We start from the raw sequence: 57671 nt of genomic DNA, 5'->3' as shown, positions 1-57671 counted from the left end.
AGCCGTGGACCAATCTGGGCGTTTGCCAGATGCGGCAGGGCGATCTGGATGGCGCCGAGAAGAGCCTCACCCGTGCAACTTACATTGATGCCAACAACCCGCTGACCAACATGACGTTGGCACAGATCTACTACAAGCGCCGCGAGTATTCGCGTGCCATGCCGTTCGTTGAGCGCGTGAACGGCCGCGGCAATCCGACGGCAGAGAGCCTGTGGCTGGGCGCACGCATCGCGCGCCGCGTGGGTGATATCTCGCAACAGAATGCATGGAGCGCGCAACTGCAGCGCCGTTTCCCCAATGCGCCCGAAGAGGCGGCTTTCGAACGAGGAGCGTGGGATGACTGACCGCGACGTGGCAAGCGCCGCCGACCTTTCTCAAGGTGCCGCGTCTGCCTCGGGTTCGCCTGCAGCCGTATCGCCGGAGCGCGACGATGCGCTGCGCGAGATTGCTGAACGCCTGCGCGCTGGCCGGGAGCGCCAGCGCTTGACGGTCGAAGACCTGGCCACACGCCTGAAGGTGGCGCCAGGCAAGCTGTTGGCCGTGGAAGCCGCGGATGTCGGCGCATTGCCGGACATGACCTTCGCCAAGGGGCTGATCCGCGCTTATGCGCGCGTTTTGCAGGTCGACGTCGACGACCAGCTTGTCCGTCTGAACGCGCGCGCCCCGGTTACCAATATCGGTTTGCGTCCCGAAGGCGGGCTGGGTGAGTCGTTCTCCGACAAGCCGAGCTTTTCCAAGCGTCGCGGTGGCGGTGGCTGGCTCATTGGGCTGCTGGTTGCTGTGGTTGTGGCTGGCGGAGCACTTGTCGGCATGGACCGTCTGAAGCAATGGTTTGCCGCGCAGACCGCTGCCACCCAAACCACCGAATCTGTCGCGAAGGAGACCGCGCCGCCGGTTGAACAACAACCGGCATCGGCCGAGGCGGCGCAAGCGCCCGCACCCGCCCAAGCGGAAACGCCGGCCGCATCCATGCCGACGCCGCTGACGCCCGTGGTACCGGCTGCCCCAGCTTCCGGTGTCGTGACCGCGCCGCTGGCGCCGCCGCCTACGCTGCCGCGCTCGGATAATGGCAAGGACGCCGCACTGGCGCCTGTCGCCGCAGCTACCAGCGCCAAGCCTGCAGTGGTCAATGTCGATGCCCCTGCCGCTGTTGCACCGAGCGAAGCCGCCAAACCGGCAGAGTCGGCAACGGGTAACGGCACAGTCTCGGTGCGTTTCTCGGGCGCCTCTTGGTTTGAGGTCAAGGACAAGTCCGGTAAGACGCTCGCCAGCGGCTTGGCCAAGGAGGGCGACGCGCGTGACCTGACCGGCACACCGCCATTCAAGGTCATTTTTGGCAATGCCGAGGCCGTTGAATCGCTCACCGTTGGTGGCGCATCGGTCGACATCCAGAAGTACGCCCGCAATCGCGTGGCACGGGCCACGTTGCCCTGAACCGTTTTGTTGAATGGCGTGGCGCCTGACTGGGCGTCGCGCCTTGTCTGATCATGGAAACCTCCACGCCTCTCGACTGCGCTCCCGCCTTGCCCGGTCCGCTGCCGCGCCGGAACTCGCGTGCGGCAGAAATCCGCTGGGGTGACCGTATCGTTCACGTTGGCGGCGCCGCACCGGTCTGCGTGCAATCGATGACGAACACCGATACGTCGGATGCCATCGGCACCGCGATCCAAGTGAAGGAGTTGGCGCGCGCCGGTTCTGAGCTGGTGCGTATCACGGTGGATACGCCGGCTGCGGCTGCCGCAGTGCCAGCCATCCGCGAGCAACTCGATCGCATGGGCGTGGACGTGCCGCTGGTGGGCGATTTCCACTACAACGGTCACAAACTGCTGCAGGACTATCCCGAGTGCGCGCAGGCGCTGTCCAAGTACCGCATCAACCCGGGCAATGTGGGGCAGGGCGCGAAGCGTGACACGCAGTTTGCGCAGATGATCGAGATCGCGTGCCGCTACGACAAGCCAGTGCGCATCGGCGTGAATTGGGGCAGCCTGGATCAGGATTTGCTCGCACGCATCATGGACGAGAACGCTCAGCGTGCGACGCCGTGGGATGCCCGTACCGTGATGGTTGAAGCGCTGATCACCTCGGCGATCCAGTCTGCGCAGAAGGCGGAAGAGATTGGTTTGCCGGGTAGCCAGATCATCCTGTCATGCAAGGTTTCGGCCGTGCAGGATCTGATCGCGGTGTACCGTGAGTTGGCGCGCCGCTGTAACTATGCGCTGCACCTCGGTTTGACTGAGGCTGGCATGGGCAGCAAGGGCATCGTCGCTTCGACGGCCGCGCTGTCGGTGCTGTTGCAAGAGGGCATTGGCGACACGATCCGCATTTCGCTGACGCCCGAGCCGGGCGCGCCGCGTGAGAAGGAAGTCATCGTGGCGCAGGAGATCCTGCAGACCATGGGCCTGCGCAATTTCACGCCGATGGTCATCGCCTGCCCTGGCTGCGGACGTACGACCAGCACGGTGTTCCAGGAGCTGGCTGCGCGTATCCAGTCGTACCTGCGCGAGCAGATGCCGACGTGGAAGGTCACGCACCCTGGTGTCGAAGAGATGAATGTGGCCGTGATGGGCTGCATCGTCAACGGGCCCGGTGAGAGCAAGCACGCCAATATCGGCATCTCCCTGCCGGGCACGGGTGAATCACCGGCAGCGCCGGTGTTTGTCGACGGTGTGAAGGTGAAGACGCTGCGCGGGGAGCGCATCGCAGAAGAATTCCAGACGATCGTCGACGAGTACGTGCGCACGCATTACGGCGTGCAAATCGAGACGGCATAAGGCTTCACAGCAAGAAACGACAAGCCGGCCCTACGGAAGGGGCCGGCTTTTAACGTGACATCATGAGCGAACCGAAACAACAACGCGCGCAAAAGATCGCTGGCGTCAAAGGCATGAATGATCTGCTGCCCAGTGACGCCCCGCTGTGGGAGCACTTCGACAACGCCGTGCGCAGCATGCTGCGCGCCTACGGCTATCAGCAGATTCGCACGCCGATCGTTGAGCAGACGCAGCTGTTCGTGCGTGGCATCGGCGAGGTGACGGACATCGTCGAGAAGGAGATGTACTCCTTCACTGACAGCCTGAATGGCGAGCAATTGACAATGCGCCCGGAAGGGACCGCCGCCGCTGTGCGCGCAGTGATCGAGCACAACCTGTTGTACGACGGCCCGAAGCGCCTGTGGTACACGGGCCCGATGTTCCGCCACGAGAAGCCACAGCGTGGCCGCTACCGCCAGTTTCACCAGGTGGGCGTGGAGGCTCTGGGCTTTGCCGGCCCGGACATCGACGCCGAAGTCATCCTCATGTGCCAGCGCCTGTGGGATGACCTCGGCCTGGTCGGCTTGAAGCTTGAGCTGAATTCGCTCGGCCAAGCGGAGGAGCGCGCCGCGCACCGTGCCGATCTCATCAAGTATCTGGAAGGCTTCCAGGACATCCTCGACGAAGACAGCAAGCGCCGCCTGTACACCAATCCGCTGCGCGTGCTCGACACGAAGAACCCTGCGCTGCAGCCTATGGCGGCCGGCGCACCCAAGCTGATCGACTATCTGGGCGACGAGTCGCGCGCGCACTTCGACGGCGTACAGAAGCTGCTCAAGGCGAACAACATTCCGTTCACGATCAATCCGCGCCTGGTGCGTGGGCTGGACTACTACAACCTCACGGTGTTCGAGTGGACGACCGACAAGCTCGGCTCGCAAGGTACCGTGGCCGGGGGCGGTCGCTATGACCCGCTGATCGAGCAGATCGGCGGCAAGCCGGCCCCCGCATGCGGCTGGGCGATGGGGGTCGAGCGCATCATCGAGTTGCTGCGTGAAGAAAAGCTGGAGCCGGAAGCGCAGGGTTGCGACGTGTACATCGTCCACCAGGGCGATGAAGCTCAGGTGCAGGCGCTGGTGGCGGCTGAGCGCCTGCGTGATGCCGGCCTAGACGTCATCCTTCATGCCTCGGCGGAAGGGCGCAACGGCAGCTTCAAGTCGCAGTTCAAGCGTGCTGACGCAAGTGGTGCATCCTATGCGGTTATCATTGGCGACGATGAAGTTGCCCAAGGCGTGGCACAGATCAAGCCGCTGCGCGGCGATCCGAATGCCGATGCCCAGCAGACCGTGCCGGCTGACCAATTGGTCGACCGCCTGATCGATGCCATGGTGGCAAACAGCGACTAACTCCAAAACCTCAAGCTCTGCAAAGCATGGCCTACGATCTCGAAGAACAGGAACAACTAGAGAGCCTCAAGCACTGGTGGCGCGACAACGGCAACGTGGTGACGTGGATCGCCATCGTGGTGCTGCTGGCTGTGGCTGGCTGGTTTGGCTGGAAGAACTGGCAGCGCAAGCAGGCGGGCGAAGCGTCCGTACTGTATGAGCAGGTGCAGAAGGCTGTCGATGGTAAGGACGCCGAGAAGATCAAGCGTGCCGCCACCGACATGGAAGACAAGTTTGGCAGGACCGCTTACGCGCAGATGACCGCGCTGGCGGCTGCCAAGGCGCTGTACGAGGCTAACGATGCCGTGGGCGCGAAGGCGCAGTTGCAATGGGCCATCGACCACGCACACGATGACGAGTACAAGGCTCTCGCCAAGCTGCGCCTGGCAGGTCTGCTGCTTGACGAGAAAGCCTACGATCAGGGCCTCGCGCTAGTCTCGGGCGACGTTGCACCGGCGTTTACCGGGTTGTTTGCCGACCGTCGTGGCGACCTGCTTGCCGCGCAGAACAAGACCGAAGATGCCCGTACGGCCTACAAGCTGGCGCTCGAGAAATTCGGTCCGACGGAGGCTTCGGCTCGCCAGATCGTGCAGTTCAAGCTGGATGCCCTGGGCGGTGCCTGACCGGTAACGCTGGTGCACCTCAACGCATAACAAAAAGGATCTCGATTTCATGATTCACGCACTTGAGCAGGGTGGTCTCGCGCGCGCTGCGCGTGTCGCAGTGCTGGCACTGGCGGCGACGGCCGTTCTGGGTGGTTGCTCGCTGTTCAGCAGCAAGGTCAAGCATGAGCCCGCCAAGCTGAAGGAAGTTCAGCAGGTGCTGGCCGTGAGCCAGGCGTGGAGCGTGAGCGTCGGCAAGAGTGGCCGCTACGTGATGCAGCCGTTCGTCTGGGGCAACAACGTCTACGTGTCGGCCGCCAACGGCGGGGTGTCGGCGCTGGATGGCGCGACCGGCCGCACCGTGTGGCAGGGTAAGGCGGATGTCGATCTGACCTCCGGCCCGGGCAGCGACGGCACATTGACGGCTGTGGCCGGCGAGAAGGGCACCGTCGTAGCGTTCGACGAGAAGGGTGTGCAGAAGTGGAAGAGCACGGTCAACGGTGAAGTCCTGACCGCTCCACTGGTCGGCCAGGGCTTGGTGATTGTGCGTACGACCGATGGTCGCATTCTCGGCTTGGATGGCAGCAATGGCGATCGCAAGTGGATCTATCAACGCTCGCCATCGGCACTGAACCTGCGCAGCAGCCTGCCGATGATCTTTGCCGGTGACAATGTGATCCTGGGCTTTGCCGGTGGCAAACTGGGTGCGCTAGCGGCCAGCAATGGGGCGCTGCGCTGGGAAGCAGCGGTATCGTATCCACGTGGCGTGTCGGAAATTGAGCGCCTGAACGACGTGACGGGTGCGCCGTCGATCGATGGTCAGCAGGTTTGCGCGGCCAGCTTCCAGGGGCGTGTGGCGTGCTTCGATGTCAGCACGGGTGCTCCGCGCTGGGGCCGCGACTTCTCCTCGCCGACCGGCGTGACGCAGGACGGCGGTTCGCTGTTTGCGGCGGATGAGAAGTCAATCGTCTATGGCTTCAATGCTCAGAACGGCGCAGACCTGTGGAAGAACGACGCGCTGCTGTGGCGTGATCTGGGCGCGCCGCTGGCATTCGGTCGTGCGGTCATCGTCGGTGATTTCGAAGGCTGGCTGCACTTCCTGGCGAGCGACAGCGGCAAGTTTGTCGCCCGCGTGAAGGTGGACGGCAGCGCCATTAGCGCAGCACCGGTGGTGGTCGGCCAGACGCTTGTGGTGCAGACGCGCGGTGGTGGCGTCTACGGCTACCTGCCGAAATAACACCTGCCGTCGCGTGCAGATGACACCGCGGCGGCAAACGAATCACTCGGGGCGGCAGGCAGGTTGCCGGCGCCTCGAACCCGCGCCCGCGTACCCCGCGGGCGTCTTGCATCTGTGCCATCCTGGCATTAAGCCGTACAGATGCCAATCGCAGTTGCAACAACCGGAATTTGCCGTGACGCCATTCGCGCACGGTACACAAGCATGAAACCAGTCATTGCCCTCGTGGGGCGGCCGAATGTCGGCAAATCGACCCTGTTCAACCGTCTGACGCGCTCGCGTGACGCGTTGGTTGCGGACATCCCTGGCCTGACTCGCGACCGCCACTACGGCGAGGGTCGCATCGGCGAGCGTCCGTTCATCGCGATCGATACCGGTGGCTTCGAGCCCGTCGCTAAAGAGGGCATCGTCGCCGAGATGGCCAAGCAGACGCGTCAGGCTGTGGTCGAGGCCGACGTGGTCATCTTCATCGTCGATGGTCGTTTGGGTCTGGCGCCGCAGGATCGCGTGATCGCCGATTATCTGCGCAAGACTGGGCGTCGCATCCTTCTGGCCGTCAACAAGGCCGAGGGCATGCGGTACACCGCCGTCGCTTCCGATTTCTATGAGCTCGGATTGGGCGATCCGGCGGCCATTTCGGCTGCGCACGGCGATGGCGTCAACGACTTGGTGGCGGAAGCGCTCGACCTTGCGTTTGCCGAGCGCCCGGAGCTTGCCGAGGCAGCCGACGCGCATAGCCACGGTACGCGGATTGCCATTGTCGGCCGCCCGAACGTGGGCAAGTCGACGCTGGTGAACGCGCTGATCGGCGAGGAGCGCGTGATTGCGTTCGACATGCCGGGCACCACGCGCGATTCCATCTATGTGGATTTCGAGCGCAACGGCAAGCCGTACACGCTCATCGATACGGCCGGCCTGCGCAAGCGTGGCAAGGTGTTCGAGGCGATCGAGAAGTTCTCGGTGGTCAAGACGCTGCAGTCGATTGCAGATGCCAATGTGGTGGTGCTGCTGCTCGATGCGCAGCAGGATATTTCCGACCAGGACGCACATATCGCCGGCTTCATCGTCGAGTCGGGCCGCGCGCTGGTGGTTGGCGTGAATAAATGGGACGGACTTACGGGCCACGCGCGGGACCGTATCAAGCACGATCTGGAGCGCAAGCTTCAGTTCCTGTCGTTCGCCAACGTGCATTACGTCTCGGCCAAGGAAAAGACGGGTATCGGCGCATTGCTGAAGTCGGTGGACGCGGCCTACGCTGCCGCCATGGTCAAGCTGCCGACGCCCAAGCTCACCCGCGTGTTGCAAGAGGCGGTCGAATTCCAGCAACCGCGTCGCGCAGGTGTCTCGCGTCCAAAGCTGCGCTATGCGCACCAAGGCGGTTCCAACCCGCCGATTGTCGTGATCCACGGCAATGCGTTGTCGAACATTCCCGACACTTACCGCCGCTTCCTGGAAGGGCGTTTCCGCGAGGCCTTCCAACTGAAGGGCACCCCGCTGCGAATCGAATTTCGTACGAACAAAAACCCGTACGCCCAATCCAACGAGTGAGCGCGTGCCAAGCCGTGCTCGAATGAGGGCGGGGCGCGCCGGGGCATTCGAATGGGGGAGCATCAGAAGGCTGAGCTAGCCATTTCGTATGGCGAAGTCAGCGCTGTTTTCCGTTTGCTTTCCCTGATTTCTAAGGCTAAATTCACGAAACATGGCGCCTCGTGCGCCATTGGTGTCGTTTAGATTCACCTGGCGGACTCTTTTGACGAACTTTTTTTGCGTCGCCTGCTTGAACCCGGGCTTCCCAGCCCCATAACCCATCACTAAACCTATAAATCTGGAGTGTGCCATGAGCAACAAAGGGCAATTGCTACAAGACCCGTTTCTGAATGCGCTGCGTAAGGAGCATGTGCCGGTGTCGATCTACCTCGTCAACGGCATCAAGCTGCAAGGCAATATCGAGTCGTTCGACCAGTACGTCGTGCTCCTGCGCAACACCGTGACGCAGATGGTGTACAAGCACGCAATCTCCACCGTGGTGCCGGCCCGTGCCGTGAACTTCCGCGTGGACGAAGCGTCCGACGCCTGATCCTGCCTCGCTCCCGCCGCCCTCTGCGCGGCGGGACGCACCCACCTCGGTTTCTCCTTTCTTTATTTCCCCCGCTTGTCATCCCATCCCACCTCCAGCTCGGAGCCGACGCGCGCTATTTTGGTTGCGGTCGATTTCGGCAAACATGATTTTCAGGAAAGCCTGAGTGAACTGGCGTTGCTGGCTTCCACGGCTGGCTCCGCCCCCGTGCGCGCCGTCACTGGCAAACGTTCCCGGCCCGATGCATCGCTGTTCATCGGCTCGGGCAAGGCAGAGGAGGTGAAGATTGCCGCGGATGAGGAGGACGCCGAGATCGTCATCTTCAACCATGCGCTGAGCCCCGCGCAGCAACGTAACCTCGAGCGCTTTTTCGGTCGCCACGTGGTGGACCGGACAGGCCTCATCCTCGACATCTTTAGCCAGCGCGCGCAGAGCCATGTCGGCAAGGTGCAGGTGGAGCTTGCGCGCGTGCGCTACCAGGCGGCACGTCTGGTGCGGGCGTGGAGCCACCTGGAGCGTCAGAAGGGCGGGGTCGGCCTGCGTGGCGGCCCGGGTGAACGCCAGCTTGAGTTGGACCGCCGGATGCTGGATGAGCGCGCCAAGCGCCTGTCGTCCGAGTTGGACAAGCTGCAGCGCCAGCAAGACACGCAACGCCGTTCGCGCAGCCGCAATGATGCATTCTCCGTCTCGCTGGTCGGTTATACGAACGCCGGCAAGTCGACACTGTTCAACGCACTGACCAAGGCGCGCGCCTACGCGGCCAACCAGTTGTTCGCCACGTTGGATACGACCTCCCGCCGCCTGTACCTGGAGGGGCTGGGCAACGTCGTGCTGTCCGATACAGTCGGTTTCATCCGTGACTTGCCGACGCAGCTGGTGGCGGCTTTCCGCGCCACGCTGGAAGAAACCGTGCACGCCGACGTGCTGTTGCACGTCGTGGACGCGGCCAGCACGGTCAAGCACGAGCAGATGGAGCAGGTCGACCGGGTGCTTGAGGAAATCGATGCCGCCGGCATCCCGCAGATTCTGGTGATGAACAAGATCGACGCGGCCGAGGAGCTGCGTGCTCAGGGCCCGCGTATCGAACGCGACGAAAACGGTGCTGTGCGGCGCGTGTTCGTGTCCGCCATCGAGGGCGCAGGGCTGGACTTGCTGCGTGAAGCGCTGGTCGAGACGGCCATCCGCCTGCGTGAGAACCCGGCGCCGCATGATGGCGACTTCGATCCGCGCTTCGATACCCGTCGCGATCACCTCCCTGCGCAACGTGACGAACTGTCGCAGAACTTGCTTGGCAGCGGCTCTTCCGCCGAAGGTGACGAAGAGGGCTGATAGAATCACCCGTTACTTCTTTTGCAGTCAGACAATCAGGACAAGCCCAACCGCTCATGCCCGAGATTTCGACCCAGTCTTCTTCCATGGCCTCGCCCCGTCCGGCGCGGGGCATGTGGCACCGCTTGCGCGTGCTGCTTTCACTGAACGATCCGCGCTGGGGTCGCGGCGATGACAACGCCGAGCGCGAGAACAAAGATGAGCCGAAGCGCCAAAGCAAGCCGCCCCAGGATGGTCCGCCCGACCTCGACGAGTTGTGGCGTGACTTCAACCGCCGCCTGAACAACCTGTTCGGTCGCAAGGAAGGCGGCGACGGCGGCAGTGGTGGTCCGACGCCACTGCGCCCCAATGGCGGTCGCGCTGGTTCCGGCCTCGGTGTCGGTGTCCTCCTAGCTGTGTTGGTAGGCCTGTGGCTGGCCAGCGGCTTCTTCATCATCCAGGAAGGCCAGACCGGTGTGATCCTGCAGTTCGGCCGCTTCAAGTATCTGGCCACGCCGGGTATCAACTGGCGTCTGCCGTATCCGATCCAATCGCACGAGATCGTCAACCTGTCGGGCGTGCGTACGCTGGAAATCGGCCGTACCACGCAGATCAAGGACACGAACCTGAAGGATTCGTCGATGCTCACGCAGGACGAGAACATCGTCGACGTGCGCTTCTCGGTTCAGTACAACATCGAGGATCCGGTCAAGTATCTCTTCTTCAACCGCACGGATCGTGGCGGCGATGAAGAGCTCGTCACGCAAGCCGCTGAAACCTCTGTGCGTGAGATTGTCGGCCGTAACAAGATGGACTCCGTGCTGTACGAAGGGCGCGATGCAGTCGGCCGCAATCTGGCCGAATCGATCCAGCGTATTTTGACGGCGTACAACACCGGCATCCGCATTCTCAGTGTGAACGTGCAGAGCGTGCAGCCACCCGAGCAGGTGCAGGCCGCATTTGATGATGTGACCAAGGCCGGTCAAGACCGCGAGCGTGCGATCTCCGAAGGCCAGGCTTATGCCAATGACGTGGTGCCGCGCGCCAAGGGTACGGCCGCGCGCCTGGGCGAAGAGGCTCAGGGCTACAAGGCCCGCGTTACGGCGCGTGCCGAAGGTGATGCCGCACGTTTTGCCTCGGTGCAGCGCGAGTACGCGAAAGCGCCGCAGGTCACACGTGACCGTATCTATCTGGAGACCATGCAGGACATTTACGCCAACGCAAACAAGGTGCTGGTCGACCAAAGCGGCAACGGCAACCTGCTGTATCTGCCGCTGGACAAGCTGATCGCGCAGACGCCGGGCGATGCTTCTCGCCCGGCAACAGCTCCCGGCGCTTCGCCGCAGGACAGCGGTTCGGCGCAAGGCGTGCCCACGCCCTCCAACCCGTCGTCGATGAGTGACGCCGACTCGCGCTCGCGCGAGGCGCTGCGTAACCGTGACCGCGATTCCCGCTAAGAGGAGGGCATATGAATCGTCTGATTTCCGCCCTCGTGGCGCTGGTAATTGCCCTGGCGGTGTTTTCGTCGGTGGTGTTCGTGGTGGACCAGCGGCAGTACGCCGTGGTGTTCGCTTTCGGTGAGATCAAGCAGGTCATCAAGGAGCCGGGGCTGCACTTCAAGCTGCCGCCGCCGCTGCAGAACGTCGTGTTCATGGACAAGCGCCTGCAGACCATTGATGTGGCCGGTGCTGACCGCTTCATCACGGCTGAAAAGAAGAACCTGCTGGTCGATTGGTTCGTGAAGTGGAAGATTGCCGATCCGCGTCTGTTTTACGTGAGCTTCAAGGGCGACAACCGCCTCGCGCAGGACAGCATGACGCAGAAGATCAACTCCATCGCCCGCGATGAGTTTGCGCGCCGTACCGTCTCCGATGTGGTTTCCACTGACCGTGAAGCCGCGATGCAGAGCATCCTCAAGGGGGTGCAGGAGTACGGCAAGTCGGTGGGTGTCGACATCATTGATGTGCGCCTGAAACGCGTGGATCTGCTGGCCAGCGTGACGGAGTCTGTCTATCGCCGCATGGAGGCTGAACGCAAGCGCGTGGCCAACGAGTTGCGTTCGACCGGTGCGGCCGAAGGTGAAAAGATCCGCGCTGATGCGGATCGTCAACGCGAAGTCGTGCTGGCCGATGCCTACCGCGATGCGCAGAAGATCAAGGGTGAGGGTGATGCCCGTGCCGCTGACATCTATGCCGATGCGTTTGGCCGCGATCCGCAGTTCGCTGCGTTCTGGCGCAGTATGGAGGCCTACCGCGCTTCGTTCCGCGACCGTAAGGACGTGATGGTGCTGCAACCGAACAGCGACTTCTTCAAGTTCATGCGCAGCCCGAACGGTGGTGGTTCGGCGGCCGCACCGGCGGCTGCCCAGTCGGGGCGCCATCGCTAGTACAATGCGTCGCTGATCGTATTTGAGGCGGACAGACCCCGGCTTGCCGGGGTTTTGTTCGTTCGCCACCTGCATCCCATGGAAGAGTCACTCCCCACCGTTTTGCTGGCCGCGTGCGCGCTGGTGCTCGTATTCGAGGGCATCCTGCCGTTTGTCGCGCCGCAGGCCTGGCGCCGTGCGTTCCAGGCGATGACCGAACTGCCCGACGAGAAGCTGCGTGTGATCGGGCTGGTGTCGATGGCGGTGGGGCTGATCCTGTTGCGCCTGCTGCATCACTGAACCGCCTTTTCGCGCTTCCTGAAATTCCGCTGTACTGAGACTTCCGACCGAGACTGCCATGCCGACGAATTGGCTGCTGCCTGAATCCATTGCCGACGTGCTGCCTTCCGAGGCGCGCAAGATTGAAGAGTTGCGCCGCCGCATGCTCGACCTGTTCCGCACCTACGGCTACGAACTGGTCATGCCGCCGATGCTGGAATACATCGAGTCGCTGCTCTCCGGCACTGGCCATGACCTGGATCTGAAGACCTTCAAGCTGGTGGATCAGCTCTCCGGCCGCACCATCGGCCTGCGTGCCGACATCACGCCGCAGGTCGCCCGCATTGATGCCCACCTGCTGAATCGCGCTGGTGTGACGCGCCTGTGCTACGCCGGTTCGGTATTGCACACGCGTCCGAGCGGCTTTCACGTCACGCGTGAGCCGCTGCAGATTGGCGCCGAAATCTACGGCCATGCCGGTCTGGAAGCGGATTTGGAGATCCAGGAGCTCATGCTCGCTGCGTTGTCGGCGGCAGGCTTGGCAGATGTGCGCCTCGACCTATGTCACGTTGGCGTATTGGCTGCGCTGCTGGAACAGGCGCCGGTCGCGCTGAGCGTGCAAGACGAACTGTTCACTGCGCTGGCGTCCAAGGACGTGCCTGCGCTGCGTGTACTGACGGCGGACCTGCCTGCGGCCCAGCGCGATGCGATCAACCTGCTGCCGTCGCTGTACGGTGGTGTCGATGTGCTCGCGCGTGCCCGTGCGCAACTGCCGGCGCTGCCTGCCATCGGTCGCGCGCTAGACGATCTCTCCACGCTGGCCGAGCGCGCTGGAGGTGCCGCGGTCAACATCGATCTTGCCGATCTGCGCGGCTATCATTACCACAGCGGTGTGATGTTCACGGCCTACGTGGCTGGCGTGCCCAATGCGGTGGCGCGGGGCGGTCGTTACGACAAGGTCGGCGAGGCCTTTGGTCGTGCCCGCCCGGCGACCGGCTTTTCACTGGACCTACGCGAAGTCGCCGGCATTTCGCCGGTGGAGGCGCGTGCGGCCGCCATCCACGCCCCATGGTCGGGCGACGCCAAGCTGCGCGAGGCCATTGCCGCCCTGCGTGCTGCCGGCGAGATCGTCATCCAGTCGCTGCCCGGCCATCCTGAAGACCTGGAAGAATTCGCCTACGACCGCCAACTCGTGGAAGAGGGCGGGCGCTGGATCGTCAAGCCCCGCAAGGCTTTCGCCTGAGCGTGTTGCATAACGTTCTGTGAATACCCGGTAATTTCAGGGAAGACCCTGACAACAAGGGTAGAATACGTTTTTAACCCATCTGCAAATTCAACATGTCCGCACCAGCAGTGAGCCAAGGACGCAATGTCGTCGTCATCGGCACCCAGTGGGGTGACGAAGGTAAAGGGAAAATCGTCGATTGGCTGACCGATCATGCGCAAGGCGTGGTTCGTTTCCAGGGCGGACATAACGCAGGCCATACCCTCATCATCGGCGGCAAGAAGACGATTCTGCGTCTGATCCCGTCGGGCATCATGCGCGATGGCGTCGCGTGCTACATCGGTAACGGTGTGGTGCTCTCGCCCGAGGCGCTGTTCAAGGAAATCGACGAGCTGGAATTGGCCGGCGTACAGGTGCAGAACCGCCTGCGCATCTCGGAAGCCGCCACGCTCATCCTCCCGTACCACGTTGCTATCGACAAGGCGCGCGAACTCAAGCGTGGTGCCGCCAAGATTGGCACGACGGGTCGTGGCATCGGCCCGGCGTACGAAGATAAGGTGGCTCGCCGTGCTCTGCGCGTGCAGGATCTGTTCGATCCGGCCTATTTTGCTGAGCGCCTGCGCGAGAACCTCGACTTCCACAATTTCGTCCTGACGCAGTATCTGAACCACCCGGCGCTGGACTTCCAGCAAGTGCTGGACGAGATGCTGCCGTACGGTGAGCGCCTTGCACCGATGGTGACGGACGTGTCGGCTGAGCTGTTCGCCGTTAACGCTGCCGGCAAGAACCTGATGTTCGAAGGCGCGCAAGGCACGCTGCTCGACATCGACCACGGCACCTATCCGTTCGTCACGTCGAGCAACTGCGTGGCTGGTAATGCGGCCGCCGGTGCGGGCGTGGGTCCGGGCCAACTGCACTACATCCTGGGCATCACCAAGGCGTACTGCACGCGCGTGGGCTCCGGCCCATTCCCGAGCGAGCTGTACGACGCGGATAACCCCGCGCGTCAGGACCCGACCGGCGTGCGTCTGGCTAACGTCGGCAAGGAGTTCGGCTCGGTCACGGGGCGTCCGCGCCGCACGGGCTGGCTGGATGCTGCCGCTCTGCGTCGTGCTATCCAGATCAACGGCGTGTCGGGCCTGTGCATCACCAAGCTCGACGTGCTCGATGGCCTCGAAACCATCAAGCTGTGCGTTGGCTACAAGCTCGACGGCAAGGAAGTCAATATTCTGCCGCGTGGCTCGGATGCCGTGGCGCGCTGCCAGCCGATCTACGAAGAATTCCCGGGCTGGAACACGTCGACCTTCGGCTTGAAGGAATGGGACGCACTGCCCGAGACCGCTCAGGCGTATCTCAAGCGCGTGGAAGAGGTGGCTGGCATTCCGATCGCCATGATCTCGACCGGCCCAGACCGTGATGAGACCATCCTGCTGCGTCATCCGTACAAGGACTGACGTGCTGCACTCACGCATTTGACTGACTCGCCCGGTGATTCGCCGGGCGAGTTTGCATTCAGCAGCGTATTTACAGAACACGGCAGCGGCAACTCACGCCGCATTCATGATCAAGAAGAGGAACACGATGAACCAGCCGATCAACGATGACTCGCACCTGTGGGTATCCTGGGACGACTATCACGGCCTGATTGCGCGCTTGGCGCTGGTTGTGCATGAGTCGGGCTGGAAGTTCGACAAGATCCTGTGCCTGGCGCGTGGCGGTCTGCGCGTGGGCGATCAGCTCTCCCGTATCTATGACCTGCCGCTGGCCATTCTGGCCACGAGCAGCTATCGCGAGGCAGCGGGCACGCAGCAGGGCGATCTCGATATCGCTCAGTACATCACCATGACGCGCGGCGAGCTGTCGGGGCGCGTGCTGCTGGTCGACGACTTGGTGGATTCGGGCATCACGCTTGAGCGCGTGGGGCGCCACCTGAAGGAGCGCTATCCCGCCGTCACCGATGTGCGCACCGCTGTGCTGTGGCACAAGGCGTGTTCGAAGATCAAACCGGATTACGCTGTGCAGTTCCTGCCGACCAACCCGTGGATCCACCAGCCGTTCGAGGAATACGATACGCTGCGCCCGCACAATCTGGCAGCATGGATCAAGCGCGGTAAGGCGCGTACGGCGGGCAACGGTGAAGCGCCAGCGGCTTGATTCGTTGGTGGATTGCGTCGAAGCAAGAGGAGAGTGGCGTGTGCGGCTTGCGCCGTGCGTGCCACTTCGGTAACCTCACGTGACGGGTCGCAACACGGGCCCGAAACCCGCGCGCGGACTGGCTTTGCAGAATTTGGCCAATGCGGACTGTGCGGATGATCGAAGCGTGGCGCGTCTTGATGGATGCGCCGGGCCTCGAACCCACCCAGCGCCTGGGATGTGCGAGCCGGTGATCCTGGCTCAGCCCCGGCGTGATAGCCAAGACACAATGCCTGTCGTCCTTCGCGGAATGCCGCGTCAGCTACTGAATAACAGCAATCCGATCACGGAAAAGAAAAACGGCGCAACTTGCGTTGCGCCGTTCCTAAACTCTGGTGCCCAGGAGAGGACTCGAACCTCCACGGAGTTACCCGCTAGTACCTGAAACTAGTGCGTCTACCAATTCCGCCACCTGGGCAGGTGTGCGTGTACCGAAGCTGTAATTATTACGGGTTCTGTCGAACCTGTCAACACTCTAGAAGAAAAAATTGAATCAGCCGACTTATCCGATCCCGAGCCGCGAGGAAATCCTCGGTGTGCTGCGCACTTCGGGGTCTCCGCTGTCTGCCACCGATATCGCTAAGACGCTGTCGGTCACTCGTAAAGAGCACGACGGCTTTATCAAGCGTCTGACCGCCATGGAGCGGGATGGTCAGATCGAACTCAACCGCAAAGGGCGCTATGAACTGGCGCACCAACCCAATTTCATCGAAGGCCGTGTGATTGGCCATCGGGATGGCTTCGGATTCTTCGTCCGTGATGATGGCGAGCCCGATATCTTCCTGCCCGAGCGCGAAATGCAGAAGGCCATGCACGGCGATCGCGCCTTGGTGCGTGCCGTTGGCTACGACCGCCGCGGGCGTTCTGAAGGGCAGATCGTCGAGATCCTGCAGCGCGCCAACAAGCGCATCATCGGCCGCCTGCTCTCGGAGAGCGGCACGCTGGTGGTGGCGCCCGAAGACAAGCGCCTGGGTCGCGACATCCTGATTGCGCCCAAGGGGCAGGGCAAGGCCAAGGTTGGCCAGGTGGTGAGCGTGGAGATCCTGGAATATCCGGATCGCTACGTGCAGCCAATCGGTCGCGTGGTCGAGGTGCTGGGCGAGATTGACGACCCGGGCATGGAAATCGAGATCGCCGTGCGTAAGTACGGCGTGCCGCATGAATTTTCTCAGCCGACGCAACGCGAGGCCGAAGCGCTACCGGATGCCGTGCGTGATGCCGATTTGGCTGGCCGCATCGACCTGCGCGATGTGCCGCTCGTCACCATCGACGGCGAAGACGCACGCGACTTCGATGATGCGGTGTATGCCGAGCCCGTGAAGATCGGCCGCGGCAAAGGCTGGCGCCTGATCGTGGCGATTGCCGACGTATCGCACTACGTTCGGCCTGGGCATCCGCTGGATGCTGACGCCATTGATCGCGCCACTTCCGTCTACTTCCCGCGCCGTGTGATTCCAATGCTGCCGGAGAAGCTTTCCAACGGACTGTGCTCGCTGAATCCGGAGGTGGATCGCCTGTGCATGGTGTGCGACGCGGTCATCAGCGCCAAGGGCGAGATCAAGGCCTACCAGTTTTATCCGGCCGTGATGCACTCGAAAGCGCGCCTGACCTACAACGAGGTCTGGTCGATCCTGTCGAACGTGAAGGGCCCGGAGGCTGCCAAGCGCGCTCCGCTGGTGCCGCATCTGCAAGACCTGTACGAGCTGTACCAGACGTTGCTCAAGGCGCGCCGCGAGCGTGGCGCGATTGACTTCGATACTACCGAGACGTACATCGTCTGCAACACGCAAGGCAAGATCGAGCAGATCCTGCCGCGCACGCGTAACGATGCGCACCGGCTGATCGAGGAATGCATGCTGACGGCCAACGTCTGCGCGGCCGAGATGCTAGAGAAGTACAAGCATCCAGCGCTGTACCGCGTGCATGCGGGCCCGACGGAAGAAAAGCTGCAGGCATTGCGCGCCTTCCTGAAGACCAGCGGCCTGACGCTGGGCGGCGGTGACAAGCCGCAGGCGTCTGATTATGCGGAGGTGATGGAAAAGATCGCCGCGCGCCCCGATGCCCCGATGTTGCAGACCATGCTGCTGCGCTCAATGCAGCAGGCGGTCTACAGCCCGGACAACATCGGTCACTTTGGTCTGGCGTACCCGGCCTATGCGCACTTCACCAGCCCGATCCGCCGTTATCCGGATTTGCTGGTGCATCGTTCCATCAAGGCGATCCTGCATCACACGCGCTATGTGCCGTCGCTGGCACCTGGCGTGCAGCTGAACAGCGCACTGTCGCCCAAGGCGCGCCGCCTGCAGGCGGAAGCCGAGAAGGGCGTGCCGGCCGCCGTTGTCAATAAGGCCAAGGCCGAGGCGATCTGGCATGAGCTCGGCGTGCATTGCTCGGCCAACGAGCGTCGTGCCGACGAGGCCTCGCGCGATGTCGAGGCCTGGCTCAAGTGCTACTTCATGCGCGACAAGCTGGGCAACGAGTTCTCGGGCACCGTCAGCGCAGTCACGTCGTTTGGCATCTTCGTGCAACTCGACGAGTTGTATGTGGAGGGCCTGGTGCACGTGACCGAACTGGGGAGCGACTACTTCCAGTACGACGAAGCCCGCAATGAGCTGCGCGGCGAACGTACGGGCATCCGCTACCGCCTGACGGATCGCGTGCGAGTGCAGTTGCTGCGCGTGGATCTGGATGCCCGCAAGATGGACTTCCGCCTGATCCAGGAGCCATCGGCCAAGGCGCTGCGTCCGACCAAGGTGGCAGGAGCACCGGAAGCCACGGCAGGCCGCCAGCCCGCTGTTGCTAAGCCCGCGCCGCCGGTCGGCCGCAAAAAGCCGCGTCAGTTGGCGGCGCTGCTGGGCGGTACGGCCAAGCCGGAGGAGTCGTTCGACGAGACGCTCGACCGCGTCTTCGAAGAGCAGCCGGTGTTCGAGCCGGGCTCGCGTGCACAGCCGCCGGGCCACGCGCATGCCAAGCCGGCTCGCAAGAAGCAGGCAACGCGTGCGCCCAAGCCCAAGGGCGGTGCCAAGACCACCGCACGCAAAGCGCCGGCCAAGGCACCGCGGAAGTCGTCCAAGGGGCGCTGACCCCTGGAAAACCCCTGAGGAGCGAGGGCAGACGGGTACAATCGCGCCATGTCTAAATCCAAGCTCCTCATCGGCTTCCATGCCGTTACCGCCCGGCTCCGCCACGACGCGAAGTCGATCGACGAAATCTATTTCGAGGCCAACCGCCGCGACCGTCGCATGCAGGATTTCCTGAAAGCGGCGGAAGCAGCGGGCGTGCGCCTGATTCCGGCCGACAATGACCGCTTGCGCGGCATTGCCGGCACTGACCGTCACCAGGGTGTGGTTGCCAAGGCGGAATCGCTTTCGCTGGCACTCAACCTGGATGAGCTGCTCGACAGCATTGAGGGCACGCCGCTGTTGCTGGTGCTCGACGGCGTGACCGATCCGCATAATCTGGGCGCCTGCCTGCGCGTAGCCGATGCAGCCGGTGCGCACGCGGTGATCGCTCCCAAGGATCGCAGCGTCGGCATCAACACCACGGTTGCTAAGGTGGCCAGCGGCGCCGCCGAGACCGTCCCGTACATCACCGTGACCAACCTGGCGCGCACGCTGCGCGAGCTGCAGGAGCGCGGCGTGTGGGTGATCGGCACGGCGGATGAAGCCGAGCAGGATCTCTACCAAGCTGACTTCAAGGGCCCCATCGCCATCGTGATGGGCGCCGAAGGCGAGGGCATGCGCCGCCTGACGCGTGAGACCTGTGACGCGTTGGTCAGCATTCCGATGGCGGGCAGTGTGGAAAGCCTGAATGTGTCCGTGGCCAGCGGCGTGTGCCTGTTCGAGGCTGTGCGCCAGCGCGCCACCGCGCCCACCAAGAAGGGATGAGCACCGAACCGACGGCCGCATCCGGCGCGGCTGCACTTGCCCAGGCGCACGCCTGGATCAACGCCGCCGAGCGCATCATGGTGCTCACAGGCGCGGGCGTTTCGGCTGAATCCGGCGTGCCGACCTTTCGCGATGCGCTGACCGGCCTCTGGTCGCGCTTCAACCCGGAAGACATGGCGACCGAAGCGGCGTATCGCAAGCATCCGCGCATGGTGTGGGATTGGTACCAGGAACGCCGTGAGCGTGTACTGCAGGCCCAGCCGAATCCGGCGCACGTTGCCATTGCCGCGCTGGCCAAGCGTAAGACGGTGACGCTGGTCACGCAGAACGTCGATGGCCTGCATCAACGTGCCGGCAGCGAAGGCGTGATCGAGCTGCACGGCAACCTGTTCGTCGACAAATGGTTGGGCGGTTGCGGTAAATGCGATGTGGCAACCGCCGAGCCGGGCAGACCACCCCGCTGCGCGACATGCGGCGCGATGCTGCGTCCGGGTGTGGTGTGGTTTGGCGAACAGCTTCCGCTGGTGGCGAACTACCGCGCTGAAGAAGCGGCCAATACGTGCGATGTGTGCCTGGTGGTGGGTACGTCGGGCATGGTGTATCCGGCGGCCGGATTGCCGGGTCTGGCGAAAGACCATGGCGCCCGCGTGATCGTCGTGAATCCGGAACCGAGCGCACTGGATGCGACGGCGGATCTGGTGATCCACCAGCCGGCGGGCGTGTGCTTGCCCGCCATGCTGGGGTAACGACTAAAAGCTTTCCTACGCTGCCGCGCGCAGCGGCTCAATCAACGCTTCCAACTTGATCGCATCCGCTGCAAACAGGCGGATGCCTTCGGCCAGCTTTTCTGTCGCCATGGCGTCGGCGTTCATCTGCCAGCGGAACGATTTTTCATCAGCGGGCAGGCGCACGATGTTGGCTGCGTTGGCGGTGTCCGGCGACAGCTTGCGTTCGACCGGCGCATCGGACTGCTGCAGTTGGGCGAGCAGGTCCGGGCTGATCGTCAGCAGGTCGCAGCCGGCCAGCTCGACGATCTGCGAGATGTTACGGAAGCTCGCGCCCATCACCTCGGTCGGGTAGTCGAACTTCTTGTAGTAGTTGTAGATGCGCAGGACAGACTGCACGCCAGGGTCGTTTGCGCCGCCTTGGGCGACCGGGTCCCAGTTGGCGCCGGCATCTTTCTTGTACCAATCGTAGATGCGGCCGACGAAGGGCGAGATGAGCTGCACGCCCGCTTCCGCGCACGCCACGGCCTGGGCCAGCGAGAACAGCAGCGTCATGTTGCAACGAATGCCTTCTGCGCGGAGTTCGTCCGCTGCACGAATGCCTTCCCACGTTGAAGCAATCTTGATCAGCACACGCTCGCGCGCCACGCCACGCGCCTCGTACAGCGAGATCAGATGCTTGGCCTTGGCGACCGTCGCTTCCGTGTCGAACGATAGACGTGCATCGACTTCCGTCGACACGCGGCCCGGGATGATCGACAGGATCTCGCAGCCGAACGTCACCAGCACCGCGTCGATGATGTCTTCCGTGCTGTCGCTGCGCGCATCGCGCACGGCTTGCTCAAGCAGCGGGCGGTATTCGGCCTTCTGCACGGCCTTCAGAATCAGTGATGGGTTGGTGGTCGCGTCGTGCGGCGCATAGGCGCGCATGGACTGGAAATCGCCCGTGTCGGCGACGACGGTGGTGAACTGCTTGAGTTGATCGAGCTGAGTCATAAAGCGAGTCCGAGATGCAGCCCAGCGTTGCGCTGGTAGGTGAAGGATGAATCGATTGTACTCCGCACGTTTGGCGCCGCCAGCCGGAGGAGGGCCGTTACGTTGATCCGGTACACTACCGGGTTTTCCGATCCCGACCGAGTTTTTGCGATGACGCAAGATGAACTGAAGGCGCTGGTGGCGCAGGCCGCCGCAGACTACGTATTGGCCAATGTGCCCGAGGGCGCCGTGCTGGGTGTCGGCACCGGCTCGACCGCCAACCTGTTCATCGACGCGATGGCACCGCACAAGGCACGCTTTGCCGGCGCGGTGTCGAGTTCGGAAGCCTCGACGCGCCGCCTGCAAGGTCATGGTTTCACTGTGCTCGATCTAAACGAGGTCGACGCAATTCCCGTGTATGTGGATGGCGCCGACGAGATCGACGCCTCGGGCGCCATGATCAAGGGCGGCGGCGGTGCGCTCACGCGCGAGAAGATCGTCGCATCGGTGGCCGGCACGTTCGTCTGCATTGCCGATGGCAGCAAGCTGGTCGAGACGATGGGCGTGTTCCCGCTGCCGGTGGAAGTGGTGCCGATGGCACGTGCCGCCGTGGCGCGCCAACTCGCTGCGCTGGGAGGGCAGCCGCGCCTGCGCATGACCAAGGAAGGCCAGATCTACAAGACCGACAACGGCAATGTGATCCTGGACGTGTCGGGCCTGCGCATTGCTGATCCGAAGGGCCTGGAATCGGTGGTCAACGATATTCCGGGTGTGGTGACGGTTGGCCTGTTTGCCAAGCGCGGTGCAAATGTGCTGCTGCTGGGCACGGAAGCCGGTGTGCAGCGTCGCGATTTTTGATCGGATTTCTGCACCAAGAAAAAGCTGCTCATGCAAGTGAGCAGCTTTTTTTTATGCCGCTTTCTCCACTTTGGATCGGCAATCGTGAAAAGTGCTTCGCACGTGCACGATTTAGATTGTTACGTCGTTGAAAACAGGGTTAAGTGACGCGTTAAGTGGCCGATAAGACGAGCGTCGTGGCAGGTCTGCTGCCGATCAAGATGTCGTCTTACCGGAACACCCATGAAACTCGCGATCAAACTTCCTCTGGCATTTGCAGCCGCGTTGCTGCTCATGTTTGCCGGGGCGATCTACGGCATTGCCTCGCTCAACCACTCGATCGTCGAATACAACACCACGGTGCAGGCGCGCGTGGCTGACGAACGCGCAGTGACGAACATGCTCGTCACCTTCAAGACCCAGGTGCAGGAATGGAAAGACACCCTGCTGCGCGGTGAAGACCCGAACAAGCTGGACAAATACTGGGGTGCCTTCCTCAACGGTGAACAGGCTGTGGCCGATCAGGCGAAGGCGCTTCAAGCGTCGTTGCCGGCTGGCAAGAGCCGTGACTTGATCACTCAGTTTGCCGCCGCTCATGCGGAGATGGGCAAGGGCTATCGCAAGGGCCATGACATGTTCGTGGCGGCGTCGTTTGATCCAACGGTGGGCGACAAGGTCGTAGCCGGCGTGGACCGCGAACCGGCGCGTTTGCTGGATGAAGCCGCCAGGGAGATCGCGGCAGAAAGCAAGGCTGTGTCAGCCAAGACCGCCGAGGCTGCGCATACCGCGCTGGTGGTCAGCGTGGTGCTGATGTTGGCAGCGTTTGGATTGGGACTGGGCGGCGCATTCCTGTTCAGCCGCTCGATCACGCGGCCGTTGTCGCGCGCGGTGGATGTTGCCAGCGCCGTTTCGCACGGTGATCTGGCACAGCCGTTTGAGGCGCACGGCACGGACGAAATCGGTCAGTTGCTCAGCGCGCTCAAGGACATGCAGCGCAGTCTCGCCAATGTGGTGAGCGAAGTGCGTCGCAACGCCGAGGGCGTGGCTTCCGCCAGTGCGCAGATCGCCTCGGGCAACCTGAACCTGTCGTCGCGCACGGAAGAGCAGGCGGCGTCGCTGGAAGAGACCGCCGCCAACATGGGTGAGCTGACCAGCACCGTGCGCCGCAATTCAGAAAGCGCCGTGCAGGCCTCCACGCTGGCCGGTCACGCGTCGGACACGGCTGCGCGCGGCGGTCAGGTGATGAGCGATGTGGTGCAGACCATGCAGGGCATCTCCGAGAGCTCCAGCAAGGTCGGCGAGATCATCGGCGTGATCGATAGCATTGCGTTCCAGACCAACATCCTGGCGCTGAATGCGGCGGTGGAGGCTGCACGCGCCGGTGAGCAAGGCCGCGGCTTTGCCGTGGTGGCGGGTGAAGTGCGTACGCTGGCACAACGCAGTGCGTCAGCGGCCAAGGAGATCAAGGGGCTGATTGGCCAGTCAACGGAGCGCGTGGAGGCGGGGGCGAAGCTGGTGCGCGAAGCGGGCAGCATCATCGACGACATCGTCGCCTCGGTGCACCGCGTGACGCAAATCGTGACGGAGATTTCTTCGGCCTCGGCGGAGCAGAGCACCGGTATCGAGCAGGTGAACATCGCTGTGGGCCAGATCGAGGAAGTGACCCAGCAAAACGCTGCACTGGTGGAGGAGGCGTCGGCAGCCGCGCAGGCCATGGCTGACCAGGCCGATGCTCTGCGCCGTGCCGTGGCCATCTTCAAGCTGGAGGGCACCACCGCACCGGCGTAAGTGCCCGGTAGATGCCAAAAGCAAAAAAGCCGTTCAGCGCAAACTGAACGGCTTTTTCGTTGATCCTGGCAGATCAGGCCGACGGCGGCACGTAGCCCGATGCCTGGTCGGCGCCTTCGCCAAAGAAGTACTTTTCAGTCTGCTTGAGCAGGTACTGGCGCGCGCGCGAATCCGCCATGTTCAGGCGGTTTTCGTTGATCAGCATGGTCTGGTGCTTGAGCCAGCCGGCCCAGGCTTCCTTTGAGACACTTTGCCAGATCTTCTTGCCCAGTTCGCCGGGCAGCGGTGGGAAGTCGAGGCCTTCGGCTTCCTTGTCGAGTTTGATGCAGTGGACCATGCGGGCCATGGGGATTCCTCTTGTGTGGCGGGAGCGCCGCTCTCGCGCAGCGCAGGTGCCGCTATTGTAAAGGCCGTGCGCCGCCAGGCTCGGATTCCACGACGCGCGCCAAGGATTTACAGCTTCTTCATCAGCACCATCGAGCGGCGCTGCCAGTTGTAGAGCTTGCGGCGGTCTTCCGGCAGATCATCCACCGTCGCGCGCACGAAGCCGCGCTTGAGGAACCAGTGTTCCGTGCGCGTGGTGAGCACGAACAGGCGCTTGAGGCCCAGTGCGCGCGCGCGAACTTCTGTGTGCTTGAGCAGGCGTTCGCCGTCGCCGGTGCCCTGGCTGTCAGGGGAGACGATCAGGCAGGCCATTTCGGCCATGCCGTCCTTCGGGTACGGATACAGTGCCACGCAACCAAAGATGATCCCGTCGTGTTCGATGACCGAAAAGTTGGCGATGTCACGCTCCAGCAGCCGGCGCTCGCGCGGCACCAGCGTACCGTCGGCTTCCAGCGGTTCGATCAGTGAGACGATGCCGCCCACGTCATCCAGCGTGGCCTCGCGCAGGTATTCCAGGTCGGTGTGCGACACCATGGTGCCTACGCCGTCGTGCAGGAACAGCTCCAGCAGGATGCTGCCGTCCAGCGCGAACGGGATCACGTGCGCCCGACGCACACCGCCGCGCATCGCCTTGACGATGTGCTGCAGATAGTACGCCGTGTCGTGCGACAGGCTGCCGTCGCGCAGGCGCTCGATGGCCGTTTCCATCGACAGGTCCTGCTGTAGCTTGCCGACGCGGTCCATGATGCCCGGCAACTCGGTGATGAAGATGAGTTTGTCGGCCTTGAGCGCCGTGGCCGTATTGGCCGCCACATCTTCCATCGACAGGTTGAACGCCTGCCCCGTGGGCGAAAAGCCCAGCGGCGAGAGCAGCACGATCTTGCGGTTGGCCAGCGAGTGCTGGATCGACTCTGCATCGATCTTGCGCACCAGCCCCGTGTGCTGGAAATCCACGCCGTTGACGATGCCAACCGGCCGCGCCGTCACGAAGTTGCCCGACACCACCGACATCCGTGCACCGGCCATCGGCGTATTGGGCAAGCCTTGGCTGAAGGCGGCTTCGATGTCCAGGCGCAGTTCGCCCGAGGCTTCCTTGGCGGATTCCAGCGCGGCGCTGTCGGTCACGCGCACACCATCCACGAACTGGGTCTGCACGTTGCGCAGTGCGAGTTGCTCTTCCACCTGCGGGCGCGAGCCGTGCACCAGCACGATGCGCATGCCCATGGCGTGCAGCAGGGCGACGTCGTTGACGAGCGCCCCGAGCATGTCGGCCTTGACCAGTTCACCGCCAAAGCCGATGACGAAGGTCTTGTCGCGAAAGGAATGAATGTAGGGCGCCACCTCGCGCAGCCAGTCCACGAACTGCTGCTGTTCGGGCGTGGGCGGGATCGGGGAGACGTCGACGGGGGCGGGCGTGTGCGCCACCAGCGAGACGCCGGAGGCGGGAGTGGAGGAGCGAGCGGTCACGGGCGGATGGGGAGTGTGGCGCAGGGCATTGGCCGATGGCGGCCAGTGCAGGAAAGATGCGCGGATTATAATCCCGCCCGATGTCAGATTCCCATGCCCAGCCGCCCCGGTCACGACACCCGGCGGCACCCTCCCAACGATCGCCGAAAGACGCCCCGCAGCCTGAGCGCAAGCCGGGTGGCAATGGTCGTCCTCAGCGCCGTCCGAAGCCTACGCCGGAAGAGCTCGCGGCCGCGCTGGAGGCCCGCCGCGCACGTGCCAACCGCGTCCCGCCGATCACGTTTCCCGAGGCGCTGCCCGTCTCGGCCCGTCGCGACGAGATCGCCGAGGCTATCGCCGCCAACCAGGTGGTGATCGTCTCCGGCGAGACCGGCTCGGGCAAGACCACGCAGTTGCCGAAGATCTGCCTGTCGATCGGGCGGGGTATCGGCGCGGGCGGCACCGGCCTGATCGGCCATACGCAGCCCCGCCGGATTGCCGCCACGTCCACGGCCAAGCGCATCGCGCAAGAGATTGGCACGCCCGTGGGCGAGCACGTGGGTTTCCAGGTGCGCTTCAACGACACGCTGTCGGCCGGTGCGTCGGTCAAGCTGATGACCGACGGCATCTTGCTGGCCGAGACGCAGAACGATCCGCTGCTACGCGCCTACGACACGATCATCATTGATGAGGCGCACGAACGCAGCCTCAACATCGACTTCCTGATCGGCTATCTCAAGCAACTCCTGCCGCGCCGGCCGGACCTGAAGGTGATCATCACCTCGGCGACCATCGATGCGCAGCGGTTTGCCGAGCACTTTGCCGGTCCCAAGGGTCCGGCGCCAGTCATTGAAGTCAGCGGTCGGCTGTATCCGGTGGAGGTGCGCTACCGCCCCGTCCAGCGCGACGAGAAGGACAAGGAACGCGATCTCTATGAAGCGCTTGTCGATGCGGTAGACGAACTCGCCCGCGAAGGCTCCGGCGATGTGCTGATCTTCCTGCCGGGCGAGCGCGAGATCCGCGAGGCGGCCGAGGCGCTGCGCAAGCACCATCCGGCGCATACCGAAATCCTGCCGTTGTTTGCGCGCCTGTCGGTGCAGGAGCAGGAACGTGTGTTCCGCCCGTCCAACGCGCGGCGCATTGTGCTGGCAACCAACGTGGCTGAGACCTCGCTCACGGTGCCGGGTATCCGCTACGTGGTCGATACGGGGCTGGCACGCGTCAAGCGCTATTCGTATCGCAACAAGGTCGAGCAGTTACAGATCGAGCCGGTGTCGCAGGCTGCCGCCAACCAGCGCGCGGGCCGTTGCGGCCGGGTGGCCGATGGTGTTTGTATTCGCCTGTACGAAGAGTCGGATTTCATCGCGCGGCCGCGTTTTACCGATCCGGAAATCCTGCGCTCCTCCCTGGCGGCAGTGATTCTGCGCATGAAGGCGCTGCGGCTGACCGACGTCGAACAATTCCCGTTCATCGAGCCGCCGCTGGGCCGTGCGATTGCCGATGGCTACCAGCTCTTGCAGGAACTGGGTGCCGTCGACGACGAGAACGCGCTGACCCCTCTGGGCAAGCAGGTGGCGCGGCTGCCGCTGGACCCGCGCGTGGCACGGATGATCCTGGCGGGGCGTGACCACCAGTGCCTGCGCGAGATGCTCATCATTGCGAGTGCCTTGTCGGTACAAGACCCGCGTGAGCGTCCACAGGAACTACAGCAGCAGGCTGATCAGGCGCACCGGTTATTTGCTGACGAAAAGTCAGAGTTTCTCGGCTGGGTGAAGCTGTGGAAGTGGTTTGAAGAGGCCGTCGCGCACAAGAAGTCGAACAAGCAGTTGCAGGACCAGTGCCGATCGCACTTCCTCTCGCACGTGCGGCTGCGCGAATGGCGCGATGTGCACTCCCAGTTGCACACGACGGTGGCGGAGCAGGGCTGGAAGCTCAACGAATCCGATCCGACCTACGAGCAACTGCATCTGGCACTGCTGACGGGGTTGCTCGGCAATATCGGCGTGCGCATTGAAGAGGCCGACGGCAAGGGCCGCGAATACCTCGGGGCGCGCGGCATCAAGTTCTTCCTGTGGCCGGGCTCGGTCATCGCGCGCAAGGCTGGCAAGTGGGTCGTGGGCGGCGAACTGATCGAGACCAGCCGCCTGTTCGGCCGCACGCTCGCGCGTATCGAGCCGGAATGGGTGGAGAAGGTCGGCGCGCACCTGCTGAAGGTGTCGTGGAGCGACCCGCATTGGGAAAAGAAGGCTGGCCAGGTGATGGCCTTCGAGCGCGGCACGCTATATGGCCTGCCGGTCTACCAGCAGCGTCGCGTGCATTTCGGGCCGATGCAGCCGAAGGAGGCGCGCGAGATGTTCATTCGCCGTGCGCTGGTCGACGGCGAGTTCGAAACACGCCTGCCGTTCTTCACGCACAACCAGCGCCTGGTGCGGGAGATCGAGAACCTTGAACACAAGTCTCGTCGGCAAGACGTGCTGGTGGACGACGAGCTGATCTACGCGTTCTACGACAGCCAGATTCCCGCCGACATCCATAACACCGTCGCGTTTGAGCGCTGGTATGCGGACGCTGCCAACGCAAGTGGAAAAAGCGGCCAGAAGCTGCTGTACCTGAATCGCGATGACCTGATGCGGCACGAGGCGGCAGGCATCACGACTGACCTGTTCCCCAAGACGCTGCCGATTGCCGGTATCGACATGGGTGTGACCTACCACTTCGAGCCCGGCAGCCCGCGCGATGGTGTGACGCTGACGGTGCCGCTGTACGCGCTCAATCAGGTGCCCGCGCAGCGCGCCGAATGGCTGGTGCCCGGCATGCTCAAGGAGAAGGTGCATCTGCTGCTCAAGAGCCTGCCGCAGAAGCTGCGTCGCCATTGCGTGCCGCTGCCGGATTACGCCGCCGGTTTTGTTTCCCGCGTGAAGCTGGGCGACGGCGACCTGCTCGACCGCCTGATCGCCGACGTGCGTGAGGAGACCGGCATCGCGCTCAAGCGCGCCGACTTCAAGCTCGAAACGCTGCCCGCGCATCACTTCATGAACTTCAAGGTGATCGACGAGCACGGTCGCCAGCTCGACATGGGCCGCAATCTGGCCCAGTTGCGCGCAGAGCTGGGCGGACGGGCGCAGCAGACGTTCCAGTCGATCGCCGCCCAGGATGCGGCCGTGGCGGGCGCGCAGGCGGAGAACGCCAGGCCCGGTAAGGCAGGCAAATCAGAAGCGCCGGCGAATGCTGCGCTGTATTCCGGCCTGACCACGTGGAACTTCGGCGCGTTGCCGGAGTTGCTTGAAGTCCGCAAGGGTAACCAGACACTGTTTGGCTATCCGGCACTCGTGGATGCTGGCGACCACTGCGATGTGGAGGTCTTTGATGATCCCGCAGAGGCGGCACGCATCCATCGCCTGGGCCTTCGCCGGTTGTTTGCGATCCAGTTGCGCGAGCCGTTGAAGTATCTGGAAAAAAACATCCCGGGCTTGTCGCAGATGGCAATCCAGTTCATGAACCTTGGCACGCAGGATGAATTGCGTGACCAGATCCTGGATGCCACGCTGGAGCGCGCCTGCCTGCAGGACCCCCTGCCCACCGACGACGCCAGCTTTGGTGCCCGCAAGGACGAAAGCCGTGCCCGCCTGACGCTGTTGGCGCAGGAGATCGCCCGCTTGGTCGGCGCCATTCTGACCGAATACGCGCAACTGCCGCGCAAGCTGCAGATTGCCAAGCCGTTTGCCGCCGCCACTGCGGACATCGACGCGCAACTGAAAACGCTGATGCACAAGCGCTTCATCGAGGCGACGCCCTATGCGCAGTTGACGCACTTCCCGCGTTACCTGAAGGGCATCGCTCTGCGCATCGACAAGCTCAAGGCGGACCCGATGCGCGACACGCAGCGCATGCAGGAGATGGCACCGCTGATCCAGCAATACCAGCGTGCGGAAAAGGCATTGCGCGTACAGGGGCAGGGCGGCAACGACCCCCGTATGGAGGAGTTCCGCTGGATGCTGGAGGAGTTGCGCATCGCCTTGTTTGCGCAGGAGTTGCGTACACCGGTACCGATGTCGGTCAAACGGCTGCAGAAAGTATGGGAATCAATGCAACGGTAGCCCGCCGTACTTTGCTGGGCGCCGGGAAAGTTCCCACTTTCTTTTTTTGATTTGTGTCAGCGACGCCATAACAGCGGGCGTTAAAATGGCTGGCTAAGTTGCTGAATCTTCTCGCTATGTCTGCCTTGCGCGCCTCGTTTGCCTTCCGTTGGTTTTCCACGCTCGTTCTGTCGGCCGCTGCCCTGATGGCAGCGCATGCGGCGCGTGCAGAAGTCGTCACTGTGCTCAACTCGGGCGACGCCAGCGTCTCACTGATCGACAAGGACACCCGCAAGGTGCTGGAGACCTTCCCGATTGGCAAGGAGCCGCACCACCTGATTGCTACGCCTGACGAAAAATCGCTGATTGTTGCCAATGCGGTCGGCAACGATCTGGTGTTCCTGGACCCCGTCACCGGCAAGATTCAGCAGCGTGTGCCGCGCATTGATGACCCATACCAGATCGGCTTCTCGCCTGACCAGAAGTGGTTCCTGACCACGGGCAACCGGCTGGACCGCGTTGATATCTACCGCTGGGATGGCCACGCGCTCACTATCGCCAAGCAAATTCCGGCGGCCAAGACGCCCAGCCACATCGCCTTTACGGCAGATAGCAAGATTGCCTTCATTACGTTGCAGGACTCCAACGAGGTGATGGCCATCGATCTGCCTACGCAGACCGTCATGTGGCGCATGACCATCGGCTCCGCCCCCGCCGGTGTGTGGGTCACGACAGATCAGAAATACCTGCTGGTGGGTATGACCGGCGCCGATTACGTTGAGGTGATCGACTGGCGTAACCGCACCAGCGTCAAGCGCATCCAGACTGGCAAGGGCGCTCACAACTTCCGTGCGCTGGGTGACAAGCGTCACCTGTTCCTGTCGAACCGCGTGTCCGGCACGATCAGCATCATCGACCAACAGACGCTCACCAAGGTGGGCGACATCACTGGCCTGCCGCCTGGCCCGGATGACATGGAATTGACCGCCGACGGCAAGCAGCTCTGGGTGACCTGCCGCTGGGCCAAGCGTGTGGCGATCGTCGATGTAGCGAGCCGCAAGGTGGTGGAAGAGATCAAGGTCGGGCGCTCGCCGCACGGCATCTACTTCCGCACGCGCGCTCCGCTCATCTAACGCGTGGCGACCATGAAAACGGGCCTGTCGATGTTTCGCACGGTGGCCGCTACAGCGGCCCTGGGGCTGTGTGCGCTGGCTGCGGCGGCGCCCAGTGGCGTGAATGCCGGCGCCTGCAAGGGCACCGTCTACCTGACGTTTGACACGGGCAGCATGAGCCAGGCCCAGTTGATTGCCGATACGCTGCGCCGTCACCGCATCCACGCCACATTTTTCCTCGCCAACGAAAAGACGATCCACGGCGACAGCACGCTGGACGACAGCTGGGCACCGTACTGGAAATCGCTGGCTGCCGATGGTCACGCTTTCGGCACGCACACCTTCGATCACGTCTACTACAAGGGTGAGGCTGGCGGCGGCAAAGTCCGCTTCCGCCCGCAGTTTGGTGAGCAAGGCGGTCGCAACGTCGTCTGGGATGAGCCCGAATTCTGTGCAGAGCTGAAGCGCAGCGCTGAACGCTTCAAGGCCATGACCGGCCAGCCGATGGACCCGCTGTGGCGGGCGCCGGGCGGGCATCTGTCGGCCACCACCGAAGGCTGGGCCAAGCAGTGCGGCTTTGCCCATGTGGCTTGGGCGCCTGCCGGTTTTCTCGGCGATGAGTTGCCGTCCGAGCGCTATCCGAATGCCATGCTGCTCGACAAGGCGTTGACCAACCTGCGCGATGGCGACATCGCGATGGCGCACCTGGGCATCTGGTCGCGCAAGGACCCGTGGGCACCCGCCGACCTGGAGCCGCTGATTGCCGGCCTGGAGCGCAAGGGTTTCTGCTTTGCCACGCTGCGCGATCATCCGCAGTACAAGGCCTGGTTTGCCGCTCACCCAGCGGCCCGCTGATTTGCTTCGCCATGTTTGACTGGATTTCCGACACCTTCACGCAAGCCCAGGATGTGTTGTTTCAGCACATCGTGATGCCGCTCACCTATGCGATTGGCCTGGGTGGCTATGTTGAAGATGCGTACCCCGGCACTGAATGGCTGTTGATGGGGCTGGTGCAGATCGCCGTACTGCTGCTGGTATTGCGCCCGCTGGAGCGCTGGCGCCCGGTGGAGCCGATGCACGATCGCAAGGCCGTGCGCGCGGACATTTTCTATACGCTGTTTCATCGGCTCGGCTTCTTCCCGCTGCTGATGTTCTTCACCCTGCAACCGCTCATCGATGACCTGGATGGCAAGCTGCGTTTCTGGGGCTGGGCGCACCTGAACGTGGAGGACTGGTGGCCGGGCGTCACATCGGTCGCCATCGTCAGCTTTCTGATCTATCTGGTGCTGTTCGACCTGCTCGACTACTGGTACCACCGCCTGTCGCACAAGTTCCACTGGTGGTGGAGCCTGCATGCGCTGCACCACAGCCAGCAGCAAATGACAATCTGGTCGGATGACCGCAACCACATCCTCGACGATGTGCTGCGCGGTGCAGTGTTTGCCGTTGCGGCGCTGGTCATTGGGGTGGAACCCTCGCAGTACGTGCTGCTGGTTGCCGTCTCGCAGTTGCTGCAAAGCCTGCAGCACGCCAATGTGCGGTTGCACTTCGGCTGGCTGGGTGAGCGGTTGCTGATCTCGCCGCGCTTCCACCGGCTGCACCACGCCATCGGCCTCGGGCACGAGGTACCGGGCAAGCCGGGCGTGCTGGGTGGCTGCAACTTCGGCGTGCTGTTCCCATGGTGGGACATGCTGTTCGGCACCGCGATCTTCTCGCCGGACTATCACGCCACCGGCATCCGCGATCAACTGCCCGCGCCGCAAGGCCACTCGCGCGACTACGGGCGCGGTGTACTGCGCCAGCAATGGCTGGGCTTCAAGCGTCTGATCGGCCGCGCCTGAGGGACATTCAGCATGGTCTGAGACGGCGCCGGCAGCATGTCGGCCCGCTGTGCTAGGCTGTCCGCTCCCTGATTTTCCGACTCCCGCATGAACGACCTGATTCGCTCGTTTGGCCGCGCGCTGCTTTCGCAACTGCATCCGCGCATGTTGTTCCTGACCGTGCTGCCGTTTGTTGTTGCCCTGGTGGTGTGGGGCGCCGTCCTGTACTTCGGCTGGGATGCGATGAACGGCATGGCGCGGGATGCCGTGGAAAGCTGGACGTTCATGGGCTGGATCAAGAGCGGCTTAGGTGCCATCGGCATGTCGGGTTTGTGGTCGGCCATCGCGCCGCTGCTGGTCATCACGTTGCTGGTGCCGGTGATCGTCGTGTCGATCCTCGTGTTTGTGAGCGTGACAGCGGTGCCGCCGGTCATGCGTTTCCTGGATCGCAGCTACCCGCAACTCGAGCGCCGCAAGGGCGGTTCGGTGGCGGGCAGCGTGATGCATGCTCTGCTGTGCACACTGGTGTTCATTCTGGTGGCGATCGTCACGCTGCCGTTGTGGCTGATCCCGCCGTTCTTCGCGCTGATTCCGCCGCTGCTGTGGGGCTGGCTGACCTACCGCCTGATGACCTACGACGCGCTGGCCGACCACGCCACGCCTGAAGAACGCCGAGCGATCATGCTGCGCTACCGGTTGCCGCTGCTGGGCATCGGCATTGCGGTCGGCATGCTGGGCTCGGCGCCGACGCTGTTGTGGGTGTCGTCGGTGGTGACGATCGTGCTGTTCCCGATCATCGCCATCGCCGTCATCTGGTTGTATGTGCTGATCTTCATTTTCTCGGCGCTGTGGTTCGGCCATTTCTGCCTGCGTGCGCTCACGCGCCTGCGCGCCGAGGCACCGCCCGCGCGCATGGTCGAAGCAAGCGTCATTGACGTCACCTCCATCGAACTGCCCCGCGAGTAAGTAACAAGGACTGACATGGCTTTCGGCATGATCATCATCGGCGACGAGATCCTCTCCGGCCGCCGCGAAGACAAGCATCTGCGCAAGTTGATCGAAGTACTGGGCGAGCGCGGCTTGGCGCTGGAATGGGCCGAGTACGTCGGTGACCAGCCGGCGCGCATCACCAGCGTGCTCAAGCGCACGCTCGCTAGCGATGACGTGGTGTTCTGCACCGGCGGTATTGGTGCCACGCCGGATGACCATACGCGCCAATGCGCCGCCGCCGCACTGGGTGTGCCGCTGGTGCTGCATCCGGAAGCTCGCGAACTGATCGCCCAACGCATCGCCGACACGGCTGCAGGCGACCCGATCAAGGCTGATCTCTCCACGCCTGAGAACCAGCACCGTTTCAAGATGGGCGAGTTCCCGGAAGGGGCGCGCATCATCCCGAACAGCTACAACCGCATCCCTGGGTTCTCGGTGGCGCATCACCACTTCATGCCGGGTTTCCCGGTGATGGCGTGGCCGATGATGGAGTGGGTACTCGACACCTATTACGCCGATCAATTCCACCGCGCCCCGCGCGAGGAGCGCTCGTTCCTGGTGTTTGGCTTGCCGGAGTCACGGCTGACGCCGCTGATGGAGCGCATCGAAGCCGAGTTCGATGGCGTGAAGGTGTTCAGCCTGCCCAGCGTGGGCGATGCGGCGCGCGGTGAGCGCTATGCCCGCTCGCACATCGATCTGGGGGTGAAGGGCCCGCCCGAAGCGGTTGCGCGTGCCTATGTGGTGCTGCGAGAAGGCGCGCTGGCGTTGGGTGGGGAGATCATTGAGCCGAACGCCGCAACGGCGCCCTGATGGCCTTGCGTGCTGTGGGCGGCGTACTGTGTCGTTACGCGCCGTGCCACGGCAAACCGCGGAAGCACCAGCCTTCCACCGTTTTGCGGTGGCCTTCGCTGTCCTTGGCGCCTTCAAAACCCTCCAGCACATCCATCGCCAACGTATAGCCGGCCTGTGCAGCCGCCACAGCGGCGTGCTTGGAGCGCGCTGCGCTTCGGCACAGGAACAGCACGGGCACGTCCTTCGGCACGGCTGCTTCCAGCGCGCTGAGGAAGTTCGGGTTGCGCACGCCGCCCGGATACTGGTTCCATTCCACATGCGTGAACTGGTCAGGCGCAATGTCTGGCGTGCCGACCCAGTCCAGTTCAGCACGCGTGCGCACGTCTACCAGATGGGCTTGCGGATCGGCGGCGAGCAGGGCGGCGGCTTCTTGCGGAGACAGGGCACCGAAGTACGGGAGCTGGTCGGCCTCGCGGCGGGCAGTGGCCGCTTCCAGCAGGGACTCGCGGGTGAGTGTGGTGGCAGTCATGGCAATCGGCAGAAGGTAAAGCACTATTTTAGCGTTGCCATCACATGATGCAGGTGAAATTCACTGAAACGGTGCGGTCGCCATTACGATGCACTCAAGTGGTGCTACGTCGATTTGTGTGCACCACGGCTGTGCGTTGACTACCCTGACTGAACAGCAGGGTTCCCGTGAGGCCGATTCCACCCAAGGTATCTGCACCGGCTTCTTGATGCTGTCGCACCGTGTCAGGCATGGGCTGGCGCGGCGCTGCACTATTTGCGGGAGCACATGCCCGTCATCGGGTCGACACTGGCATGCTTTCTGCTAAGATTCCCGCGGTCTTTTCCAGGGCGTTTTGGCGGTGCCGGACGTCCCTGGCGAGAAGAAGATGTTTCGGGGGTGAGGGCGATCGAAGCGATCTGTCACACAACCGGCTCACAATACTTTGCGTTATTGCGCTACCAGGAGAATGGCATGTCCCAAAGCATTGCAGACGTGATGAAGCTCGTGAAGGAAAACGACGTCAAGTTCGTCGATTTCCGCTTCACCGATACCAAGGGTAAGGAGCAGCACGTCTCGGTTCCCGTGTCGCATTTCGACGAAGACAAGTTCGAAAGCGGCCATGCATTCGACGGTTCGTCGATCGCCGGCTGGAAGGGCATCGAAGCGTCGGACATGCTGCTGGTGCCGGATGCAAACACCGCTCACGTCGACCCGTTTTACGAAGAGCCGACGCTGGTGCTGACCTGCGACGTGGTCGAGCCGTCGGATGGCAAGGGCTACGACCGCGATCCGCGCTCGATCGCCAAGCGCGCTGAAGCCTACCTGAAGAGCACCGGCCTGGGCGACACCGCCTACTTCGGTCCGGAACCCGAATTCTTCATCTTCGACGGCGTGACCTGGAACGTCGACATGCAAGGCTGCTTCGTGAAGATCCAATCCGAAGAAGCCCCGTGGTCGTCGGGCAAGGAATTCGAACACGGCAACTCGGGCCACCGTCCGGGCAAGAAGGGCGGCTACTTCCCGGTTGCCCCGATCGACACGTTCCAAGACATGCGCTCGGAAATGTGCCTGATCCTGGAATCGCTGGGCATTCCGGTTGAAGTGCACCACCACGAAGTGGCAGGCCAAGGCCAGAACGAAATCGGCACGCGCTTCAGCACGCTGGTGCAACGCGCCGACTGGACGCAGCTGCAAAAGTACGTGATCCAGAACGTCGCGCACACCTACGGCAAGACCGCCACGTTCATGCCGAAACCGGTCGTGGGCGACAACGGTTCGGGCATGCACGTTCACCAGTCGGTGTGGAAGGACGGCCAGAACCTGTTCGCAGGCAACGGCTACGCTGGCCTGTCGGAATTCGCGCTGTACTACATTGGCGGCATCATCAAGCATGCTCGCGCGCTGAACGCCATCACCAACCCGGGTACGAACTCGTACAAGCGTCTGGTGCCGGGCTTTGAAGCACCGGTCAAGCTGGCTTACTCGGCACGTAACCGCTCGGCTTCGATCCGTATTCCGTACGTTGCGAACCCGAAGGGCCGTCGGATTGAGACGCGCTTCCCGGATCCGCTGATGAACCCGTACCTGGGCTTCTCGGCCCTGCTGATGGCTGGTCTGGACGGCGTGCAGAACAAGATCCACCCGGGCGAAGCTGCCGACAAGAATCTGTACGATCTGCCGCCGGAAGAGGATGCAAAGATCCCGACCGTGTGCGCAAGCCTGGATTCGGCTCTGGAGCACCTGGACAAGGATCGCGAGTTCCTGACCCGCGGTGGCGTGTTCTCCAACTCGATGATCGACGCCTACATCGAGCTGAAGATGGAAGAAGTCACGCGCTTCCGCATGACCACGCACCCGATCGAGTTCGACATGTACTACTCGCTGTAATGCGCGAGCGCCCCGGCCGAGGTGTCGGGGCGAAGAGACGGTTGTGAGGGGAAGGGCGGCGTAGGTCGCCCTTCCTTTTTGCGGGGCAGGGTTTTGTGGCTAGAATGATCGTCCGCCGGATTTCGGCGCCCGATCGACGTTTCGCCAGGTTCCATCTCATGTTCCGTCATTCTTCACGCATCGCATCTGGACTGCTTTCCGCCGTGGCAGCGTTTGCTGCGTTGTCCGTGCAGGTGCCCGCGCACGCAGATGATGTCTATCTGTGCAGCGGCCCGAACGGCGTGCCGGAATACCGCAACAGTGGCAACACGAAAGGCTGCAAGAAGCTGACGCTGCCCGATGTGGTGACCGTACCTGGTACGCGCAGCCCGCGCAGTGCCGGGGCTGCACCAGCACCGGCGCAGAGCAATGCAGGTGGTGGCTTCCCACGTGTGGACAGCGCTACGCAAAAGGCGCGTGACGGCGAGCGCCGCCAGGTGCTGGAAACAGAGTTGGCAGACGAGGAGCGCAAGCTCCAGGCGTTGAAGGCCGAATACAACAACGGCCAGCCCGAGCGTCAGGGCAATGAACGTAACTATCAGAAGTATCTGGACCGCACCGCGCAGTTGAAGAGCGACATCGAGCGCAGCCAGGCCAATGTCGATTCGATCCGCCGGGAGTTGGGCAACCTCAAGGAGTAATAGCGCAATGCGTCGACTGATCCGCAAAGCGGCACGCCGCGATGACCAGGAACAGACGACGCCGCCCGCGCCGTCAGTCAACGCCCGCCAGGTCATTTCCGACGGTGACAGCATGGATGGGCCGCCGCCCATTCCGTTTTCTCATGGCGCACCGCCGTCGTACCCTGGGCTCGATGCGGTGCCCAATCCCATCCTCTTCGTCCGCCATCCGGCACTGACGATCTTCTACGCAAACCCCGCCGCCGAAGCCGCGCTGGCCGTGTCCCGACGGCAACTGGTGGAGATGTCGCTGCACGAGTTGTTTGTCGATCCATCCGAACTGGCAGAGATGATCGCCACCGTGGCGGGCCGCCAGTTCGATGCCAAGCGGCGCGATGTCTCGCTCGAACGGCCCGGTCACGAGCCATTGCATGCGCATGCGGTGGTGGGTGCTGCCGACTTTGCACCGGGTTCTGTGCTGCTGGAGTTGCTGCCCAACGAGCAGAAGATCCGCAGCGAGCGCGAAGAGCGCTTGCTGGACCTGACCGCCGCCAACAAGGAGCTGATCCGCAACCTCGCGCATGAGATCAAGAACCCGCTTGGTGGGATTCGCGGCGCCGCACAGTTGCTGGAGTTCGAGTTGCCAGAGCGTTCGTTGCGCGAGTACACCCAGGTCATCATCAAGGAGTCTGACCGGCTGCAGACGCTGGTGGACCGACTGCTGGAGCCGCACCGGCATCCTCACATCGTGGGCGACGTGAACATCCACGAGGTGCTCGAGCGCGTGCGCTCTGTGGTGCTGGCTGAGTTTCCGCAGGGGTTACGCATCGTGCGCGACTACGATGCCAGCCTGCCTGAGTTCCGTGGTGACAAGGAACAGCTTATCCAGGCGGTGCTCAACATCGTCCACAACGCGGCACATGCGTTGGCGCATCGCATTGCACAAGGCGACGGTGAGATCGTGTTGCGCACGCGTGTTGCAAGACAAGTCACGATTGCAAAACGTCTTTACAAGCTGGCATTGGACTTGCATGTAGTGGACAACGGTCCTGGGATTCCGGAAGACATCCGCGAGCGCATCTTCTTTCCGCTGGTGTCCGGACGGGAGGGGGGGAGCGGGCTGGGCCTGACACTCGCGCAGACCTTCGTGCAGCAGCACGATGGCCTGATCGAGTGTGAGAGCAGGCCGGGGCAGACCGATTTCCGCATTCTTGTGCCGCTGCACTGACGCTTTATCGGCGCATGCAGAGCGCGAGGACCCAGGCAAAGACGAAGTCAAGCAGACGAACCAACACATGAAGCCAATCTGGATAGTCGACGACGATCAATCCATCCGCTGGGTCCTTGAAAAAGCACTGGCACGCGAGAGCCTGTTGTCGCGCAGTTTCACCAACGCGCGCGACGCGCTCAATGCGCTGGATGAGGAAACGCCGCAGGTGCTGATTTCCGATGTGCGCATGCCGGGCGGCTCGGGGCTGGACCTGCTGCAGGCCATCAAGGCAAAGCATCCGGGGCTGCCGGTCATCATCATGACCGCGTATTCGGACCTGGACAGCGCCGTGGCGGCATTCCAGGGCGGCGCCTTCGAATACCTCGCCAAGCCGTTCGACGTGGATCGTGCGGTCGAGTTGATCCGCCGCGCGCTGGAAGAAAGCCTGCGTGAAGAGGAGATCGACGATCGCCTGAGCGATGCGCCCGAGATCCTGGGCCAGGCGCCCGCCATGCAGGACGTGTTCCGCGCCATCGGCCGGCTGTCGCAGTCGAACGTGACGGTGCTGATTACCGGGGAATCGGGTACGGGTAAAGAACTGGTGGCCCGCGCACTGCACAAGCACAGCCCGCGTGCGAGCGGCCCATTCATCGCGCTGAACACTGCGGCGATTCCGAAAGATCTGTTGGAGTCGGAACTGTTCGGTCATGAGCGCGGCGCCTTCACCGGCGCGCAGACCATGCGCCGCGGCCGCTTTGAACAGGCCGAGGGCGGTACGCTGTTCCTCGATGAAATCGGCGATATGCCGTTCGATCTGCAGACGCGTCTGTTGCGCGTGTTGTCAGACGGGCATTTCTATCGCGTGGGTGGACACAACCCGCTCAAGGCCAACGTGCGGGTGATTGCGGCCACGCACCAGAACCTGGAAACGCGTGTCAAAGACGGCCTGTTCCGCGAGGACTTGTTCCACCGTCTGAACGTCATCCGCCTGCGCCTGCCCGCGCTGCGTGAGCGCCCGGAGGACATCACGCTGCTGGCACGCCACTTCCTGCAGAAGAGTGCCAAGGAGCTGGGCGTGGAGCCCAAGCGCATGTCGGACGAGGCGCTGGCACATGTTGCCACGCTGCCGTTCCCGGGCAACGTGCGCCAGCTCGAAAACCTCTGCAACTGGCTGACCGTGATGGCGCCGGCGCAGACCATCGAGATCAAGGATCTGCCCTACGACCTCGTACGGGGTAACGCGCAGGCGTTGCCCGCAGCCGCCGATGCTGGAACCGTGCGGCCGGTGTTTGTCGGAGAACCTTCGTATGGCGGTGAGCCATATGGTGCTGGGCTGTCGAGTGACACGCTGGCGACGACGACCGCTGCAGGTGCATCGGCTTCCGCAGGCTGGGAGCGTGCGCTCGCGGGCGAGGCCAAGGCCATGCTGGAAGCGGGTCAGCCAGACGTGATGGACGTACTCACGCGCCGTTTCGAAAAGGCGATCCTCGAAGCTGCGCTTGGGGTCACACGCGGGCGCCGCGTGGAAGCCGCAACGCGCCTGGGCATCGGTCGCAACACGATCACGCGCAAACTGCAGGAGCTGGGCTTCGACTGACGCAGTGTCAGTACAGCCGGCCCCACCGAATATCGTCGAGCTTGGCGATTGGGATTGGGCGGATTTCCGAGAGGGAGTCCGCCCTCTTTTTTTGTCCGGGCGGTGCTGCGCTTAGTGCAGGTGGTGCTTCAGGCGCGATAGCTCGTCGTGCGTGCGCATGACGGCGGCGTGCACGCTGTGGTCGATCTTGCCGGCGCTTTGGCATGCCATCTTGGCGCGGTCCGATGCGGCTTCCAGTTGGTCGACGGCCTGCACGAGTGCTTGGGTATCCTGGGTGTTCTCCAGCCGGGCGTGACATTGGCGTGCCTGTTCATCCAACTGCTCGACGGATTGCTTGAGCGCGTCGGGCACGCCGTGCTGTGACATGCACAGCTCTGACAGTTGGGCGATGGTGTGCTCAGCGTGCTCGAGTCGCTGTCGTATTTTCTGGGTTTGCATGAGAGGCTCCTATCGGATGGAAATCGGACGGAAAGGGAGCGCCGCATGTCACACAATCGCCGTGCGCACCACGATGAGGCGTGTGCGTGACACGAATCGGTGCGGCGCACTAACGTGGCGCAAGCAGCGTGCCGCGTGCGCGCACCGATACGTGAGGAGAGTAGGGAGAAACCTGAGAAATGGCTGATGAACGGCTGACCGCATCCCGCTGCCGCTTGAGCGGGGCGGCAATGTTGTCAGCCGTGCGGGGCGGGAAGCGCGGGCGCGCGTGCCCCAAGAATGCGCTCGGCCACTTCGGCAAAACCGCCACCGCCTTCGGCCACGGTCAGGTAGGCGGGCGGCATGGGCAGCGTGTCGATCACGTCCATCACATTGGCCACCCCCACCGAAAGCGGGAAGAACTCGAACATGGCCGCATCGTTGGCGGAGTCGCCCACGAACACCCAGCGCTCGCGCTCGTCATGCAGGTCGATGCCGAATGCGCGGCGGGCGAGTGCCACACTGGCGCTCAATTTGTCGTGCTTGCCAAACCAGCCGTTGACGTGGATTGAGCTGACCGTGGCATGCATGCCGTGCGTACGCATGATGTCGACGATGTGCTGCACCGCGTTTTGCGGCAACGGCGGGACCTGCTCGGCATGATCGACGGCGAGGTCGGCGGCGTGCCAGGCCTGGTCGGTCGCGAGCGCCGAGCCCGGTACCGCACGCATGACCTCCGCACCGATTTCGCGGATGCGTTCGAGATTGCGCGCGCGCGTCTGCGCGTCGTCAACGAAATCGGTGGTCAGGTGTCCGCGTGAATCGATGCGCATGGCAAATGCGCCGTTCTCACCGATCACCGCATCGACTGGCCACAGCCGCGTAATGACCTCGCACCAGGCAATCGAGCGGCCAGTGACCGGCACAACCTTGATGCCCGCGCGGTGCAGCCGTTCCAGCGCCGAGTACGCCAGGGCGGGCAGCTTGCCGCGCGTGGTGAGCGTGCCATCCACGTCCGTGAACACGCCAGTGATATTGCGCAGCGCATCATCCGGCAGCTGGTGCAGGGCGAGCGGCACGCGTCGAACGGCAATCACGGGCGCGGATTCGGGCGAATCTGCTGAAGGCGGCGTAGTGGAGGAGGTCGGGGGGGCGAGCATGCTGCGTGTGCAAAAAAGGGTGGCTTCAATCCATTCTAACGGCCGTTGCAAGCCAAACCTTGGAGGGAATTCCCAATTTCTTTATGACAAAAAGACACGTAACATCCCGCTGTCACAAAAATGACCGACCGTGCCTATACAGTCGGCGCGCCGTGGGCGGAGCGAGGGAGCCCGCCGGGTCGAAACAAGGAGAAATGATGTCGATCAAGAAGATTGCGGGGGCAGCAGCAGTGCTGGCCGCGTGTACGTTTGCGCAAGGCGCATACGCAGTGACGGAAATCCAATGGTGGCACTCGATGGAAGGCGCCTTGAACGATAAGGTGAACGAGATCGCCACCAAGTTCAACGCTAGCCAGTCCGACTACAAGATCGTGCCGGTCTACAAGGGCCAGTACGACGAATCGCTGGCGGCAGGCATTGCTGCCTTCCGCGCCGGTAACGCACCGGCCATCCTGCAGGTGTTCGAAGTGGGCACCGCCACCATGATGAACGCCAAGGGCGCCATCGTGCCTGTGGCCAAGATCATGAAGGACGCCGGCGAGAGGTTCGATCCGAAGGCCTATGTGCCGGCCGTGGCGGGCTACTACACGTCGAACAAGGGCGAGATGCTCTCGTTCCCGTTCAACAGCTCGACGACGATCATGTATTACAACAAGGACGCCTTCAAGAAGGCTGGCCTTGACCCGAACAAGCCGCCCGCAACGTGGCAGGAAGTGGCTATCGATGCGGCCAAGCTGAAGGCCGCTGGCGTGCCGTGCGGCTACACCACCGACTGGCAGTCATGGGTGCATCTGGAAAGCTTCTCGGCCTGGCACAACGTGTCGTTTGCGACCGAGAACAACGGCTTCGGTGGTCCGAAGGCGCGCCTGAATTTCAACGGCCCGGTGCAGATCAAGCACATCGAGAACCTGCTCGACATGCAAAAGAAGGGCTACTTCACCTACGCCGGCCGCAAGGACGAGCCGAAGGCGAAGTTCATCGCGGGTGAGTGCGCCATGCACACGGGTTCGTCGGCGGCGCTGGCGAACATCCGCAAGAACGCCAAGTTCAACTTCAGTCCGGCACCGCTGCCGTATGAAGCCGGCGTAGCAGGCGCGCCGCAAAACACCATCATCGGCGGCGCTTCGCTGTGGGTGATGGGTGGTCACAAGGCTGAGGAGTACAAGGGCGTCGCCAAGTTCTTCACGTTCCTGTCGCGTCCGGACATCCAGGCCGACTGGCACCAGTCGACCGGCTACCTGCCCGTCACGATGGAAGCGTATGAGCTGACGAAGAAGTCGGGCTTCTACGATAAGAACCCGGGCGCCGACGTGGCCGTCAAACAGATGATCGTCAAGACGACCGACAAGTCGCGCGGCATCCGTCTGGGCAACTTCCCGCAGATCCGTCAGGTGATTGACGAAGAACTGGAATCGGTCTGGGCCGGCAAGAAGACGCCGAAGGAAGCGCTGGACGCGGCCGTTGCCCGTGGCAACGAACTGCTCGCCCGCTTCGAGAAGACCGTCAAGGAATAAGCGCAGCATTGCGCTAGTCTCAACCGCCGGCCTCGTGCACCTGCACCGGCCGGCGGTGCGTTTTTGGAACGTCGCATGGAAAAACGCGTTGTCTTTCGATCGCGCTGGCTACCGTATGTGCTGGTCGCCCCGCAGATTGTCATTACCCTGGTGTTCTTTTTCTGGCCAGCAGGCCAAGCGCTGTATCAGTCGTTGCTGCGCCAGGATGCCTTTGGCATCAACCTCGAGTTTGTTGGGCTCGAGAACTTCCACGATCTCTTTGCCGATCCGACCTATCTCGGATCGTTCAAGACCACCGCGCTGTTCGCCATTGGCGTGACTTTCGTGGGCTTGGGCACGTCGCTGGCGCTGGCGTACTTTGCTGACCGAGCGCTGCGCGGCGCCACGTTTTACAAGACGCTGCTGATCTGGCCGTATGCCATTGCACCGGCCGTGGCAGGCGTTCTATGGAGCTTCCTGTTCAACCCGACGCTGGGCATCGTTTCATTCCTGATCCACAAGATGGGTGTGGAGTGGAACTACGTGCTCAACGGTGAGCAGGCGCTGTTTCTGGTCGTCGTCATCGCGGCGTGGAAGCAGATCAGCTACAACTTTCTGTTCTTCCTGGCGGGTTTGCAGAGCATTCCCAAATCGCTGATCGAAGCGGCGGCCATCGATGGCGCCGGGCCGTGGAAGCGTTTCTGGTCGATCATCTTTCCGCTGCTGTCGCCTACCACTTTCTTTCTGATGGTGGTGAACGTGGTGTACGCGTTCTTCGACACCTTCGCCATCATCGATTCGGTCACGCAGGGCGGGCCGTTCAAGGCGACCGAGACGCTGGTGTTCAAGGTGTACCAGGACGGCGTGCGCGGGCTCGACATTGGTGGTTCGGCAGCGCAGTCGGTCATCCTCATGGGCCTGGTGATCGTGCTGACGATCGTGCAGTTCCGCTACGTTGAACGCAAAGTCCAATACTAAAAGGAGGGCAAAGAACCATGATTGAACGCCGTCCATTCCTGGACTTCCTCACCCACGTCGTGCTGATTCTGGGCGTGATCATCGTGGCGTTTCCGGTGTATGTGGTCTTCGTCGCGTCGTCGTTGACGGCCGAAGATGTGCTGCAGGCGCCGATGACGCTGATTCCCGGTCCGCACTTGATAGAAAACTATCGCACGGTGCTCACGCAGGGCATGGGCAACTCGGCCACGCCCGTCGGCACCATGTTGATGAACAGCCTGATCATGGCGCTGGGCATCTCGCTGGGCAAGATCGCGATCTCCATCATCTCGGCCTTTGCGATCGTCTATTTCAAATTCCCGCTGCGTAAGACGTTCTTCTGGCTGATCTTCGTCACGCTGATGCTGCCGGTGGAAGTGCGCATCCTGCCCACCTATAAGGTGGTGTCAGACCTCGGCATGCTGAACAGCTACGCCGGGATGACGATTCCGATCATTGCGTCGGCCACGGCCACGTTCTTGTTCCGGCAGTTCTTCCTGACGATTCCCGATGAATTGGCCGAGGCTGCGCGCATTGATGGCGCGGGCCCCCTCAAGTTCTTCTGGGATGTGGTACTGCCGCTTTCGCGCACCAGCATCGCAGCCCTGTTCGTGATTCAGTTCATCTACGGCTGGAACCAGTACCTCTGGCCGTTGCTGATCACGACCGAGAAGAGCATGACCCCCATCGTGCTGGGCGTGACCCAGATGATCTCCCGCTCCGGCGATTCCGCCACCGACTGGAACCTGCTGATGGCCGTCGTGATGCTGGCCATGCTGCCGCCCGCGGCAATCGTGATCGGCATGCAGCGGTGGTTCGTGAAGGGCCTGGTGGAAACCGAGAAGTAAGCGAGAAGCAAAAGAATAGAAGACTCAAGATGGCAAAACTGTCACTACGCAACGTTCAGAAGCACTACGCCAACCTTCAGGTCGTGCACGGCATCGACATGGAAATCGGCGATGGGGAATTCATCGTCATCGTCGGGCCCTCGGGCTGCGGCAAATCCACGCTGCTGCGCATGGTTGCGGGCCTAGAGCCCATCACTGGCGGCGAGGTGTGGATTGGTGAGCGCGTCGTCAACGAACTGGAACCTGCCGAGCGCGATATCGCGATGGTGTTCCAGAACTACGCGCTGTATCCGCACATGAGCGTGTTCGACAACATGGCGTATGGCCTGAAGATTCGCGGTCTGCCCAAGACCGAGATCCAGGCGCGCGTGCAACAGGCTGCGGGCATTCTCGAACTCGGCAAGCTGCTCGACCGCAAGCCCCGCCAGCTCTCGGGCGGCCAGCGCCAGCGCGTGGCGATGGGGCGTGCGATCGTGCGCGAGCCTGCTGTGTTCCTGTTCGACGAGCCGCTCTCCAACCTCGACGCCAAGCTGCGCGTGCAGATGCGCCTGGAGTTGAAAGACCTGCATCGCCGCCTGCGCACCACCAGCCTGTATGTGACGCACGATCAGGTCGAAGCCATGACGCTGGCCGATCGCATGATGGTGCTCAACGGCGGCCGGGTTGAGCAGATCGGCACGCCGCTCGAGGTGTACTCGCGCCCGGCCAGCACGTTCGTTGCCGGCTTCATCGGCTCGCCGCCGATGAATCTCGTGCCCGTGTCGCGTCAATCGGGCGAGGGCGCGCAGATCCGGGTGGACGGCGCGAAGGAGGGGGATGTTGCTGCAACGCTCGGCCATCTGCCGATGGGCTTGCACCTGCCTGAACGTGCTCTGATGGGGTTGCGCCCCGAGCACATCGAGCCGTGTTCGGCTGACCAGGCCATCGCCTTCGTTAATGTTCGCGTGGTCGAAGCCCTGGGTGCGGATGCGTTTGCCTATGGCTCGCTGGCGGGGCATCCGATCGTGGTTCGCCTGGAGCCGCATGCCGGCGTCAAGGCTGGTGACCAGTTGCCCATCACCACCTCGGCCGAGCATCTGCACTGGTTCGATCCGCAAACCACCCGCCGTATCGAGGCCCTGGCATGAGCGACGCTCGGTCCCTGCCAGCCTGGCCGTATCCGCGCGCCATCGCGCACCGGGGCGCGGGCAAGCTGGCGCCGGAGAACACGCTGGCCGCATTTCGCCACGGCGCCTCGTTCGGCTATCGCATGTTCGAGTTCGACGTGAAGCTCTCTGGCGATGGCGTGGCCGTGCTGCTGCACGATGCCACGCTCAATCGCACCACGAACGGTCACGGCCGCCTCGACGCGCTAACGCTGAGCCAGATCGCGCAACTGGATGCCGGCAGCTGGCACAGCCCAGCCTACGCCGGCGAGCCTGTGCCGACGCTGGCCGCCATCGCACGCTACCTGCGCGCCAACAAATTTTTCGCCAACATCGAGATCAAGCCGGTGCCGGGCGCGGAGTGGCGCACGGGGGCAGCGGTAGCGCTGGATGCCCGCGCGCTGTGGGCCGATACCGAGGTGCCGCCGCTGCTGTCGTCGTTCTCGGAAGAGGCACTGGCTGCGGCGCGCGATGCGGCTCCGGAATTGCCGCGTGCATTGTTGCTCGACACATTGCCCGGCGATTGGCTTGACCGCCTGCGCGCACTGGATTGCGTGGCGCTCGATGCCAACCACCGAGAACTCACGCCCGAAATCATTGCCGAGGCACATGCCGCCGGCTTCCGCGTGTGCTGCTATACCGTCAACGACGTTGACCGGGCCCAGCTGTTGTGGGGCGCAGGCCTGGATGGTTTGATCACCGATTGGGTCGACCAGATTTCGCCTACTGGAATGTGATGGAAGCGATTCTTTGACGTAGCAAAGCAACGCTCCATTGTCACGTCAAAGAATCAGAATATTGCTTATAAACGTGCTATGCTTCCCGCCCGTGAAGACTTAGGTCCTTCCCGCACAACTTGTCTGTAAAAGCTGTCTCGGTACCTCCTTCTTGCCATGCGCGATCCGGTCCGATCAGGTGATTTCAGGCGATTTAGTTTGCGATCCGCTAACCGGTCAAGCCGTGTCGCGGAAGGTTGATGAACCCGCTGAACTCCGGCAGACCCGGAGAAAAGTGAGCGCCCCATGACTGAGCTGTATAAGCAGTATCTGGACACTTCGTACCTGTCCGGCGGCAATGCCGCCTACGTTGAAGATCAGTACGAAGCGTACCTTCAAGATCCCACGTCCGTTAGCGAGGCACTGCGCGCGTACTTCGATGCGCTGCAGAACGTCCCCGCCGTCGACGGTTCCAACGCCCGGGATATCCCCCACGCCCCCATCGTCACCTCGTTCGCTGAGCGCGCCAAAGCTGGCCCGATCAGGACGATCGTCGCGTCTGCCGATTCCGATATGGGTCGCAAGCGCGTGGCTGCGACGCAACTGGTGGCCGCGTACCGCAACGTGGGCTTGCGTTGGGCCGATCTTGACCCGCTCAAGCGTCAGGAGCGCCCGCCGGTGCCGGATCTGGACCCGGCTTTCTACGGTTTCACCGAAGCCGACCAGGACATCGTTTTCAACGCCAGCAACACGTATTTCGGCAAGGAATCGATGAGCTTGCGCGAGTTGGTCAACAACCTGCGCGAAACGTACTGCGGCTCGATCGGCGCCGAGTTCATGTACATCAGCGACCAGGCACAGAAGCGCTGGTGGCAAGAGCGTCTGGAGACCATCCGCTCCAAGCCGACCTTCTCGGCAGAAAAGAAGAAGCACATCCTGGAACGCCTGACGGCCGCTGAAGGCCTCGAGCGCTTCCTCCATACCAAGTACGTCGGTCAGAAGCGCTTCTCGCTGGAAGGCGGCGAAAGCTTCATCGCGGCCATGGACGAAATGATCCAGCGCGCCGGCGAGAAGGGCGTGCAGGAAATCGTGATCGGCATGGCCCACCGCGGCCGTCTGAACGTGCTGGTCAACACGCTGGGCAAGATGCCGGCGGACCTGTTTGCCGAATTCGAGGGCAAGCACGTGGACGACCTGCCGGCCGGCGACGTGAAGTACCACAAGGGCTTCTCGAGCGACGTTACCACCCCGGGCGGCCCGGTTCACCTGTCGCTGGCGTTCAACCCGTCGCACCTGGAAATCGTCAACCCGGTCGTGGAAGGCTCGGTCAAGGCGCGCCAAGAGCGTCGCGGCGACAAGCACGGCGCGCAAGTGCTGGCCGTGCAAGTGCACGGTGATGCAGCCTTCGCCGGCCAGGGCGTCGTGATGGAAACGCTGAACCTCGCGCAGACGCGTGGTTACGGCACGGGTGGCACGATCCACATCGTCATCAACAACCAGATCGGTTTCACGACGTCGGACCCGCGCGATTCGCGCTCGACGCTGTACTGTACCGACGTGGTCAAGATGATCGAAGCGCCGGTGCTGCACGTGAACGGCGACGATCCGGAAGCCGTTGTTCTGGCCATGCAACTGGCCGTGGACTTCCGCACTGAGTTCCAGAAGGACATCGCGGTCGACATCATCTGCTTCCGCAAGCTCGGCCACAACGAGCAAGACACGCCGGCGATGACGCAGCCGCTGATGTACAAGAAGATCGGCACGCACCCCGGCACGCGCAAGCTGTACGCAGACAAGCTGGTCACGCAGAACACGCTGAAGGCCGAAGAGCCGGATGGCCTGGTGCAGGAATTCCGTGCTGCCATGGACGCGGGCAAGCACACGGTTGATCCGGTGCTGTCGAACTTCAAGAACAAGTTCGCCGTGGATTGGCTGCCGTTCCTGAACCGCAAGTGGACGGATTCGGCGGATACGGCTGTGCCGATGGCTGAGCTCAAGCGTCTGGCCGAGCGCATCACCGCCATTCCCGATCACTTCAAGCTGCATCCGCTGGTTGAGAACGTCGTCAACAACCGCGCCAAGATGGGCAAGGGCGAGGTGTCGCTGGACTGGGGCATGGGTGAGCACCTGGCATTCGCCTCGCTGGTGGCGTCGGGTTACCCGGTGCGTATCACCGGCCAGGATGCCGGCCGCGGTACGTTCACGCACCGCCATGCCGTGCTGCACGACCAGAACCGCGAGCGTTGGGACGCCGGCAGCTACATCCCGCTGCAGAACGTGTCGGAAAGCCAGGCTCCGTTCACCGTGATCGACTCGGTGCTGTCGGAAGAAGCCGTGATGGGCTTTGAGTACGGTTACTCGTCGGCCGAGCCGAACACGCTGGTGATCTGGGAAGCCCAGTTCGGTGACTTTGCCAACGGTGCACAGGTCGTGATCGACCAGTTCATCTCGTCGGGCGAAGTGAAGTGGGGTCGCGCCTCGGGTCTGACGCTGATGCTGCCGCACGGCTACGAAGGCCAGGGTCCGGAGCACAGCTCGGCACGCCTTGAGCGTTACCTGCAGCTCTGCGCAGACCACAACATGCAAGTGGTGCAGCCGACCACGCCGGCGCAGATCTTCCATCTGCTGCGTCGCCAGATGATCCGCATGTTCCGCAAGCCGCTGATCATCCTGACGCCGAAGTCGCTGCTGCGCAGCAAGGATGCTGTGTCGCCGCTGACCGATCTGGCCAAGGGCCACTTCGAGACGGTGATTGCTGATACGGCAGAAGATCTGAACGACGCCAAGGTCAAGCGCGTCGTGGCCTGCTCGGGCAAGGTCTACTACGACCTGGTCAACGCACGCAAGGAACGCGGCCAGACCGACACTGCCATCATCCGTGTGGAGCAGCTCTATCCGTTCCCGCACAAGGCGTTTGCGGCCGAGCTGAAGAAGTACCCGAACCTCGCCGAAGTGGTGTGGTGCCAGGACGAGCCGCAGAACCAGGGTGCCTGGTTCTTCGTGCAGCACTACATCATGGAGAACATGGCTGAAGGCCAGAAGCTGGGTTACGCAGGCCGTCCGGCCTCGGCATCGCCGGCGGTTGGCTACTACGCCAAGCACAACGAGCAGCAGAAGGCGCTGATCGATGCGGCGTTCTCCAAGCTCAAGGGCTTCGTGCTGACCAAGTAAGCGAGAGCAGCTCCAGGGCGGTGGCAATGGCTACCGCCTTGGCGCATCTTCATCTCCCGAATCCAACGCAAACGAATTGAAGCGCTGGCCCGCCCCGCCAAACAGGGGTTGCAGGGGCAGCGCGCACATGAATCCAAGGAACCACAAAAATGGCTATTGTTGATGTCAAGGTCCCGCAGTTTTCCGAGTCCGTCGAAGAGGGCACGCTGATCTCCTGGAAGAAGAAGCCAGGTGAAGCCGTGGCCGTGGACGAAGTCCTGGTCGAAATCGAGACCGACAAGGTCGTGCTGGAAGTGCCGGCTCCGTCGGCTGGCGTGCTGGCTGAAGTGCTCGTGGCTGACGGCGCGACCGTTACGTCGGAACAGCTGCTGGCGAAGATCGACACCGAAGGCAAGGCTGGCGCTGCTGCCCCGGCCGCCGCTGCACCGGCTCCTGCTGCTGCCGCTCCGGCACCGGTTGCCGCCGCTCCGGCTGCTGCCGCCACCGGTGGCGTGGCGATGCCGTCGGCTGCCAAGCTGATGGCCGAGAACAACTTGTCGGCTGGCCAAGTGGCCGGCACGGGCCGCGATGGCCGCATCACCAAGGGCGACGTGCTGGGTGCCGTGGCTGGTGGCGCCAAGCCCGCGACTGCCGCTGCTCCGCAAGCCGCACGTCCGGCGCTGCAGCAAGTGGCTGCGCCGGTGGACTTCGCCGCCCTGGGCGACCGTCCGGAAGAGCGCGTGCCGATGAGCCGCCTGCGTGCCCGTATCGCCGAGCGCCTGGTGCAGTCGCAATCGACCAACGCCATCCTCACCACCTTCAACGAAGTCAACATGAAGCCGGTGATGGACTTGCGCGCCAAGTTCAAGGACCAGTTCGAGAAGACCCACGGCGTGAAGCTGGGCTTCATGTCGTTCTTCGTGAAGGCGGCTGTCCACGCGCTGAAGAAGTACCCGGTCATCAACGCCTCGGTTGACGGCAACGACATCGTCTACCACGGCTACTTCGACATCGGTATCGCTGTCGGCTCGCCGCGTGGCCTGGTGGTGCCCATCCTGCGCAACGCCGACCAGATGAGCCTGGCCGACATCGAGAAGAAGATTGCTGAGTTCGGCCAGAAGGCCAAGGACGGCAAGCTGACGCTGGACGACCTGACCGGCGGCACGTTCTCGATCTCGAACGGCGGTACGTTTGGCTCGATGCTGTCGACCCCGATCATCAACCCGCCGCAATCGGCCATCCTGGGCGTACACGCCACCAAGGATCGCGCCGTGGTGGAAAACGGCCAAGTCGTGGTTCGCCCGATGAACTACCTGGCCATGTCCTACGACCACCGCATCATCGACGGCCGCGAAGCCGTTCTGGGTCTGGTGGCGATGAAGGAAGCGCTGGAAGATCCGGCTCGCCTGCTGCTGGACCTGTAATCGACTGCGTTGATGACATGAGACGCCGCCTACGCTGTGCGGCGGCGTCCGAATCGAGGATTTCTCCATGAGCAAAGAATTTGACGTGCTGGTGATCGGCGCCGGCCCTGGTGGCTACATCGCCGCCATCCGTGCCGGCCAGCTGGGCCTGAACGTGGCGTGCTGCGAAGACAACGCCTACGACGATCCGAAGGGCGAACCGCGTCTGGGCGGCACCTGCCTGAACGTCGGCTGCATTCCCTCGAAGGCACTGCTGGCCTCGTCGGAAGAGTTTGAGAACGTGAACCACCACCTGGCCGACCACGGCATCACGGTGGAAGGTGCGAAGGTCGACGTTGCCAAGATGCTCAAGCGCAAGGACGACATCGTCGGCAAGATGACCAAGGGCATCGAGTTCCTGTTCCGCAAGAACAAGGTGACGCTGCTCAAGGGCCGCGGCAAGTTCGTCGGCAAGACCGACGCCGGCTATCAAGTCGAGATCAACGGCAAGGCCGGCGCAGAGGTTGTGACCGCCAAGCACGTGATCATCGCCACAGGCTCGAAGGCGCGCCATCTGCCGAACGTGCCGGTCGACAACGTGACCATTGCCGACAACGAAGGCGCACTGAAGTTTGGTGAAGTGCCGAAGAAGCTGGGCGTGATCGGCGCTGGCGTGATCGGCCTGGAGCTGGGCTCGGTGTGGCGCCGCCTGGGTTCGGAAGTGACGATTCTTGAAGCGCTGCCGAGCTTCCTCGGTGCGGCGGACGAATCCGTTGCGAAGGAAGCCAACAAGCTGCTGACCAAGCAGGGTCTGAAGATCAACGTCGGCGTGAAGGTTGGCGAGATCGAATCGTCGGCCAAGGGCGTGAAGGTCAACTACACCGACGCTGCTGGTGCAGCGCAAGTGCTGGAGTGCGACAAGCTGATCGTCTCGATCGGCCGTGTGCCGAACACCGACGGTCTGGGCCTGGAAGCCATCGGTCTGGCGACGGACCAACGTGGCTTCATCGAGGTGGATGACCACTGCGCAACCAAACTGCCGAACCTGTGGGCGATCGGCGACGTGGTGCGTGGCCCGATGCTGGCGCACAAGGCAGAAGACGAAGGCGTGGCCGTGGCCGAGCGCATCGTCGGCCAGAAGCCGCACATCGACTACAACTGCATTCCGTGGGTGATCTACACCTTCCCGGAAATCGCATGGGTCGGCAAGACGGAACAGCAGCTCAAGGCCGAAGGCCGCGAGATCAAGGCTGGCCAGTTCCCGTTCCTGGCCAACGGCCGTGCGCTGGGCATGGGCACGCCGGAAGGCTTCGTCAAGGTCATCGCCGATGCAAAAACCGACGAGATCCTCGGCGTGCACATCGTGGCTGCCAACGCTTCGGACCTGGTTGCCGAAGCCGTGGTCGCGATGGAGTTCAAGGCTGCGGCTGAAGACATCGGCCGCATCTGCCACCCGCACCCGTCGATGTCGGAAGTGATGCGCGAAGCTGCGCTGGCCGTCGACAAGCGTCAGCTCAACATGTAATCGCTGGCCGCAAGGCAAGCACGATGCCCGGTCATCCAAAAGATGCCGGGCATCGGTCCATTTGGGCCGTCAAACAGCCGGCCTCACGCAGATGAACGTCCAGGAAACCTACCTACAGGAACTGAAGGCGCGCGGCTATCGGCCCGACGAGGCGCAGCAGCGGGCAGTCGATCGCCTGCAGCAATGCTACGACGAATGGGTGGCCTACAAGGCCCGCCGCTCGAGCACCTTGCGCAAGATGCTCGTGCGTCCTGACCTGCCACGCGGCGTGTACATGTGGGGCGGGGTGGGGCGCGGCAAGTCGTTCCTGATGGATGCCTTCTATAGCTGTGTGCCGCTGGTGCGTAAGACGCGTCTGCACTTTCACGAGTTCATGCGTGAGGTGCATCGCCAGCTGGAAGAACTGCGCGGCCGCGCCGACCCGCTCGATGAACTGGCGCGCCGCATCGCCAAGCGCTACCGCTTGATCTGCTTTGATGAATTCCACGTCAGCGACGTTGCTGACGCGATGATTCTGCACCGCCTGCTTGATCAGCTCTTCGCCAATGGCGTGCAGTTCGTGATGACGTCCAACTACCGGCCGGACCTGTTGTATCCGGACGGCCTGCACCGCGACCGTGTGCTGCCCGCCATCGCGCTGCTGCAAGAGAAACTCGACATCCTCAACGTGGATGCCGGTGTCGACTATCGCAAGCGAGCAATGGAGCAGGTGCAGGCGTACTACACCCCGCTGGGCGCCAAGGCCAACTCGGCGTTGCGCGATGCATTTGCTGCCGTGGCGGAAGTGCCGGATGAATCGCCGATACTGCGAATCGAGCACCGTGAAATTCGCGCTGCGCGCAAGGCCGGTGGCGTGGTGTGGTTCGATTTCGCTACGCTGTGCGGCGGTCCGCGCTCGCAGAACGATTACCTGGAAATCGCCTCGCGCTTTCATACCGTGATCCTGGCTGATGTGCCAAAGATGACACCGCGCATGGCATCCGAAGCGCGCCGCTTCACCTGGCTGATCGACGTGTTCTACGACCACAAGGTCAAGCTGCTGATGTCGGCCGAGGTATCGGCGGACGAACTCTATACCGAAGGCCAGATGGCCAACGAGTTCCAGCGCACGGTGTCGCGCATCGTCGAGATGCAGTCGCGCGAATACCTCGAGGCGCCTCGCCGCGAGGTGGATACGTCGTTGACCTGACCGATTGCCGCCCGCCGTGCAGGCGTGCTCAATGCGAAGGCGGCGGATTGCGATGCGAAGATGGCGCGTGTGATGGGCGCAGGTTTACTGCCCCCAGGAAATCCTGCGCCAAGCTCTCGTTCTTACGATTGACGTTGCGGAACGCGCCTTCCACCAGCATCGGGGCGATGTTGCTCACGTCCGTTTGCGAGGCGATGGCCACGTCCTCAGCAAAGCCGCGTTCGCACAGTTCGCGGCCCGACACCGAATCCAGCAGCCACGCTTTCATCATCCCGGTCTGGGAGGCCTCCCGATAGATCGCCCGTGCAGCGAGGGCTTCGGGCGATAGCGCTTGCGGCAGAAAGCCCGCGACCGTCTCCGACAGGTGATGCACGATGGCGCCGGCGGCCAGCCAATCCTCCAGGGCCGGGCGTAAACTTCCGTCGGCCCAGCGCTTGCCCGACGCCACCACGGCCACGCGGCGGCCGAGTCGCGATGCTGCCTCCGCCACGGCACGCGCGTTGCGCAGGCAACCGGCAAACGTAGGCGTTGAACCGGTCGCCAGGGCCAGCGTTGCGCCGTTGGGTGAGGGCAGGACCAGGCTGCTGCCCACCGGCAGTTCCTTCAACGAGGCCGGCGACAGCGAGTAGCCAGGCTGACTGCGATTGGTGCACGCCAGCATGGCGCCGGCACGGCGGGCAAAGACTTCCGCACTGCTGTCGCGCCACGGATACGGGTAGATGCGCGCGCCGCGCCCGACCGCAATGTCCACACAGGTGCAGAACGACAGCACGTCGACCACGATGACCGCGTCGCAATGTGGTGCCAGCGTGGAGGCACCGTGCTCGCCCCACTCGCAGTGAATGTTGTACAGGCTGAATTCGGTTGCCACGGGACGCCCTCCTGTTTGCCTGGTCCAGCTAACACTATAGGACGCGGAATATTTTGCGACAGGGCAGTGCGACCACGTGTGCCTTGCACGGCGCTTAGCCGCGTGTTCAGCCACGGTGACGGCTCTTGACGCACATCAATGGGCGGTTGGCGGCGTGTGGCTAGCATGGCCACATAATGACGACGACCTACGCCCCAACGCTTTCCGCCGCTGCCCGCGGCGCGGCTTCGCCACATCAGGCAAGTGAGGCAGCGTCGTCACAAACCACCTGCTACCACTGCGGTTCGTCGCTTGATGCAGCGAACGCGCTGCACGGCAACATCGCCGACCAATCCCAAACGTTTTGCTGTGCCGGTTGCCAGGCGATTGCGCAGACGCTGCACGCCTCCGGCATGGGCCATATCTATGATGGCCCGATTGCCTTTGCCCGCCCGCTGGACGGCGATAAGCGCGCTGAGGCCGAAGCTGTGTGGGCGACATACGATCTACCCGTCATGCGCGAGCGCTTTGTGCGCGCCCGTGCGGATGGTGCAGAGGAGGTCTCGCTGGCGATCACCGGCATGCGCTGTGCCGCATGCGTCTGGCTGATCGAGCGCGCGCTTTCGCGCGTTGTCGGCATCCGCGAAACCACCGTCAACTACGCTACCGAGCGCGCTCGCCTCGTCTGCGAGCCGGGTGCCGTGCGCCTGTCAGCTGTGTTTGCAGCCATTGCTGACGTGGGCTACGAGGCCTGGCCCGATCAGCCTTCGGCCCGCCGTACGGCAGAGGCGCGCGAGCGCCGCAGCCTGCTGATCCGGCTCGGTATTGCCATGCTCGGGATGATGCAGGTGATGATGTACGCGTGGCCGGTGTACTTGCACGGTAGCGACATCCCCGTCGACCAGACCCGCCTGATGCAGTGGGCGAGCCTGTTGCTGACCGTGCCGGTGGTACTGATCTCTGCTGCTCCGATCTTCCGCAGCGCGTGGCGTCAGGTACGGCACGCACATGTCGGCATGGATGTGCCGGTGGCGCTGGGCATTGGCGCAGCGTTCGTCGCGAGTGTGTTCGCCACGGTGCGCGGCCATGGCGAGACGTATTTCGATTCTGTGACGATGTTCGTCGCGTTTCTGTTGGCGGCGCGGTATCTGGAACTGCGCGCGCGGCAGCGTGCCGCATCCGGCGCAGAGGCCCTGGTGCGCCAATTGCCTGCCACGTGTCGCCGTATGGATGCGGCGTCCGGCACGTTGCAAACCATTCCCGTTGCCACGCTGTGTGTGGGCGATTGTGTGGAAGTGCGTGCAGGCGAGGTGCTCCCCGCTGACGGCGTGATCGAGCGCGGCACCACCGAGATCGATGAATCGCTGCTCTCCGGTGAGAGTGTGCCGCGCCAGCGCGATATCGGCTCGGCCGTGCTTGCCGGCAGCTATAACGTGGCCAGCGCCATCCGTGTGCGCGTGAGCCGTGTGGGCACGCAGACGCGTCTGGCGGCCATCGTCGAACTGCTGGATCGTGCGCTGACCGACAAGCCTCGCATGGCTGAACTGGCCGATCACGTTGCCGGCCGCTTTGTGGCGGTGCTGCTTGGTTGGGCGGTGCTGACGGCGATTGCGTGGTGGTGGATCGATCCCACCCGTATGTTTGCCGTCACGGTCGCGGTGCTGGTGGTGAGCTGCCCATGTGCGCTGTCACTTGCCACACCGTCCGCACTGGCAGCGGCCAGCGGCGCGTTGGCAAGGCGCGGCGTGCTGGTCACGCGCGGTCACGCCATCGAAAGTCTGGCTGCGGTGACCGACGTGCTGCTCGACAAGACCGGCACGCTCACCGAAGGGCGTCTGCGCTTGCTGAGCATCGAAACCTTTGGCGATGTCGATGCCGAATCCTGCCTCGCGATGGCCTGTGCGATGGAGCAATCGGAGAACCATCCGATCGCGCAGTCGCTGCGTGCTGCCGCGCCCGATGCATTGACATTGCCCGCTGTGGAGTGCGCCACCAACGTGCCGGGGCATGGGGTGCATGCGGTGGTTGGTGAACAGTCGCTGCGCTTGGGCACACAGCTGTTCGCCGCGACGCAGTACGCGAATCAATCAGTCAAGGCCATCCGCTACGGCTACGAAGCGCCGATGGAAGAAGTGCCGCCCGACGCGGCATGTACCGTGGTCTGGCTTGGCCGCGACGGACAACCCCTCGCGCGCTTCACCCTGGCGGATACCCCGCGCGCCGATGCGCCTGCCTGCCTGGGGGCTTTGCGCGAGCAAGGCTTGTGTTTGCACCTGGTGTCCGGTGACGCGCCGGAGACGGTGCGCTGGTGGGCCAACCGATTGGGGATCGATCACGCAGTCGGCGGCGCCAGCCCCGAGGACAAGCGCACCTATGTGCAGCAGCTGCAGGCGCGCAGGGCACGTGTACTGGCCGTCGGCGATGGCATCAACGATGCGCCCTTGCTTGCGCAGGCGCAGGTCTCGATCGCTATTGGCACCGGTGCGCCGCTTGCACAGGCAGGCGCCGACGCAATCCTCACCGAGCCTCGCCTGTCCGCCATCAGCGAGGCCGTATACATCGGCCGCCGCACGTTGCGTGTGGTGCGCCAGAACCTCGGTTG

At 63.2% G+C, this 57671-nt stretch carries 47 protein-coding genes and 1 tRNA gene (2 of these 48 cut by a window edge); 40 read left to right on the top strand and 8 right to left on the bottom strand.

Features of this window, described 5'->3' with window-relative positions; all coding sequences use genetic code 11:
- From pilW to R2N11_RS08375, 15 genes are all read left to right on the top strand, one after another.
- Window positions 1-344: the 3' end of a type IV pilus biogenesis/stability protein PilW gene (pilW, locus tag R2N11_RS08445; RefSeq protein ID WP_316680787.1), read on the top strand. The gene continues 454 nt to the left of window position 1, outside the view; only the last 344 of its 798 coding nucleotides appear in the window; the start codon falls outside the window, past its left edge; it ends in the stop codon at window positions 342-344.
- Window positions 337-1434: a helix-turn-helix domain-containing protein gene (locus R2N11_RS08440; protein ID WP_316680786.1), complete on the top strand. Its 1098-nt coding sequence runs from the start codon at window positions 337-339 to the stop codon at window positions 1432-1434. Before pilW ends, R2N11_RS08440 begins: the two co-directional genes overlap by 8 nt.
- Before the next feature lie 53 nt (window positions 1435-1487).
- A complete protein-coding gene (gene ispG, locus R2N11_RS08435; protein ID WP_199031136.1) occupies window positions 1488-2771 on the top strand; it encodes a flavodoxin-dependent (E)-4-hydroxy-3-methylbut-2-enyl-diphosphate synthase in 1284 nt (427 codons plus the stop codon).
- 62 nt (window positions 2772-2833) lie between these two features.
- The gene (gene hisS, locus R2N11_RS08430; protein WP_316680785.1) at window positions 2834-4156 is read left to right on the top strand and encodes a histidine--tRNA ligase; all 1323 of its coding nucleotides are present in this window, start codon (window positions 2834-2836) and stop codon (window positions 4154-4156) included.
- 26 nt (window positions 4157-4182) lie between these two features.
- Window positions 4183-4818: a YfgM family protein gene (locus R2N11_RS08425; protein WP_316680784.1), complete on the top strand. Its 636-nt coding sequence runs from the start codon at window positions 4183-4185 to the stop codon at window positions 4816-4818.
- Between the two features lie 49 nt (window positions 4819-4867).
- Window positions 4868-6034 (top strand): outer membrane protein assembly factor BamB, encoded by a 1167-nt coding sequence (bamB, locus tag R2N11_RS08420; protein WP_199031133.1) that lies wholly within the window; start codon window positions 4868-4870, stop codon window positions 6032-6034.
- 204 nt (window positions 6035-6238) lie between these two features.
- A complete protein-coding gene (der, locus tag R2N11_RS08415; protein ID WP_021194195.1) occupies window positions 6239-7582 on the top strand; it encodes a ribosome biogenesis GTPase Der in 1344 nt (447 codons plus the stop codon).
- A gap of 289 nt (window positions 7583-7871) precedes the next feature.
- Window positions 7872-8111, top strand: coding sequence for an RNA chaperone Hfq (hfq, locus tag R2N11_RS08410; protein ID WP_003263868.1), 240 nt, complete (start codon window positions 7872-7874; stop codon window positions 8109-8111).
- Window positions 8112-8186: 75 nt separating this feature from the next.
- Window positions 8187-9440, top strand: coding sequence for a GTPase HflX (gene hflX, locus R2N11_RS08405; RefSeq protein WP_316680783.1), 1254 nt, complete (start codon window positions 8187-8189; stop codon window positions 9438-9440).
- A gap of 56 nt (window positions 9441-9496) precedes the next feature.
- The gene (gene hflK, locus R2N11_RS08400; protein ID WP_316680782.1) at window positions 9497-10876 is read left to right on the top strand and encodes an FtsH protease activity modulator HflK; all 1380 of its coding nucleotides are present in this window, start codon (window positions 9497-9499) and stop codon (window positions 10874-10876) included.
- Between the two features lie 11 nt (window positions 10877-10887).
- Entirely contained in the window at window positions 10888-11805 is a 918-nt protein-coding gene (hflC, locus tag R2N11_RS08395; protein WP_048934290.1) for a protease modulator HflC, read from the top strand.
- 78 nt (window positions 11806-11883) lie between these two features.
- Window positions 11884-12084, top strand: coding sequence for a DUF2065 domain-containing protein (locus tag R2N11_RS08390; RefSeq protein WP_048934328.1), 201 nt, complete (start codon window positions 11884-11886; stop codon window positions 12082-12084).
- Between the two features lie 58 nt (window positions 12085-12142).
- Entirely contained in the window at window positions 12143-13306 is a 1164-nt protein-coding gene (locus R2N11_RS08385; RefSeq protein ID WP_199031129.1) for an ATP phosphoribosyltransferase regulatory subunit, read from the top strand.
- A 95-nt stretch (window positions 13307-13401) separates the two neighbouring features.
- The gene (locus R2N11_RS08380; RefSeq protein WP_199031128.1) at window positions 13402-14742 is read left to right on the top strand and encodes an adenylosuccinate synthase; all 1341 of its coding nucleotides are present in this window, start codon (window positions 13402-13404) and stop codon (window positions 14740-14742) included.
- Between the two features lie 127 nt (window positions 14743-14869).
- Complete coding sequence (locus R2N11_RS08375; protein WP_199031141.1) at window positions 14870-15442, top strand: phosphoribosyltransferase; 573 nt, start codon at window positions 14870-14872, stop codon at window positions 15440-15442.
- A gap of 372 nt (window positions 15443-15814) precedes the next feature.
- Here the strand turns inward: R2N11_RS08375 and R2N11_RS08370 are convergent.
- A tRNA-Leu gene (locus R2N11_RS08370) sits at window positions 15815-15899 on the bottom strand.
- A 70-nt stretch (window positions 15900-15969) separates the two neighbouring features.
- On the opposite strand from R2N11_RS08370, the gene rnr reads away from it, so the two are divergent.
- From rnr to R2N11_RS08355, 3 genes are read left to right on the top strand one after another with little or no spacing between them, the layout of a single operon-like run.
- On the top strand, window positions 15970-18564 hold the full coding sequence (gene rnr, locus R2N11_RS08365; RefSeq protein ID WP_316680781.1) for a ribonuclease R: 2595 nt from the start codon (window positions 15970-15972) through the stop codon (window positions 18562-18564).
- 48 nt (window positions 18565-18612) lie between these two features.
- A complete protein-coding gene (gene rlmB, locus R2N11_RS08360) occupies window positions 18613-19368 on the top strand; it encodes a 23S rRNA (guanosine(2251)-2'-O)-methyltransferase RlmB (RefSeq protein WP_199031126.1) in 756 nt (251 codons plus the stop codon).
- Window positions 19365-20114 carry an SIR2 family NAD-dependent protein deacylase gene (locus R2N11_RS08355; protein ID WP_316680780.1) on the top strand — a complete coding sequence of 250 codons (750 nt, stop codon included), beginning with the start codon at window positions 19365-19367 and terminating at the stop codon, window positions 20112-20114. Before rlmB ends, R2N11_RS08355 begins: the two co-directional genes overlap by 4 nt.
- A 15-nt stretch (window positions 20115-20129) precedes the next feature.
- Here the strand turns inward: R2N11_RS08355 and tal are convergent, their stop codons facing one another.
- Complete coding sequence (tal, locus tag R2N11_RS08350) at window positions 20130-21089, bottom strand: transaldolase (RefSeq protein WP_316680779.1); 960 nt, start codon at window positions 21087-21089, stop codon at window positions 20130-20132.
- 150 nt (window positions 21090-21239) lie between these two features.
- Between tal and rpiA the strand changes: the two genes are divergently transcribed.
- Window positions 21240-21926: a ribose-5-phosphate isomerase RpiA gene (gene rpiA / locus R2N11_RS08345; RefSeq protein WP_199031123.1), complete on the top strand. Its 687-nt coding sequence runs from the start codon at window positions 21240-21242 to the stop codon at window positions 21924-21926.
- Between the two features lie 222 nt (window positions 21927-22148).
- Window positions 22149-23693, top strand: coding sequence for a methyl-accepting chemotaxis protein (locus R2N11_RS08340; RefSeq protein ID WP_199031122.1), 1545 nt, complete (start codon window positions 22149-22151; stop codon window positions 23691-23693).
- Window positions 23694-23766: 73 nt separating this feature from the next.
- On the opposite strand, the gene R2N11_RS08335 is transcribed toward R2N11_RS08340, so the two are convergent.
- On the bottom strand, window positions 23767-24039 hold the full coding sequence (locus R2N11_RS08335; RefSeq protein WP_316680778.1) for an oxidative damage protection protein: 273 nt from the start codon (window positions 24037-24039) through the stop codon (window positions 23767-23769).
- A 107-nt stretch (window positions 24040-24146) separates the two neighbouring features.
- Window positions 24147-25544 carry an amino-acid N-acetyltransferase gene (gene argA / locus R2N11_RS08330; protein ID WP_199031120.1) on the bottom strand — a complete coding sequence of 466 codons (1398 nt, stop codon included), beginning with the start codon at window positions 25542-25544 and terminating at the stop codon, window positions 24147-24149.
- Window positions 25545-25624: 80 nt separating this feature from the next.
- On the opposite strand from argA, the gene hrpA reads away from it, so the two are divergent.
- From hrpA to R2N11_RS08300, 6 genes are all read left to right on the top strand, one after another.
- Window positions 25625-29620 (top strand): ATP-dependent RNA helicase HrpA, encoded by a 3996-nt coding sequence (hrpA, locus tag R2N11_RS08325; RefSeq protein WP_316680777.1) that lies wholly within the window; start codon window positions 25625-25627, stop codon window positions 29618-29620.
- 116 nt (window positions 29621-29736) lie between these two features.
- A complete protein-coding gene (locus tag R2N11_RS08320; protein ID WP_199033000.1) occupies window positions 29737-30732 on the top strand; it encodes a YVTN family beta-propeller repeat protein in 996 nt (331 codons plus the stop codon).
- Between the two features lie 12 nt (window positions 30733-30744).
- Window positions 30745-31566, top strand: coding sequence for a polysaccharide deacetylase family protein (locus R2N11_RS08315; protein WP_199032999.1), 822 nt, complete (start codon window positions 30745-30747; stop codon window positions 31564-31566).
- 11 nt (window positions 31567-31577) lie between these two features.
- Window positions 31578-32552, top strand: coding sequence for a sterol desaturase family protein (locus tag R2N11_RS08310; RefSeq protein WP_199032998.1), 975 nt, complete (start codon window positions 31578-31580; stop codon window positions 32550-32552).
- 87 nt (window positions 32553-32639) lie between these two features.
- Entirely contained in the window at window positions 32640-33497 is an 858-nt protein-coding gene (locus tag R2N11_RS08305; protein WP_316680776.1) for an EI24 domain-containing protein, read from the top strand.
- Between the two features lie 15 nt (window positions 33498-33512).
- Window positions 33513-34331, top strand: a complete 819-nt coding sequence (locus R2N11_RS08300; RefSeq protein ID WP_199032955.1) for a competence/damage-inducible protein A — start codon at window positions 33513-33515, stop codon at window positions 34329-34331.
- 34 nt (window positions 34332-34365) lie between these two features.
- Here R2N11_RS08300 and R2N11_RS08295 read toward each other — a convergent pair whose 3' ends face one another.
- The gene (locus R2N11_RS08295) at window positions 34366-34842 is read right to left on the bottom strand and encodes a rhodanese-like domain-containing protein (RefSeq protein WP_199032954.1); all 477 of its coding nucleotides are present in this window, start codon (window positions 34840-34842) and stop codon (window positions 34366-34368) included.
- Window positions 34843-35295: 453 nt separating this feature from the next.
- Between R2N11_RS08295 and R2N11_RS08290 the strand changes: the two genes are divergently transcribed.
- From R2N11_RS08290 to ntrC, 4 genes are all read left to right on the top strand, one after another.
- Window positions 35296-36711: a 3-hydroxylaminophenol mutase gene (locus R2N11_RS08290; protein WP_199032953.1), complete on the top strand. Its 1416-nt coding sequence runs from the start codon at window positions 35296-35298 to the stop codon at window positions 36709-36711.
- Between the two features lie 158 nt (window positions 36712-36869).
- A complete protein-coding gene (locus R2N11_RS08285) occupies window positions 36870-37391 on the top strand; it encodes a DUF4124 domain-containing protein (protein WP_199032952.1) in 522 nt (173 codons plus the stop codon).
- A gap of 7 nt (window positions 37392-37398) precedes the next feature.
- Complete coding sequence (glnL, locus tag R2N11_RS08280; protein ID WP_316680775.1) at window positions 37399-38598, top strand: nitrogen regulation protein NR(II); 1200 nt, start codon at window positions 37399-37401, stop codon at window positions 38596-38598.
- A gap of 67 nt (window positions 38599-38665) precedes the next feature.
- Window positions 38666-40177, top strand: a complete 1512-nt coding sequence (ntrC, locus tag R2N11_RS08275; RefSeq protein WP_316680774.1) for a nitrogen regulation protein NR(I) — start codon at window positions 38666-38668, stop codon at window positions 40175-40177.
- 111 nt (window positions 40178-40288) lie between these two features.
- On the opposite strand, the gene R2N11_RS08270 is transcribed toward ntrC, so the two are convergent.
- On the bottom strand, window positions 40289-40615 hold the full coding sequence (locus R2N11_RS08270; protein ID WP_199032438.1) for a hypothetical protein: 327 nt from the start codon (window positions 40613-40615) through the stop codon (window positions 40289-40291).
- A gap of 236 nt (window positions 40616-40851) precedes the next feature.
- The gene (locus R2N11_RS08265) at window positions 40852-41754 is read right to left on the bottom strand and encodes an HAD-IIB family hydrolase (RefSeq protein WP_316680773.1); all 903 of its coding nucleotides are present in this window, start codon (window positions 41752-41754) and stop codon (window positions 40852-40854) included.
- Window positions 41755-41951: 197 nt separating this feature from the next.
- Here R2N11_RS08265 and ugpB point away from each other — a divergent pair, with 197 nt between their 5' ends.
- From ugpB to zapE, 9 genes are all read left to right on the top strand, one after another.
- Window positions 41952-43268, top strand: a complete 1317-nt coding sequence (gene ugpB, locus R2N11_RS08260; protein WP_199032439.1) for a sn-glycerol-3-phosphate ABC transporter substrate-binding protein UgpB — start codon at window positions 41952-41954, stop codon at window positions 43266-43268.
- A gap of 75 nt (window positions 43269-43343) precedes the next feature.
- Entirely contained in the window at window positions 43344-44225 is an 882-nt protein-coding gene (gene ugpA / locus R2N11_RS08255) for a sn-glycerol-3-phosphate ABC transporter permease UgpA (RefSeq protein WP_199032436.1), read from the top strand.
- Between the two features lie 17 nt (window positions 44226-44242).
- On the top strand, window positions 44243-45091 hold the full coding sequence (ugpE, locus tag R2N11_RS08250) for a sn-glycerol-3-phosphate ABC transporter permease UgpE (protein WP_021194232.1): 849 nt from the start codon (window positions 44243-44245) through the stop codon (window positions 45089-45091).
- Between the two features lie 29 nt (window positions 45092-45120).
- Window positions 45121-46218: a sn-glycerol-3-phosphate import ATP-binding protein UgpC gene (locus tag R2N11_RS08245; protein WP_199032434.1), complete on the top strand. Its 1098-nt coding sequence runs from the start codon at window positions 45121-45123 to the stop codon at window positions 46216-46218.
- Window positions 46215-46973, top strand: coding sequence for a glycerophosphodiester phosphodiesterase (ugpQ, locus tag R2N11_RS08240; protein WP_316680772.1), 759 nt, complete (start codon window positions 46215-46217; stop codon window positions 46971-46973). The genes R2N11_RS08245 and ugpQ overlap by 4 nt, the downstream gene beginning before the upstream one ends.
- Window positions 46974-47258: 285 nt before the next feature.
- On the top strand, window positions 47259-50123 hold the full coding sequence (locus R2N11_RS08235; RefSeq protein ID WP_199032432.1) for a 2-oxoglutarate dehydrogenase E1 component: 2865 nt from the start codon (window positions 47259-47261) through the stop codon (window positions 50121-50123).
- A 149-nt stretch (window positions 50124-50272) separates the two neighbouring features.
- Window positions 50273-51526: a 2-oxoglutarate dehydrogenase complex dihydrolipoyllysine-residue succinyltransferase gene (gene odhB / locus R2N11_RS08230; protein ID WP_199032431.1), complete on the top strand. Its 1254-nt coding sequence runs from the start codon at window positions 50273-50275 to the stop codon at window positions 51524-51526.
- Window positions 51527-51593: 67 nt separating this feature from the next.
- Entirely contained in the window at window positions 51594-53030 is a 1437-nt protein-coding gene (gene lpdA, locus R2N11_RS08225) for a dihydrolipoyl dehydrogenase (protein ID WP_199032430.1), read from the top strand.
- A 91-nt stretch (window positions 53031-53121) separates the two neighbouring features.
- Window positions 53122-54219, top strand: coding sequence for a cell division protein ZapE (zapE, locus tag R2N11_RS08220; protein ID WP_316680771.1), 1098 nt, complete (start codon window positions 53122-53124; stop codon window positions 54217-54219).
- A gap of 28 nt (window positions 54220-54247) precedes the next feature.
- On the opposite strand, the gene R2N11_RS08215 is transcribed toward zapE, so the two are convergent.
- On the bottom strand, window positions 54248-55090 hold the full coding sequence (locus R2N11_RS08215; RefSeq protein WP_199033184.1) for a 2-phosphosulfolactate phosphatase: 843 nt from the start codon (window positions 55088-55090) through the stop codon (window positions 54248-54250).
- A gap of 176 nt (window positions 55091-55266) precedes the next feature.
- On the opposite strand from R2N11_RS08215, the gene R2N11_RS08210 reads away from it, so the two are divergent.
- Window positions 55267-57671: the 5' portion of a heavy metal translocating P-type ATPase gene (locus tag R2N11_RS08210; RefSeq protein WP_316680770.1), read on the top strand. It continues 148 nt past the right edge of the window; the window shows 2405 of its 2553 coding nt (coding positions 1-2405); the start codon lies at window positions 55267-55269; its stop codon lies beyond the right edge, outside the window.

It is taken from the genome of Ralstonia flaminis, from assembly GCF_958415495.1.
Classification (GTDB): Bacteria; Pseudomonadota; Gammaproteobacteria; order Burkholderiales; family Burkholderiaceae; genus Ralstonia; species Ralstonia flaminis.
The sequence above is the reverse complement of the archived record's forward strand: the minus strand, read 5'-3'. Positions and strand labels throughout refer to the sequence as shown.

What these genes read in the sequence shown, in the direction of transcription:
- ispG (WP_199031136.1), top strand. Translation starts at nt 1,488, where the DNA reads ATGGAAACCTCCACGCCTCTCGACTGCGCTCCCGCCTTGCCCGGTCCG.
- R2N11_RS08335 (WP_316680778.1), bottom strand. Translation starts at nt 24,039, where the DNA reads ATGGCCCGCATGGTCCACTGCATCAAACTCGACAAGGAAGCCGAAGGC.
- hflK (WP_316680782.1), top strand. Translation starts at nt 9,497, where the DNA reads ATGCCCGAGATTTCGACCCAGTCTTCTTCCATGGCCTCGCCCCGTCCG.
- hfq (WP_003263868.1), top strand. Translation starts at nt 7,872, where the DNA reads ATGAGCAACAAAGGGCAATTGCTACAAGACCCGTTTCTGAATGCGCTG.
- R2N11_RS08300 (WP_199032955.1), top strand. Translation starts at nt 33,513, where the DNA reads ATGGCTTTCGGCATGATCATCATCGGCGACGAGATCCTCTCCGGCCGC.
- R2N11_RS08285 (WP_199032952.1), top strand. Translation starts at nt 36,870, where the DNA reads ATGTTCCGTCATTCTTCACGCATCGCATCTGGACTGCTTTCCGCCGTG.
- rpiA (WP_199031123.1), top strand. Translation starts at nt 21,240, where the DNA reads ATGACGCAAGATGAACTGAAGGCGCTGGTGGCGCAGGCCGCCGCAGAC.
- R2N11_RS08320 (WP_199033000.1), top strand. Translation starts at nt 29,737, where the DNA reads ATGTCTGCCTTGCGCGCCTCGTTTGCCTTCCGTTGGTTTTCCACGCTC.
- ugpB (WP_199032439.1), top strand. Translation starts at nt 41,952, where the DNA reads ATGTCGATCAAGAAGATTGCGGGGGCAGCAGCAGTGCTGGCCGCGTGT.
- R2N11_RS08355 (WP_316680780.1), top strand. Translation starts at nt 19,365, where the DNA reads ATGAGCACCGAACCGACGGCCGCATCCGGCGCGGCTGCACTTGCCCAG.
- R2N11_RS08295 (WP_199032954.1), bottom strand. Translation starts at nt 34,842, where the DNA reads ATGACTGCCACCACACTCACCCGCGAGTCCCTGCTGGAAGCGGCCACT.
- tal (WP_316680779.1), bottom strand. Translation starts at nt 21,089, where the DNA reads ATGACTCAGCTCGATCAACTCAAGCAGTTCACCACCGTCGTCGCCGAC.
- hisS (WP_316680785.1), top strand. Translation starts at nt 2,834, where the DNA reads ATGAGCGAACCGAAACAACAACGCGCGCAAAAGATCGCTGGCGTCAAA.
- R2N11_RS08425 (WP_316680784.1), top strand. Translation starts at nt 4,183, where the DNA reads ATGGCCTACGATCTCGAAGAACAGGAACAACTAGAGAGCCTCAAGCAC.
- rlmB (WP_199031126.1), top strand. Translation starts at nt 18,613, where the DNA reads ATGTCTAAATCCAAGCTCCTCATCGGCTTCCATGCCGTTACCGCCCGG.
- R2N11_RS08270 (WP_199032438.1), bottom strand. Translation starts at nt 40,615, where the DNA reads ATGCAAACCCAGAAAATACGACAGCGACTCGAGCACGCTGAGCACACC.
- hrpA (WP_316680777.1), top strand. Translation starts at nt 25,625, where the DNA reads ATGTCAGATTCCCATGCCCAGCCGCCCCGGTCACGACACCCGGCGGCA.
- R2N11_RS08315 (WP_199032999.1), top strand. Translation starts at nt 30,745, where the DNA reads ATGAAAACGGGCCTGTCGATGTTTCGCACGGTGGCCGCTACAGCGGCC.
- ugpE (WP_021194232.1), top strand. Translation starts at nt 44,243, where the DNA reads ATGATTGAACGCCGTCCATTCCTGGACTTCCTCACCCACGTCGTGCTG.
- der (WP_021194195.1), top strand. Translation starts at nt 6,239, where the DNA reads ATGAAACCAGTCATTGCCCTCGTGGGGCGGCCGAATGTCGGCAAATCG.
- zapE (WP_316680771.1), top strand. Translation starts at nt 53,122, where the DNA reads ATGAACGTCCAGGAAACCTACCTACAGGAACTGAAGGCGCGCGGCTAT.
- R2N11_RS08340 (WP_199031122.1), top strand. Translation starts at nt 22,149, where the DNA reads ATGAAACTCGCGATCAAACTTCCTCTGGCATTTGCAGCCGCGTTGCTG.
- R2N11_RS08440 (WP_316680786.1), top strand. Translation starts at nt 337, where the DNA reads ATGACTGACCGCGACGTGGCAAGCGCCGCCGACCTTTCTCAAGGTGCC.
- R2N11_RS08305 (WP_316680776.1), top strand. Translation starts at nt 32,640, where the DNA reads ATGAACGACCTGATTCGCTCGTTTGGCCGCGCGCTGCTTTCGCAACTG.
- lpdA (WP_199032430.1), top strand. Translation starts at nt 51,594, where the DNA reads ATGAGCAAAGAATTTGACGTGCTGGTGATCGGCGCCGGCCCTGGTGGC.
- bamB (WP_199031133.1), top strand. Translation starts at nt 4,868, where the DNA reads ATGATTCACGCACTTGAGCAGGGTGGTCTCGCGCGCGCTGCGCGTGTC.
- R2N11_RS08385 (WP_199031129.1), top strand. Translation starts at nt 12,143, where the DNA reads ATGCCGACGAATTGGCTGCTGCCTGAATCCATTGCCGACGTGCTGCCT.
- ugpQ (WP_316680772.1), top strand. Translation starts at nt 46,215, where the DNA reads ATGAGCGACGCTCGGTCCCTGCCAGCCTGGCCGTATCCGCGCGCCATC.
- R2N11_RS08290 (WP_199032953.1), top strand. Translation starts at nt 35,296, where the DNA reads ATGTCCCAAAGCATTGCAGACGTGATGAAGCTCGTGAAGGAAAACGAC.
- R2N11_RS08235 (WP_199032432.1), top strand. Translation starts at nt 47,259, where the DNA reads ATGACTGAGCTGTATAAGCAGTATCTGGACACTTCGTACCTGTCCGGC.
- R2N11_RS08310 (WP_199032998.1), top strand. Translation starts at nt 31,578, where the DNA reads ATGTTTGACTGGATTTCCGACACCTTCACGCAAGCCCAGGATGTGTTG.
- ugpA (WP_199032436.1), top strand. Translation starts at nt 43,344, where the DNA reads ATGGAAAAACGCGTTGTCTTTCGATCGCGCTGGCTACCGTATGTGCTG.
- R2N11_RS08245 (WP_199032434.1), top strand. Translation starts at nt 45,121, where the DNA reads ATGGCAAAACTGTCACTACGCAACGTTCAGAAGCACTACGCCAACCTT.
- R2N11_RS08265 (WP_316680773.1), bottom strand. Translation starts at nt 41,754, where the DNA reads ATGCTCGCCCCCCCGACCTCCTCCACTACGCCGCCTTCAGCAGATTCG.
- hflC (WP_048934290.1), top strand. Translation starts at nt 10,888, where the DNA reads ATGAATCGTCTGATTTCCGCCCTCGTGGCGCTGGTAATTGCCCTGGCG.
- odhB (WP_199032431.1), top strand. Translation starts at nt 50,273, where the DNA reads ATGGCTATTGTTGATGTCAAGGTCCCGCAGTTTTCCGAGTCCGTCGAA.
- R2N11_RS08380 (WP_199031128.1), top strand. Translation starts at nt 13,402, where the DNA reads ATGTCCGCACCAGCAGTGAGCCAAGGACGCAATGTCGTCGTCATCGGC.
- R2N11_RS08390 (WP_048934328.1), top strand. Translation starts at nt 11,884, where the DNA reads ATGGAAGAGTCACTCCCCACCGTTTTGCTGGCCGCGTGCGCGCTGGTG.
- ntrC (WP_316680774.1), top strand. Translation starts at nt 38,666, where the DNA reads ATGAAGCCAATCTGGATAGTCGACGACGATCAATCCATCCGCTGGGTC.
- glnL (WP_316680775.1), top strand. Translation starts at nt 37,399, where the DNA reads ATGCGTCGACTGATCCGCAAAGCGGCACGCCGCGATGACCAGGAACAG.
- R2N11_RS08375 (WP_199031141.1), top strand. Translation starts at nt 14,870, where the DNA reads ATGAACCAGCCGATCAACGATGACTCGCACCTGTGGGTATCCTGGGAC.